46 protein-coding genes and 2 pseudogenes (2 of these 48 only partly in view) are annotated in these 57,671 nt (G+C 58.9%); 16 read left to right on the forward strand and 32 right to left on the reverse strand.

The window, feature by feature from the left end; genetic code table 11:
• Together HMPREF1287_RS07505 and HMPREF1287_RS07510 are read left to right on the forward strand one after the other, a co-directional pair.
• Nucleotides 1–1,147: the 3' portion of a porin PorA family protein gene (locus HMPREF1287_RS07505; RefSeq protein WP_023018111.1), read on the forward strand. It extends 47 nt beyond the left edge of the window; 1,147 of the gene's 1,194 nt are visible here — the last part of the coding sequence; the start codon falls outside the window, past its left edge; its stop codon occupies nt 1,145–1,147.
• A complete protein-coding gene (locus tag HMPREF1287_RS07510) occupies nt 1,128–2,609 on the forward strand; it encodes a hypothetical protein (RefSeq protein WP_023018112.1) in 1,482 nt (493 codons plus the stop codon). The genes HMPREF1287_RS07505 and HMPREF1287_RS07510 overlap by 20 nt, the downstream gene beginning before the upstream one ends.
• On the opposite strand, the gene HMPREF1287_RS07515 is transcribed toward HMPREF1287_RS07510, so the two are convergent.
• Nucleotides 2,503–3,612 carry a glycosyltransferase family 4 protein gene (locus HMPREF1287_RS07515; RefSeq protein ID WP_023018113.1) on the reverse strand — a complete coding sequence of 370 codons (1,110 nt, stop codon included), beginning with the start codon at nt 3,610–3,612 and terminating at the stop codon, nt 2,503–2,505. The genes HMPREF1287_RS07510 and HMPREF1287_RS07515 overlap by 107 nt on opposite strands.
• Nucleotides 3,613–3,636: 24 nt before the next feature.
• Here HMPREF1287_RS07515 and HMPREF1287_RS07520 point away from each other — a divergent pair, with 24 nt between their 5' ends.
• The 3 genes from HMPREF1287_RS07520 to HMPREF1287_RS07530 all read left to right on the forward strand — a co-directional run bounded on the left by HMPREF1287_RS07520 (nt 3,637) and on the right by HMPREF1287_RS07530 (nt 5,999).
• Entirely contained in the window at nt 3,637–4,383 is a 747-nt protein-coding gene (locus HMPREF1287_RS07520) for a class I SAM-dependent methyltransferase (protein WP_023018114.1), read from the forward strand.
• 46 nt (nt 4,384–4,429) lie between these two features.
• On the forward strand, nt 4,430–5,131 hold the full coding sequence (locus HMPREF1287_RS07525; protein WP_232215152.1) for a CPBP family intramembrane glutamic endopeptidase: 702 nt from the start codon (nt 4,430–4,432) through the stop codon (nt 5,129–5,131).
• A gap of 109 nt (nt 5,132–5,240) precedes the next feature.
• Nucleotides 5,241–5,999, forward strand: a complete 759-nt coding sequence (locus HMPREF1287_RS07530) for a hypothetical protein (protein WP_023018116.1) — start codon at nt 5,241–5,243, stop codon at nt 5,997–5,999.
• A gap of 1,011 nt (nt 6,000–7,010) precedes the next feature.
• Here the strand turns inward: HMPREF1287_RS07530 and HMPREF1287_RS07540 are convergent.
• On the reverse strand, nt 7,011–8,837 hold the full coding sequence (locus HMPREF1287_RS07540) for a phosphoenolpyruvate carboxykinase (GTP) (protein WP_023018117.1): 1,827 nt from the start codon (nt 8,835–8,837) through the stop codon (nt 7,011–7,013).
• Between the two features lie 361 nt (nt 8,838–9,198).
• On the opposite strand from HMPREF1287_RS07540, the gene trmB reads away from it, so the two are divergent.
• From trmB to HMPREF1287_RS07570, 6 genes are all read left to right on the forward strand, one after another.
• Nucleotides 9,199–9,975 carry a tRNA (guanosine(46)-N7)-methyltransferase TrmB gene (gene trmB / locus HMPREF1287_RS07545; protein WP_005285195.1) on the forward strand — a complete coding sequence of 259 codons (777 nt, stop codon included), beginning with the start codon at nt 9,199–9,201 and terminating at the stop codon, nt 9,973–9,975.
• Complete coding sequence (locus HMPREF1287_RS07550) at nt 9,976–10,569, forward strand: NYN domain-containing protein (RefSeq protein ID WP_005285198.1); 594 nt, start codon at nt 9,976–9,978, stop codon at nt 10,567–10,569.
• Nucleotides 10,570–10,583: 14 nt separating this feature from the next.
• On the forward strand, nt 10,584–12,737 hold the full coding sequence (locus HMPREF1287_RS07555; protein ID WP_023019841.1) for an MMPL family transporter: 2,154 nt from the start codon (nt 10,584–10,586) through the stop codon (nt 12,735–12,737).
• Complete coding sequence (locus HMPREF1287_RS07560; RefSeq protein ID WP_005279752.1) at nt 12,738–13,766, forward strand: YbhN family protein; 1,029 nt, start codon at nt 12,738–12,740, stop codon at nt 13,764–13,766.
• Nucleotides 13,763–14,101, forward strand: a complete 339-nt coding sequence (locus tag HMPREF1287_RS07565) for a DUF3054 domain-containing protein (RefSeq protein ID WP_005279751.1) — start codon at nt 13,763–13,765, stop codon at nt 14,099–14,101. The genes HMPREF1287_RS07560 and HMPREF1287_RS07565 overlap by 4 nt, the downstream gene beginning before the upstream one ends.
• Nucleotides 14,102–14,383: 282 nt before the next feature.
• Nucleotides 14,384–15,727, forward strand: coding sequence for a lipase family protein (locus tag HMPREF1287_RS07570; RefSeq protein WP_023018119.1), 1,344 nt, complete (start codon nt 14,384–14,386; stop codon nt 15,725–15,727).
• Nucleotides 15,728–16,168: 441 nt separating this feature from the next.
• Here HMPREF1287_RS07570 and HMPREF1287_RS07575 read toward each other — a convergent pair whose 3' ends face one another.
• The 4 genes from HMPREF1287_RS07575 to HMPREF1287_RS12590 form a co-directional block, all read right to left on the reverse strand.
• A complete protein-coding gene (locus HMPREF1287_RS07575; RefSeq protein ID WP_005279748.1) occupies nt 16,169–16,588 on the reverse strand; it encodes a hypothetical protein in 420 nt (139 codons plus the stop codon).
• Nucleotides 16,589–16,592: 4 nt separating this feature from the next.
• On the reverse strand, nt 16,593–17,012 hold the full coding sequence (locus HMPREF1287_RS07580) for a hypothetical protein (RefSeq protein WP_023018120.1): 420 nt from the start codon (nt 17,010–17,012) through the stop codon (nt 16,593–16,595).
• 12 nt (nt 17,013–17,024) lie between these two features.
• Complete coding sequence (locus HMPREF1287_RS07585; protein ID WP_005279744.1) at nt 17,025–17,498, reverse strand: hypothetical protein; 474 nt, start codon at nt 17,496–17,498, stop codon at nt 17,025–17,027.
• Nucleotides 17,499–17,791: 293 nt separating this feature from the next.
• Entirely contained in the window at nt 17,792–18,049 is a 258-nt protein-coding gene (locus HMPREF1287_RS12590; protein WP_034654528.1) for a hypothetical protein, read from the reverse strand.
• Here HMPREF1287_RS12590 and HMPREF1287_RS12185 point away from each other — a divergent pair.
• Nucleotides 18,006–18,194, forward strand: a pseudogene (locus HMPREF1287_RS12185) (transposase); the annotation flags it as partial. The gene HMPREF1287_RS12590 and the pseudogene HMPREF1287_RS12185 sit on opposite strands and share 44 nt — an antisense overlap.
• Before the next feature lie 405 nt (nt 18,195–18,599).
• Here HMPREF1287_RS12185 and HMPREF1287_RS07590 read toward each other — a convergent pair.
• The 13 genes and pseudogenes from HMPREF1287_RS07590 to HMPREF1287_RS07650 all read right to left on the reverse strand — a co-directional run bounded on the left by HMPREF1287_RS07590 (nt 18,600) and on the right by HMPREF1287_RS07650 (nt 38,384).
• The gene (locus tag HMPREF1287_RS07590) at nt 18,600–20,156 is read right to left on the reverse strand and encodes an acyl-CoA carboxylase subunit beta (protein ID WP_023018121.1); all 1,557 of its coding nucleotides are present in this window, start codon (nt 20,154–20,156) and stop codon (nt 18,600–18,602) included.
• Entirely contained in the window at nt 20,131–24,891 is a 4,761-nt protein-coding gene (locus tag HMPREF1287_RS07595; RefSeq protein WP_023018122.1) for a type I polyketide synthase, read from the reverse strand. The genes HMPREF1287_RS07590 and HMPREF1287_RS07595 overlap by 26 nt, the downstream gene beginning before the upstream one ends.
• Before the next feature lie 90 nt (nt 24,892–24,981).
• Nucleotides 24,982–26,727 carry a FadD32-like long-chain-fatty-acid--AMP ligase gene (locus tag HMPREF1287_RS07600; RefSeq protein WP_023018123.1) on the reverse strand — a complete coding sequence of 582 codons (1,746 nt, stop codon included), beginning with the start codon at nt 26,725–26,727 and terminating at the stop codon, nt 24,982–24,984.
• 59 nt (nt 26,728–26,786) lie between these two features.
• Nucleotides 26,787–27,707 (reverse strand): cutinase family protein, encoded by a 921-nt coding sequence (locus tag HMPREF1287_RS07605; RefSeq protein ID WP_023018124.1) that lies wholly within the window; start codon nt 27,705–27,707, stop codon nt 26,787–26,789.
• A 33-nt stretch (nt 27,708–27,740) separates the two neighbouring features.
• Complete coding sequence (locus tag HMPREF1287_RS07610) at nt 27,741–28,268, reverse strand: hypothetical protein (protein ID WP_023018125.1); 528 nt, start codon at nt 28,266–28,268, stop codon at nt 27,741–27,743.
• A 2-nt stretch (nt 28,269–28,270) separates the two neighbouring features.
• Nucleotides 28,271–30,220 carry an alpha/beta hydrolase-fold protein gene (locus HMPREF1287_RS07615; protein ID WP_023018126.1) on the reverse strand — a complete coding sequence of 650 codons (1,950 nt, stop codon included), beginning with the start codon at nt 30,218–30,220 and terminating at the stop codon, nt 28,271–28,273.
• A 250-nt stretch (nt 30,221–30,470) separates the two neighbouring features.
• The gene (locus HMPREF1287_RS07620) at nt 30,471–31,490 is read right to left on the reverse strand and encodes an alpha/beta hydrolase family protein (RefSeq protein WP_023018127.1); all 1,020 of its coding nucleotides are present in this window, start codon (nt 31,488–31,490) and stop codon (nt 30,471–30,473) included.
• A 139-nt stretch (nt 31,491–31,629) separates the two neighbouring features.
• Nucleotides 31,630–33,324 carry a hypothetical protein gene (locus tag HMPREF1287_RS07625; protein WP_023018128.1) on the reverse strand — a complete coding sequence of 565 codons (1,695 nt, stop codon included), beginning with the start codon at nt 33,322–33,324 and terminating at the stop codon, nt 31,630–31,632.
• 56 nt (nt 33,325–33,380) lie between these two features.
• A complete protein-coding gene (locus HMPREF1287_RS07630; RefSeq protein WP_005285240.1) occupies nt 33,381–34,361 on the reverse strand; it encodes a decaprenyl-phosphate phosphoribosyltransferase in 981 nt (326 codons plus the stop codon).
• The gene (locus HMPREF1287_RS07635) at nt 34,358–34,870 is read right to left on the reverse strand and encodes a phosphatase PAP2 family protein (protein WP_023018129.1); all 513 of its coding nucleotides are present in this window, start codon (nt 34,868–34,870) and stop codon (nt 34,358–34,360) included. Before HMPREF1287_RS07635 ends, HMPREF1287_RS07630 begins: the two co-directional genes overlap by 4 nt.
• Complete coding sequence (locus HMPREF1287_RS07640) at nt 34,860–36,812, reverse strand: glycosyltransferase (protein WP_023018130.1); 1,953 nt, start codon at nt 36,810–36,812, stop codon at nt 34,860–34,862. Before HMPREF1287_RS07640 ends, HMPREF1287_RS07635 begins: the two co-directional genes overlap by 11 nt.
• Nucleotides 36,813–36,953: 141 nt before the next feature.
• Nucleotides 36,954–37,337: pseudogene (locus HMPREF1287_RS12845) on the reverse strand (transposase); the annotation flags it as partial.
• 258 nt (nt 37,338–37,595) lie between these two features.
• Nucleotides 37,596–38,384: an ABC transporter permease gene (locus HMPREF1287_RS07650; RefSeq protein WP_369707524.1), complete on the reverse strand. Its 789-nt coding sequence runs from the start codon at nt 38,382–38,384 to the stop codon at nt 37,596–37,598.
• A gap of 8 nt (nt 38,385–38,392) precedes the next feature.
• Between HMPREF1287_RS07650 and HMPREF1287_RS07660 the strand changes: the two genes are divergently transcribed.
• Nucleotides 38,393–39,585, forward strand: a protein-coding gene (locus tag HMPREF1287_RS07660) for an IS3 family transposase (RefSeq protein ID WP_156905094.1) whose coding sequence is annotated in 2 segments (ribosomal slippage) — nt 38,393–38,672 and nt 38,672–39,585 — 1,194 coding nt in all. Because the reading frame shifts where the segments join, the coding sequence is not laid out codon by codon here.
• 47 nt (nt 39,586–39,632) lie between these two features.
• Here HMPREF1287_RS07660 and HMPREF1287_RS11945 read toward each other — a convergent pair.
• The 4 genes from HMPREF1287_RS11945 to HMPREF1287_RS07680 form a co-directional block, all read right to left on the reverse strand.
• Nucleotides 39,633–40,517 (reverse strand): ABC transporter ATP-binding protein, encoded by an 885-nt coding sequence (locus HMPREF1287_RS11945; RefSeq protein WP_023018133.1) that lies wholly within the window; start codon nt 40,515–40,517, stop codon nt 39,633–39,635.
• A gap of 290 nt (nt 40,518–40,807) precedes the next feature.
• Entirely contained in the window at nt 40,808–41,176 is a 369-nt protein-coding gene (locus tag HMPREF1287_RS07670) for a hypothetical protein (protein ID WP_023018134.1), read from the reverse strand.
• Between the two features lies 1 nt (nt 41,177).
• Complete coding sequence (locus tag HMPREF1287_RS07675; protein WP_023018135.1) at nt 41,178–41,504, reverse strand: PadR family transcriptional regulator; 327 nt, start codon at nt 41,502–41,504, stop codon at nt 41,178–41,180.
• Between the two features lie 470 nt (nt 41,505–41,974).
• Entirely contained in the window at nt 41,975–42,562 is a 588-nt protein-coding gene (locus HMPREF1287_RS07680; protein ID WP_023018137.1) for a three-helix bundle dimerization domain-containing protein, read from the reverse strand.
• 166 nt (nt 42,563–42,728) lie between these two features.
• On the opposite strand from HMPREF1287_RS07680, the gene HMPREF1287_RS07685 reads away from it, so the two are divergent.
• Together HMPREF1287_RS07685 and HMPREF1287_RS07690 are read left to right on the forward strand one after the other, a co-directional pair.
• Nucleotides 42,729–44,576, forward strand: a complete 1,848-nt coding sequence (locus tag HMPREF1287_RS07685; protein WP_023018138.1) for a chorismate-binding protein — start codon at nt 42,729–42,731, stop codon at nt 44,574–44,576.
• Nucleotides 44,573–45,325, forward strand: coding sequence for an aminotransferase class IV (locus tag HMPREF1287_RS07690; protein WP_023018139.1), 753 nt, complete (start codon nt 44,573–44,575; stop codon nt 45,323–45,325). Before HMPREF1287_RS07685 ends, HMPREF1287_RS07690 begins: the two co-directional genes overlap by 4 nt.
• Nucleotides 45,326–45,427: 102 nt before the next feature.
• Here HMPREF1287_RS07690 and HMPREF1287_RS07695 read toward each other — a convergent pair whose 3' ends face one another.
• From HMPREF1287_RS07695 to glf, 3 genes are all read right to left on the reverse strand, one after another.
• Entirely contained in the window at nt 45,428–46,357 is a 930-nt protein-coding gene (locus HMPREF1287_RS07695) for an alpha/beta hydrolase (RefSeq protein ID WP_023018140.1), read from the reverse strand.
• 23 nt (nt 46,358–46,380) lie between these two features.
• A complete protein-coding gene (locus tag HMPREF1287_RS07700; protein WP_023018141.1) occupies nt 46,381–46,596 on the reverse strand; it encodes a hypothetical protein in 216 nt (71 codons plus the stop codon).
• Nucleotides 46,597–46,658: 62 nt separating this feature from the next.
• Nucleotides 46,659–47,855 carry a UDP-galactopyranose mutase gene (glf, locus tag HMPREF1287_RS07705; RefSeq protein ID WP_023018142.1) on the reverse strand — a complete coding sequence of 399 codons (1,197 nt, stop codon included), beginning with the start codon at nt 47,853–47,855 and terminating at the stop codon, nt 46,659–46,661.
• 157 nt (nt 47,856–48,012) lie between these two features.
• Here glf and HMPREF1287_RS07710 point away from each other — a divergent pair, with 157 nt between their 5' ends.
• On the forward strand, nt 48,013–49,911 hold the full coding sequence (locus HMPREF1287_RS07710; protein WP_023018143.1) for an N-acetylmuramoyl-L-alanine amidase: 1,899 nt from the start codon (nt 48,013–48,015) through the stop codon (nt 49,909–49,911).
• Between the two features lie 22 nt (nt 49,912–49,933).
• Here the strand turns inward: HMPREF1287_RS07710 and HMPREF1287_RS07715 are convergent, their stop codons facing one another.
• The 6 genes from HMPREF1287_RS07715 to serS form a co-directional block, all read right to left on the reverse strand.
• Nucleotides 49,934–50,764: a Cof-type HAD-IIB family hydrolase gene (locus HMPREF1287_RS07715; protein WP_023018144.1), complete on the reverse strand. Its 831-nt coding sequence runs from the start codon at nt 50,762–50,764 to the stop codon at nt 49,934–49,936.
• Between the two features lie 22 nt (nt 50,765–50,786).
• The gene (gene glpK / locus HMPREF1287_RS07720; RefSeq protein ID WP_023018145.1) at nt 50,787–52,334 is read right to left on the reverse strand and encodes a glycerol kinase GlpK; all 1,548 of its coding nucleotides are present in this window, start codon (nt 52,332–52,334) and stop codon (nt 50,787–50,789) included.
• A 30-nt stretch (nt 52,335–52,364) separates the two neighbouring features.
• A complete protein-coding gene (locus HMPREF1287_RS07725; RefSeq protein ID WP_005279712.1) occupies nt 52,365–53,102 on the reverse strand; it encodes an MIP/aquaporin family protein in 738 nt (245 codons plus the stop codon).
• A gap of 12 nt (nt 53,103–53,114) precedes the next feature.
• Nucleotides 53,115–54,839 carry a glycerol-3-phosphate dehydrogenase/oxidase gene (locus HMPREF1287_RS07730; RefSeq protein WP_034654538.1) on the reverse strand — a complete coding sequence of 575 codons (1,725 nt, stop codon included), beginning with the start codon at nt 54,837–54,839 and terminating at the stop codon, nt 53,115–53,117.
• 300 nt (nt 54,840–55,139) lie between these two features.
• Nucleotides 55,140–56,771 (reverse strand): 1-acyl-sn-glycerol-3-phosphate acyltransferase, encoded by a 1,632-nt coding sequence (locus HMPREF1287_RS07735; protein WP_023018147.1) that lies wholly within the window; start codon nt 56,769–56,771, stop codon nt 55,140–55,142.
• A gap of 27 nt (nt 56,772–56,798) precedes the next feature.
• Nucleotides 56,799–57,671: the 3' portion of a serine--tRNA ligase gene (gene serS, locus HMPREF1287_RS07740; RefSeq protein WP_023018148.1), read on the reverse strand. 384 nt of this gene lie beyond the right edge of the window; the window shows 873 of its 1,257 coding nt (coding positions 385–1,257); the start codon falls outside the window, past its right edge; its stop codon occupies nt 56,799–56,801.

The following is a 57,671-nucleotide window of genomic DNA, read 5'->3' on the forward strand; positions in this document are numbered from 1 at the left end:
TGCCGCAATCATTTTCCTCCTCATTGGTACCCTCGCGCCAACGCTCTACAATAACCGGACCCGCCCGCTGGGCTTGGATAAGGATTTTTCCACCTCAAGCGGGCCCACCGACGCAGTGTGGATGGACGTGCGCGCCCTCATGGCCGGCGAGGCCCCTTCTGATACCGCATCCAGCGATGACCCGCGCTGCGCCGAGAAATCCGCCCCGGTGTGGTGCTACCAGCACCACGAGCCGCTGACCTTGGAGCGCACCATTGCCACCGGCGAGGTCGACGATGATGACACCATCGCCACCACCGATTCCGTGACCAGCCTACTTGCCGGAAAAGCTGGGGACTCCCAAGAGGAAATCGCCACCATTGATCAGGACTCGGTGCTCAACCGCGAATCCACGTTCCCAGTCGCGGATCCGGTCAATAAATGGGCCCTCGCCTTGCCCCAATTCAACGCCGATCTAACCCGCGCGGACTTCGAGCGGGACGGCCTGACCTATTTCTTCCCCTCCGGCACGGAGCAACGCTCCTACGCATTTTTTGACTTCCTGGCCCAAGAATCCACGCCGATAGACTTTACTGGTGATTCAAAAATGGATGGCATTCCCATCTATTCCTATCACCAGGACGTACAGCCGCTGCCGCTGAAGAATATCTTTAGCAATATCAGCGCGGGGCTAGATAGCACCACCAAAACGGACGAGCTGAAATCCGGCGACTTCCAGTTGAAGGGTCCCGCAAGCCGTTTTTATGACCGCCACTCGCGCGAGCTTTTGGACTTGGATGCGGATGCCACCGTTATTGTCGAGCCCTTTTATACCGTGGGCCGCGATATTTCGGTCGAGCCCACCACCGGCACCATCGTGGATGTCCGGGAAAACGTCAAGGTCTTTTTCGCCACCGATATCCAGCAGGCGGGAACCCTCATCGCAGAGGATGACACCGAGGATCGCTCCGTGCTGGCAGCGGATTTCCGGTGGTCAGAGGATACCCGTGCGGAGCGCCTCGCTGAGGTCCGCCCGGTAATCTACGCTATCCGGGGGCTTATGGCCGTTGGCTGGCTGGGCAAGGCCATCGGCGTTTCCCTGCTCATTTTCGCCGCCTACCAGTACATGCGCCGCCACCGTGACGCCCATGATGCCGCACACGCCTAGACGCATCCTCCTCGGGCTATGGGGAATTATCCTCGTGGCCGCGGTGTGCTGGCCCTTCGCGCTGTCCGGCGAATTCCTCTGGCGCGATATGGTGCTCCTAAACAATCCGGGGCTTACCCCATCCGCGCTAGGCGCAGGAAGCCTGCCCGCCCGCAACGCACCACAAGATGGGTTTTTGGCCTTACTCGGCGGCGCCTGGGCCGCCCGGGTGCTCATCTTTGCCGCTGCCGGGGCCGCCGCGCTCACCGCGGCGCTGTGGTCTCGCACCACGGTAGCGGCGCTGGCCGCGATGACCATCGCGGTGGCCAATCCCTTTGTCATCGAACGCCTCTTACAAGGCCAGTGGTCCCTGGCCATTGCCGCTTGGTTGCTCCCGGTCATCGCCTGGGCGGGGCGCCGCCACAGCTGGCTGGCCTGGCTGGCCATGTGGGGCGCATCGCTTACCCCTACCGGTGGGCTGTTCGCGGTGGTCACCGCCCTTTTTACCTGCCGGAAACGGGTCGCCCTGGCAGGCTGCCTCTTGTGGCTGCCGTGGCTGGTTCCAGGCCTTTTCCAACCCGGCGTGCCTGGCGATGCCGCAGCCGCCGTCGCGGCCTTTTCCCCGCGCGCCGAAGAACACGTGGGCACGGTAGGCGCGCTCTTGCGCCTCGGCGGAATCTGGAATGGCGAGGCCGCCCTGGGCATGGCCCTGTTCGGCCTCTTCGTCGCAGTTCTCGCGCTGGCAGGCGCGCACCGCGTCCCGGCGCGCTTGACCGTCCTGGCCGCGCTGGGCATAGGTGGGGCGCTAGCGTGTTGGCTATTGCCCGGCCTGCTGGAATGGGCCATCGATAACGTTCCGGGGTCCGGCCTTTTGCGCGATAGCCACAAGCTCACGATGCTCGCGCTGCCGCTATACGTTGCCTCCATCGGGGCGCTGCCGCAGGTTCCGGCCGCGCTGGCGCTGGTGGCCGCCACCATTCAGGTCTTGCCCGCCCCATCCCGCCTTGCCGTGCTTTCCCCCCGCGATACGGGGGTGGATGAGCAGTTGGTGCGCGATATCGACGGACGCCTGGCGTTCTTTCCGGAGCGGCCCAATTTGGTGGAGGTTCCCCCACCGGATGGCCGCGCACATGGAGAAGCCACCCCGGGAGTCGCGGTCGATCCCTATTCCAAGGCCGTGCCGATGGTGGAATCCGGCGAGCTCAGCGTGGACGGTGACGTCATCGATCAAGCCTCGCCGCAGTACCGCGCGGCGCTGCGCGCCTGGCAGGACCGCGATATGGCGGGCCTTGCGGATCTTGGGGTGGGCGTCGTGGTGATAGATGGCGCCATCGCCGCAGAGACCACCGCCCCGCGCCCCGAACTACCGTGGGCGCTTACCGCCCTGTGGATTGCTTACCCGCTACTAAGTTTTCTAGCAATTGCGCAAAGGCAGCGCCGGTCTTCTCCCACGAAAAGCGCGCGGCAAACTCCCGGGCATTAGAACCTAGGAGGCGGCGCAACTCCGCGTTCTCTAATAACTCTTGGGTGGCCGCCACGAAGTCGCCCTCTTCTTCTACAAGGATTCCGGTCTCGCCATCGATTACGCTATCGCGCAGGCCAAATGCATAACCCACTGTGGGAACCCCATGTTGGGCGGCCTCCATAACGGCAAGGCCCCATCCCTCTTTGCGGGAGGGCATGAGGTGGGCATCGGCACGCGCGAGCAAGGCGTGCTTATAGTCTTCCGTAACCTGGCCGCGAAAGCGCACGCGATCGGTCACGCCGAGCTTTTCGGCATAATCGCGCAAGTTCGACTCCCACCAGCCCGAGCCAATCACATCCAAAACCGCGCCCGGCGTGCGCGCCACCGTATCCATGGCGTGCTCAATCTGCTTGTGTGGGACTAGCCGCGAGAGGGTCACCAGGTGCTTATCCGCCTCGCGCTCGAGGGAAGGCACGTGCGCCGGAATGGGGTCTAAGCCATTGGCGATGATCCGCGCGCCGTCAATGCCGAGCGCCTCCAAATCCTCGCGCGAGGCCTGCGAGACCGTGACGTAGGTCGAATCCCGATATACCCGCGGTGCCACGCGCGATTCCAAAAACCAGCCCAGCCGCCCGAGCACCGGACCGGCCACGGGCCATTGCTCGCGGTGGCAATGGTGGGTAAGAAGCACCGTCGGCGCGCCGGAAATCAGCCGCGCGAAGAAGGGAATGCCGTTTTGGGTATCGATAACCACGTCAATGCCGCGCAGATCCCCCAGGCCCATTCTCCCGGCCACAATGGCCACCCACGCGCGCGGGTACACGCCAAACTTGGCACCACCGCGGCTATAGCGCACGCCATCCCGAACCTCCCGGCGCGCTGCATTCATGTGCTTAGAGGTGCGAAAGACCACCTCGTGGCCCTGCGCCGCTAGGTACTCCCCCACGCGTTCGAGGTAACGCTCGGAGCCACCGCCCTGCGGGTGGGTGGAATCGCGCCAGCATAGTAAAAGAATTTTCATCGTGGGGTATTAGCCTAGTGGTTTATGAAACACACCCGCGACATGGCCACGCTCTCCCGCTCCTGGGCGCTGCTGCGCTCGTTCCGCTTCGAGCAAACCCGCCCCGATATTTTCTACGGCGGCCTAGCAGAAGATACGGCCACGCTGGTGGAGAACTTGGGCCGCGATTTGGGCGTGCCGCTTGCCGATTCCCTCGTGCTCGACGTAGGCGGCGGCCCCGGCTATTTTGCCGCCGCCTTCGCGGACCGCGGTGCGTCCTACGTTGGCCTTGAGCCCGATGCGGGGGAAATGTCCGCGGCCAATATCCGCCTCAGCAATTCCGTGCGCGGCGATGGCACGCGCCTGCCCTTCGCGGACGATTCCTTCGACGTGGTCTATTCCTCTAATGTCGCCGAACACATCCCCCGCCCGTGGGATATGGGCAAAGAAATGCTGCGCGTTACCCGCCCCGGCGGCCTGTGCATCATGAGCTATACCGTCTGGCTGGGCCCCTTCGGCGGCCACGAAACCGGGTTATGGGAGCACTACATAGGCGGCGCCTTCGCCCGCGACCGCTATACCCGCCGCCACGGGCACCCGCCCAAGAATGTCTTTGGCACCTCGCTATTTAATGTCCCCTGCTCCACCGGCCTTACCTGGGCCGAGTCCACCGGCGCGCTAAAGCTCGCCTTTCCGCGCTACCACCCCAGCTGGGCGTGGTGGCTGACCAAGGTTCCTGGTCTGCGCGAATTCGCCGTGTCCAACCTGACGCTGGTACTGCAGCCCGACTAAGCCACGCCACAGCTCGCGCCGAGGTTGACCTGCTATGCTGCCCAGCATGCCGGACCAACTACAGCGCTCACAGCTCTCTCCCGCCGTTCGCGCAGCTCACCTGGGGTGGGCCGTAGCCAGCGTCGTCGCCACATTTGCCGGTGCGGCACTCATTGGCATCGCCTGTGGCCTCATTACAAAGAGCGGTTCCTGGGTCGCCTTTGGCATCGCCATCGGCGGCGCCTTCTTCGGCTTGGGAACGGTCTGGTACGGATTTTCCCGCCGCTTGGGCTGGTCGTGGCGCGATGCCGGGTTTGTGAAATCCGAGCATTCCTTATGGCACCTGCTGTGGTGGATTCCCCTCGCCATCCTGAGCTCTGGTGCGGCCACGGGCGCCGTCAATGCACTCCTGGGCAGCGAACCAGCCGGCAATAACCTTTCCGCCGGCCTAAAGATCAGCCCCGCCGCCACCATCATGGTGGTACTCAGCACCGCGCTTGTCATTCCCCTCGTAGAAGAGGTGGCCTTTCGCCGCGTCCTATTGGATTGGCTGCAAAATTCCATGCCCACCTGGGCGGCAGCGCTTATCACCATCGCCGTCTTCGCCCTCGCACACGGCATCCCCGCAGTAATGCTCTACATCGCATTCTTTGGCACCTTCTTAGTGCTAGCGCGCCTCTGGTTCAAGACACTTACCGCTCCCCTGTGCATTCACATTGCAAATAACACGGTCGTGGCAATCACGGCCCTAGCGGGACTATCAGGCTAAGCAGTCCCTGCGCAGCGGGAGAAAAACGCTAGTTCAGTAGCCGAGGTGGAAACTACGTCCAGAATGCTTCAATGTACCCAGAAGTACGGAAAGGTTTCTACAGTATTTTATGGACACAACTTCTGGCACCATGGAGAGAGTGAAGAGCTCTAACCGCAAGAAGATCATTGAAAATTTGGGCAAACCCCGCATTGAGCCGTATCTAGAGGCTGCAAATGGAAATGAGAAGCATGCACTTGCTCTTTATCGTTGGGGCGTTGAGATGACTGCCTCCGTTCAAGAAACACTGGGTATTACCGAGGTTTTTCTTCGTAATTCCATTGATACACAATTGCAAAAGTGGAACAGCGAACAACTTGGACAACGCAGTACCAGTTGGCTCCTCGAGGCCCCAGCAAGGCCTTTACGTAGCCTAACGCAAGGCAAGAGGTTAGAAGCTAAAAGGCGGGCTCAGAAGTCAGCAGATCGTCGCCCTGCTAGTCATTTTCGGCATGGGCAGGCGATTACACACGATGATGTGCTTGCTCACACGATGTTCGGGATGTGGAAAGATATCCTCCCTAATCATGCACCTGGCGCAGATCCGGAAAAGACCGAAAATAAAAACCGCTTCACCTTATGGGAAGGGGCAGTAAAGGACGCTTTTCCTTTCGCAGATGATTTAAGTGGCGAAAAGACTTACTGGAGAGTTGCCCACCTGCACGATCTTCGGAATCGCGTCTCACACATGGACAGTCTGTTAAACGTAGATATTTTGGACGTTACCAAGGATGCCTTTACCCTAGCAGAAAGTATTAATTCTGCATTAGCCAGTTGGTTGACCAGTACTAGCACTGTTAGTGCAGTACACAAGAAACGACCGATATAAGAAAAGGCCAACAGGCGCTTTTCGTCCTGTTGACCTTTTCAACTCATGACAAGGGAACCTGTCCTTGCCTTCTCTGATCCTTAGCATACATGATTTGCATACCTGTGCCAAACCGACCATCGAAGTTGGTGAAACTCTAAACTATTCGGGGTAGTTTCGCTGAAATGCTAGCTAATTTGACCCCAGAACACTTTACTCCGCCGGGAGCACTTCAGGATCTGCAGCGAGACGACGAGTAATGGCTGCAGATTGAGAGGGCGTAGGGTATCTCGTAATTCGATATCTCGGGCTATAGCAAAAGCTATAGCTTTTGATTCTCATTCTCCTGGAGCTTTTTGTTCTTAGACTCCTGGTACCTTTTGGTTGCAAGATAAGTGCTGAAGGCGCCCATTAACGCGCACGCACCGGAGCTGATCAAAAGTCCCGTAGACGGATTAGATGTGGATATTGAGAAAATAAAAACCCCAACTCCAATGGTCAACGCAAACAAAGCTGCAATTAGTATTGATGATTCGCGCATATTTCCTCACAATCTTGGGACAGTATCTGTTTGCCCGTGACTGAACTACCCCGGATTTTATCCCTAGACATTTGCCTTGATTCCCAATTTATCCTAGGGAACGTTTCGAGGCTTTCAAGATAAAAACTAGCATTTTCAATCCAAGATCGACCTCAGTACCGCTATTCCAGTGGTTTCATCGGGACCAGCCCTGGAAAGCAAATTCCTCTTGGGGTTTAAAAGTCGTAGTAGAATAATAAGGGCCCCAACGAGTGCCAGATCGTTGAGCCCCTCGGGCCTAAAGACCTACGTGAAGGATCGCGCTAACGAACTTCACGGTAGCGGTCACAAAGTTGAGGACTCCGCTCACCAAGTTAAGGATTACGGTTCCTTTGGTGGCGGGGTCTTTTCCGTTGTAACTGGGGGATCGGTTTAACCCCAACAAAGAACTAACCCCAGAGCTTTACGCTGCTGGGGTTAGCTTTATGCGGGATTTACCGCGGATGAACGCGTTAGGAAGCTGCATCCTCCACGCGCTTCTTCAGGGCGCGGAACTGGTTCCACACTTCCTCGGGCACGCGGGAGCCCAGGAAGTTCAGGTACTCGGCGTTGTCTTGCATATCGCCTTCCCATTCCTTCGGGTCAACGGCGAGTGCGGCGCGAACGTCGTCGACATCGAAGTCAAGGCCTTGCAAGTCGATGTCCTCGGCGCGGGCGGTGCGTCCGACCACCGTGTCCTCGGCCTCTACGTTGCCTTCAATGCGGTCGATGATCCACTTGAGGACGCGGGAGTTCTCGCCGAAGCCCGGCCACAGGAAGCGGCCATCGTCGCCGCGGCGGAACCAGTTAACCAGGAAGACCTCTGGCATGCGGTCGCCGCCCTTTTTACCCATGTCAATCCAGTGCTGCAGGTAGTCACCGGCGTTGTAGCCCATGAACGGCAGCATGGCCATCGGGTCGTGGCGCAGCGCGCCAACTTCGCCCTCTGCGGCTGCGGTCTGGCCGGAGGACAGCAGTGCACCGATCATGGTGCCGTGGTCCCAGTCGAAGGACTGGGTAACCAGCGGAACCGTGGTCTTGCGGCGGCCGCCGAAGAGGATGGCATCAATCTTGACGCCCTTCCAGTCGTCGTATTCCGGCGCGGCGGTGGGGCACTGGGAAATCGGTACGCAGTAGCGGGAGTTCGGGTGGGCGGCCTTGGTGGACGATGCTGGTGTCCAGTCCTCACCGGTCCAGGAGATGAGGTGGTCTGGTGCCTCCTCGGTCATGTCCTCCCACCAGACATCGCCGTCATCGGTAAGCGCAACGTTGGTGAACAAGGTATTGCCCGGCTTCATGGTATCCATGGCAATCGGGTTGGAATCGTAGTTGGTGCCAGGGGCAACGCCGAAGAAACCGTTTTCCGGGTTCACGGCATAAAGGCCGTCCTCGCGCAGGTGCAGCCAGGCGATGTCATCGCCCACGACCTCAGCCTTCCAGCCAGGAATGGTGGGGGTGATCATGGCCAGGTTGGTCTTACCGCACTGGGATGGGAATGCGGCGGCGACGTGGTAGTTCTTGCCCTCTGGGTTCGTCAGCTTCAGGATGAGCATGTGCTCAGCCATCCAGCCTTCTTCCTTGGCCATGACGGACGCGATGCGCAGCGCGTAGCACTTCTTAGCCAAGATAGCGTTACCGCCGTAGCCGGAACCGTAGGACCAAATCTCCTTGGTCTCTGGGAACTGGGTGATGTACTTATTGTCGTTGCACGGCCAAGCAACGTCCTCTTCGCCTGGCTGTAGCGGGGCGCCGACGGAGTGGAGGGCGTGGACGAAATCGCCGTCCGTACCAATCTTGTCCAGCGCCTCTGCGCCCATGCGGGTCATGATGCGCATGGACAAGACCACATAAGCGGAATCGGTCAGCTGCACGCCGAGCTTGGGCTCTGGATCGCTGATCGGGCCCATGCAGAAAGGAACGACGTACATGGTCCGGCCCTTCATGGATCCACGGAAGGCCTCCGTCATTTCTTCCTTCATGGCCTTTGGCGGCGCCCAGTTATTGGTTGGGCCCGCGTCTTCTTCCTTCGAGGTGCAGATGAAGGTGCGGGATTCCACGCGGGCAACGTCCGCAGGGTTGGACCGCGCCAAGTAGGAATTCGGGCGCTTTTCCTCATTGAGCTTGATGAGGGTGCCTTTTTCTACTAGCTCCGCGGCGAGGCGGTCAGCCTCTTTCTGCGAGCCATCCACAAAAGCCACCTCGTCCGGCTGGAAAAGCTCAACGCTTTCATTAATCCAGTCGATCAGTTTTTGATTGTCTGTAGGCAGCTCTCCAACGAGGCCCTGAATGGTGGCGGTCATTAAAAATTCTCCTCTGGATAGGATGTGAAAATCGGGGCACATCACGGCCCAACTTTGCCTTCCGCCTCCAGATTAACCGGCAGAGCCAAAATATTGTTCACATTAAGTGTCATTTTTCCCACTCCGGTTATATCCACCGCCGTGAGCGGACGTTTACCAAGCGCACCACGAACAATTGTGATATTAGGCGTGATATCCTCCACACCATTTCGGGGGTAGGCAAGTTGCCCGTTCGCCCGTTCCGCGCCACAAGACACCACCCCCGTCAAAGCCTCCGGTTATCCCCCTCCCCCATACGGCGGGGAAAATACCCGGCGCGGCATATTGCTTGCCATGCCTGGACAGGGAAAAATAGGGCGCGATGTATAGCACGGATAATTCTCAAAACACCCCTGCCGGAGAAATGCCGCCGGGTCGCCCGCCGCAAACGGACTTCAATGCGGTCTTTGATAATGACCTGGACTACCCGCGCCTGGGCAATGTCACCTTCCGCCGCGGCACGCTCACGGACAACCAGCACCAGCTTTTTGAGCAATGCTGGCCCGAGCTGGGCCGCGTCTTAAGCGATGAGCTTATCGATGTCGATGAGTGGTTCGGCCGCACCGGCGCCAAGACCATCGTGGAGATCGGCTCCGGCACCGGTACCTCCACCGCGGCCATGGCGCCGCTGGAGCAGGACACCAATATCATCGCGGTGGAGCTCTATAAGCCTGGCTTGGCCAAGCTCATGGGGCAGGTGGAGCGCGAGGGAATCGATAATATCCGCATGATTCGTGGCGATGGCGTGGAGGTCATGGTGCGCATGATCGCCCCCGAATCCCTGGACGGCATCCGCGTCTTTTTCCCGGACCCCTGGCCCAAGGCGCGCCACCACAAGCGCCGCATCATCCAATCCGGCACGCTCAATCTCTTTGCCTCCCGGCTGAAGAAGGGCGGCGTCCTGCACGTTGCTACCGACCACGCCGGCTATGCCGAATGGATAGATGAGCTCGTGCACGTCGAGCCCAGCCTGGAGTACAAGGGCTGGCCGTGGCCGGATTGCCCGCAATTGGTGGACCGCCAGATCATCACCAAGTTTGAGGGCAAGGGCCTAGATAAAGAACACGTCATTACTGAATACCTGTGGGAGAAGAAGTAAATGAGCACCTATCTACTGGTGTGGGACGCACCCAATATGGATATGGGGCTCGGCTCCCTGCTCGGCGGGCGCCCCACCGCGGCACACCGCCCGCGTTTTGATGCCATCGGCCGGTGGCTGGTTTACCGCGCGGTGGACGTCGATGCGGATCCGCAGGCCGCGGTCTTTACCAATGTCTCCCCCGGCGGTGCCGATGTGATTCGCCCATGGGTAGAGGCCATCCGCAATGTGGGCTTTGGAGTCTTTGCCAAGCCGAAGATCCACGAAGATGATGACGTGGATCCGGATATGATCGACCACATTGAAAAACTGCGCGATGATCTCGCCGGCGTCGTGGTGGCCTCTGCCGATGGCCAGAACTTTCAGCCCTTGTTAGAAGAGCTCATTGATGAGGGCCTTCCCGTTACCGTCCTGGGTTTCCACGAACACGCCTCCTGGGCCGTGGGCCACCCCGAGATCGAGTTCGTTGACCTAGAAGATATTGACGGCGTCTTCCGCGAGCCGCTGCCGCGCGTCAACCTGGATAACCTGCCTGAAGGTGGTGCATGGCTCCAGCCATTCCGCCCGCTGGCTGCGCTACTGAATAATAGCTAGGAGGCTTACCCCACATGTTTGAAAAATGGGGACGATTTTCCTACGCACACCGCAAGGTCATTCCCATCGTCATCCTCGGTGCCATCCTTGCCCTCTTCGTAGGCTTTGGAACCCAGCTCGAGGAACGCATGAGCCAGGAGGGCTGGGAGGACCCGAATGCGGCATCGACAAGCGCGGCGCAAATCGAACAAGAAACGTTCGGCCGCGATAATTCCGGCGACGTGATTTTGCTCTTTAGCTCGCCCGATGAGAATTTCGATGCCGCCAAGGAGCACTTGGCGCAGCTCAAAGAGGATTACCCAGATCAGATTGACTCTGTCACCAGCTATTTCGATAGTAAGAACCCCAACCTGGTCAACGATGATCACTCGCTGGCCTTTGCCGCTATTGGGCTCAAGGGCGATGATGAACAAACCCTGAAGGATTTCCGCGCCATCGAGGGCGCGCTGACGGATACCTCCGCGCCGGTCAAGGTTGCCGGCGCTACGGCCGTGGCGGACGCCCTCGATGAAGGCATGGCAGAAGATATTGCGCGCGCGGAAAAGGCCGCGCTCCCGCTCGTTGGCCTGCTGCTTCTGGTGGTCTTTGGTTCCGTAGTAGCGGCGTTCATGCCGCTTATCGTCGGTGGCCTATCCATCCTGGGTTCGCTGGGCATTTTGGCCATCCTGGCCGGTTTCCTGCAGGTCAACGTCTTTGCCCAGGCAGTGGTCACGCTGCTGGGGCTGGGCCTGGCCATCGATTACGGCCTATTTATGGTCTCCCGCTTCCGCGAGGAACTGGACAAGGGAAGCTCCACCAAGGATGCCGTGTCCACCACCACCGCCACCGCCGGGCAGACCGTCGTCTTTTCCGCGGCGATGGTCGCCGTCGCGCTCTCCGGGCTCTTCCTCTTCCCCCAGGCCTTCTTGAAGTCCGTTGCCTATGGCTCGATTTCCGCCGTCGGCCTGGCGGCCCTGCTGTCCGTCACCGTCTTGCCGGCCCTGTTTGGCATGCTCGGGCCCAAGATCGACCTGTGGTCGGTGCGCCGCACCTCCCGCACGGCCCGCACCATTCAGGACACCTGGTGGTACAAGCTGCCGCGCTGGGCCATGCGCCGCGCCAAAGGCCTGACCCTGGCCATCTGCGGCCTCCTCATCGCGCTCGCACTGCCGATCATGAGCATCACCTTCGGCGGTATCAACGAGACCTACCTGCCGCCCAACCATGACACCCGCGTGGCGCAGGATACCTTCAACGACGAGTTCCCAGCTTTCCGCACCGAGCCGGTCAAGCTCGTGGTGGAAGGCGCCACCAATGAGCAGCTTGTCGATGTCGTCATGCAAGTCCGCGGCCTCAACGGCCTTACCGAGCCCATGGGGCCATCCACCGCCACCAAGGACGGGACCACGGTCCTTTCGGCCGGCATTAAGGACCGCGAAGACTACGCACGGATCGTCCACGAACTCGAGGATGTTAAAGCGCCCGAGGGCGTCAACCTGTATGTCGGCGGCACTCCAGCCATGGAGGTGGAATCGCTCGATGCACTCTTCCACAAGCTGCCGTGGATGGCGCTGTACGTCGTCCTCGCCACCTTCATCCTCATGGCATTAGTCTTTGGCTCTTTCGTGCTGCCAATTAAGGCCATTGTCATGACGCTTCTGACCCTGGGTGCCACCCTGGGCATCCTGACGCTCATGTTCGTCATCGGCGTGGGCTCTGGCGCGCTGAACTTCTCGCCCGGCCCGCTCATGAGCCCCATTCTGGTGCTCATCATCGCCATCATCTATGGCCTGTCCACCGACTACGAGGTCTTTTTGGTCTCCCGCATGGTGGAGGCGCGGCGGCGCGGCGATTCCACGGACGAGGCCATCGCTGCAGGCACCGCGCATACCGGCGGCATCATCACGGCTGCGGCCCTGATCATGATCGTGGTGGCGGGGGCGTTCGGCTTCTCCGATATCGTGATGATGAAATACATCGCGTACGGCATGATTTTTGCGCTGCTTATCGATGCCACAATTGTCCGCATGCTCCTCGTCCCCGCCGTTATGCACCTACTGCGCGAAGATAACTGGTGGGCGCCTAGCTGGCTGCATCACATGACCACTAGGCTTTCTGGTGGTTCCACCCGCCGTGGGAAGACCATTCCCTTCAGTGAATTAAAGCGGCGCCTTGAAGGAGATAAATAATTGAAAAATTGGCTGCAAGTTATCGCCTCGCTCATAGTCCTGGCCATCCTCATCTATGTCTTCCGCGATGAGCTGGACTTTTTGAGCGAAGGCTTCTCACGGCTCTCCCACGCCGAACCGGGGCCGGTAACCCTCGTGGTCGTTGCCTCTATTATTTCCGTCGTGGCGATGGGCGAGGTCATGCGCCTGCTCATCCGCGCCGGTGGGGTGGAGGTTGAGGCCACGGAAACCGCCGCCCTTACCTTTGCATCCAATTCCTGGTCCACCACCATGCCCGCCGGCCCCGCCTTTTCTGCCATTTTGACCTTCCACGTGCAGCGCACCTGGGGCGCCTCGGTGGTCCTGTGCGGTTGGTTCTTCGTGCTGTCATCGGCCATTTCCACCTTGTGGCTGGTGCTTATTGGGCTTGGCGGCGTGCTCTTCCTTAACGCCGATATGGCCCTGTGGTCCCTCATCGGCACGTTGGCGGTAATGCTGGCGCTCTCCGGCGGGCTCTTCTGGCTAAGCAACAACCCCGAAACGCTGGAGCGCTGGGTAAAAAAGCAGCGGCTGGTAAAAGGCTCGAAGCGCGAAGCCCTGCTCGAGCACGTGGAAAGCCTCAAGGAAGTGCACCTCACCCGCCGGCAATTCGCCTGGGCATCGTTCTACTCCTTGGCCAACCGGTTAATCGACATGGTCGCGCTCTGGGGCTGCGTATGGGCCGTAACCGGCCAGATGCCCACGACCGATTCGGCCGATAACACCACCACCATCGCCGGCGTCGCGCTGGCTTATCTCACTGCCAAGCTGGCCGGCTCCGCTCAAGTCACCCCGGCGGGTCTCGGCACAGTGGAAGCAGCGATAATCGCCACGCTCGTGGCCACGGGCATGACCGCGGTCGATGCCACCAGCACGGCGATCATCTACCGCCTTATCTCTTTTGCCTTCATCACCGCTATTGGCTGGGTCATTTATTTCTGGCACTATGCCCGCAAGGGCATTACCTACGCCGCGCTATCCCGTAAAGAAAAAGAAAAGGAAACCGTATGACTTCCACGCGTATTGCTCCACTCATTGACATCATCGCCTTGATGATTTTTGCCATCGCCGCTCGCCTCGCCCACGGTGGCCTGAGCTTTTCCGGCTGGGTCGATGCCTTCTGGCCCTGGGCGGTAGGCGCACTCATCGGCTGGGCCATCATCCTCGCCACCAAGGTCCAGGGCAAGTGGAAAGAGGGCGTTGTAGTCTGGCTGTCTGCCATCATCGGCGGCATGGCGCTGTGGATCATGGTCAATGGCCGCCTGCCCCACTGGAGCTTCCTCATCGTTGCGACCGTGATGTCCGCCCTGTTCTTCTTTGGCTGGCGGCTATTTGCCCGCAAGTAGCAGATCGTAAAAAGCGACTTACCCTAGAACGCGCATCAGTCAAATCAATTCAGCAAATTTTTGACTTCAAGCCGTCAACCCTACCCCTTATGGGGGTAATCAGCTCGAAATAGCAGTTACAACTAATAGTACGGGAAAAGCTTTTAGTGAATAATTGCCCGTATCCGAGTACAGAACTTCAAAATCGGATACCACTCAATTATCCCCACAAGAAGTTGAAAGGTTCCCGTAGTGAAAGCTGCAACACGTAATTATCTAGCGCTTGTGGCTTCAGGGGTTCTCATGACTGCCGCTTCCCCTGTCGCCGGCGCTATCGATTCCGCCGAATCGGCTCCACCAGTTGAAGAGCATTCAGAACTTCCAGAATCCTCTTTTATTGACGAGGCACTTAAAGGCGCAGGATCCGCTGAAGATTCACAAGAGGCGAAATCAATGGCCGAAGAAGCCTCCAAACTCCCTCCCCTTTCATCAGGGCTCTTGGGCCCAGGTGACCATATCGGAGATCAATACACCGCTTTCTACCACGATCCAGTAGAACTCGACTCCTCGGAGCCTGGACAGCTCTTCCGATCAGAATCTGTGCGCAACCCCAAAAATCCACTTGGCATCAGCAACGTCGGCCCTTATAAGGCAGACCGCATACTCTATTCTTCCACCAACCGTTCTGGAGAAAAGATCCAAGTAAGCGGGATGGTCATTGAGCCTAAAACCGAGTGGGGCGGAGAAGGCCCACGCCCTGTCGTGGCATTTGCACCGGGTACTCAAGGATTAGCGGACCGTTGTGCCGCCTCCCGTAAAATTGCAGACGGGGTTGGAGACTACGAGCAGTTCTATTTCCATCAGTACCTTAAGAAGGGCTATGCTGTAGTACTCACCGACTACGAGGGCCTTGGCACCCCTGGCATGCACACGTACATGGATCGCGCATCCCAAGGCCATACAGTCCTCGACAGTATTCGAGCTGCGCAGCAACTAGAAGGCTGGGACATTAACGAAACCAACCCAGTATTTATCAATGGCTACTCCCAAGGCGGTGGAGCTGCTGCCGCTGCTGCCGAGCTATATGATGACTATGCTCCGGAGCTCAACATCAAGCTTGCGACTATCGGTGCTGCGCCAACAGACCTTACGCTGTTGCCTTCTACCCTCGACGGCTCCTTGTATTTCCTCTTCGAGTCGTATGCCCTTCTAGGGCTAAGCAACTCCTATGGCGAGGATCTGTACTCGCATCTCAATGACCGGGGCGCAAGAAAGCTACAGGATGCGACGAATACTTGTACTATGGGGCTCCTTAAGACCGCCGGCACTACCGTTGAGCGGATCAGCAACGATGGCAGAACCGTGCAAGACTTCATTGACAGTGAGCCTTTCAAATCGATGCTGGCAGAGCAGCATATTGGCTACGCTGCTCCCGCGATTCCAGTCGTCATTACGCATGGCCGCGGTGATGACGTGATTCCGTACTCTACTGCTGAACAGCTCGTAAATGAATGGACTGAGCGCGGCGCCGATGTCACTTTCATCCCAAATAACGCCCACACTCACCCGACCGGCACTATTCCGCACATCATCGAATCAGTAAAAGCTATTGACGCTGCGCTACAGCACGAGGAGGGAAGCCAGTAAATACTGCTCCCTTACGCCATGAAAAGGCTCCGATGGGGTTGCCCGTTAAGTGAAAAAGCTTTCCTTTCCGATCTCGTGGGGTAACCATGAAATAGTTGAACTCGGTCTTTCTTCTCTAGCATGAAACTAGGCGCACTAGCGGCCATAGGTCGCGATCAGGGGCGTGAACACCTGTGAGCAGATAGCAGGGCGCTTTTGTCCGGCAATGCGCCGGCGCATTCGCGTATCAGTATGAGCAACAGAACGCGCTCAAAACGTTAGGGCGTGCACATGCAAACGAGCACTAGGACGTGGCAATCACACGGGGCAAGGAGGTCGCGGGCGCGACTTCCGCGGCAGCACCAAACCTATAACTACTCGTAGTGGATTAATCGTCGCATCCTGTTTTCAAAAACTCATCGCACTTGTTTGCTCACACCGAGAGTTTCATTGGCTAGCGACCTACTGTGGATGCTCTTCGCTATAGCGCAGCAAGGTTTCCGCAACAATCTGGGCTCCAAGTAAAGCTTCGTCACGCAGCTGTGCTTCGGAGTACTCAACGCCTTTGATGATTCGATGCTCAGCGTGGATAACACTCGCAGTCTGCTGGTCTGCACGGAAAACAACCGGCCACAGCGCACGATTATTAAAGTCGCTGATCCAATTAAGATCCGCTGCTTCGGACTGACGAGCCTGGATCATCCCACCAATACCAATGTTCGTGTCCTGATCAACGATGTAGACAGGAACCCCATTGACCTGAGTCAGCAATCCACCAGTCGACAGCTGCGAGCAGCTAAGCCCCTGAGTAGAAAGTGCCTCCCCAATAGATTCGACGGATGCTTCACGCAATGCTGGCTGCTTCTTTCCAAACAATCCCATGGTCTTACTCCGCCCCTTCAAAAAGTTCTTCGATCGTTCCCAGCGCATCGAACCCAACCTGCAGGCTAGCGTCGATGAGCGCATCCAGCTGAAATTGGGACACGCCTTGGGTGAAGTTGAAGTGATTGCGGAATACAATCGTCCGGCGTCCCTCGATGAGGTTAGGAACCACTTTGCCGAAAGCCAGGTTGTCATTCGTCGCATTAATAGCGTTCATTGCCACCAGCTTCTTATCCGACGGGATTGCTCCAAAAGACTCAATGCGAACAGTGAAATACTCACCCTCGGGAACGAAGATGGCAACACCTTGCGGAAATTGGGAGCCCCACTCGCCGTTTTCCTCTCCCGCAGAAATCTGCAACGTATTCAGAGACTTGACGAGCATGGGAGTAGAGAAAGTGGTGATGTCTTTATATGAACTCATTTTGCTCCTACTTTACAAGAGGTTCTCTAAAGGGAGATCCTTATTGATCCAGATTCTTTCCTTAGCACGCTCATTTAAGTCCTCATAGTAGCTTAAGAAATCTCCGATGGACTGCGCTTTTGCATCTGTAGCTTCTTTTGCTCCAGCCCATACAATTTTGTCCGGTTCGGAAAAATCTGCTTTAAGGATCGGATAGTCGCCGGCTAATGTATCGAAAACAATCGAATCAGCGATTTCGTCGTATAAATAAGGTGACCATGTATAGCGTTGGTAGCCTGCCTCATATCCTACGATTGCCGTCTGTTTTAGGGCTTTAACACGGAGGATAAGGGCGATCTCGAAATGAGAAGGACATTGCACTATAAATAATGGAGCTATATCTGTCTTGTTTTTATAGCTGTTTTCTTCAGCTATCCATTTGTTTAGTGCCACCGACAGCTTTATTGCTAATCGGCCAATATCGATTTGTTCGATATCTATCCACATAGATCTTCCATTCCGCACTTCAGAATTTGGGCCTGACCCCGGAAAGTAAACGCATTGTTCTCTTAGACGGCCACACCATCGCGTGTGAACTGTTCCCAGTACGTAGCATGGTCGTAGATTACAATTGTGCCAGCCCGACCGGGCCAGGTATCAGGTAGCCACCAAACAGAGTTCATCTCCGAGGGCAGGAGAGCCCGGAATCCACGCCAAACAACGCAGAAATAAACGATGCCAAAGCGTTACGCCAGGTTGACGACAAGGCTTAGCGTCCGGCAGACGATTTTACTCGCCGGTTATTCCTGATGCCTGTTTTTGATGCGATTGACCAGTACTGCTCCAACTATGGTGAGCAGTATGAGGATGAGAAACCCGAGGATCGACTTGTTTGCGATGCCGACATAACCTGAAATTGCCAGCCCAAATAGTGCAACGACAATCGCATTAGGAGATATTTTATGCCTGTTCATTAGGCCTCTTTCACACTTGATCGTTAAATGGGCCTGACCACCGACAAAACGACTGAATCCGGAAATCCGGCGGCGTACCGACATTGTAGGGCTCTTCCTTAGCCGCAGGTCTGTGATCCGCGCGGTCGGCTCTATTCTAGCCGAACAACATGATGATTGGATCCAGCAAAAGCGCTACATGTCTGTCCTCGATTCAGAAAGAACAGATACACCACTTCTACGGACTTGACCATCCCCGCCACAAACAGAGTATCGAGGATGATTTTTACTCATCCTTTCATCGTGATCCGAACCGGCTAGCACAGCAGGAAGTTGTGTACGGTATTTCCCAGTCAAAGACCGGTTATCACCGTAGAAGAGTGAAAAGGGCTAGTACCACTAGCCCAGACCCACTAACGAGCCAACCTCAACCACGCATCCTGCCGTCTAGCCTCGGAGCCTTAAATCTGTGCGAACGTTCTCAGCTTAGAACGGCAGCTTGAATGGCACGCCTGCTGCGATCTGGTTGTAGGCCCAGTAAATGTAGCCGATGATTTCACCAATCAGGTCGAATGCGCTGGACAAAGCAAACAAGGTTTTCTCCTTCAACTGTCACGAAACTCTTATTTGGGTATCGTAACGCCATAGCACCGCGTTACATCGGTGCAATATTGTGCTTTTTGGGCAGGTCATGCGCAGACTTTGTGGCCAATTGCCGCAGCGCCTGGCGCAGGGCAATGCGCGATTGATTCGGTTGAATCATGGCATCCAAGTAGCCGCGTTCCGCTGCCACGTAGGGTGCCGTCATGGTCTCATCGTAGAAGTCCATGAACATCTTCTTGGTCATCTCGCGCTGCTCTGGGGTCTCGGCGGCCTCGAGCTGCTTGCCCGCAATCATCACGACTGCTGCGGCCGCACCCATGACGGCGATCTGCGCGGTAGGCCACGCCAAGTTAATATCGCCGCTCAAGTTCTTCGACCCCATGACGGCATAGGCGCCGCCGTAGGCCTTGCGCACGATGAGCGAGACCTTCGGCACGGTCGCTTCCACGACGGCGAAGGCGAATTTCGCACCGCGGTGAATCAGACCCACCTTCTCCTGCTCCACGCCCGGTAGGTAGCCCGGCGTATCGACGACGAAGACGAGCGGGACATTGTAGGCATCGCAGATGCGAATGAAGCGCGCGCCCTTATCGGCGGCATCGGCATCGATGCAGCCGGCCAAGTGCATGGGGTTATTGGCCACAAAGGCCACCGTTTTGCCGTCGATGCGGCCAAAGGCGGTGATCATATTCGGCGCGAAGTTTTCTTGGATTTCGATGAGCTCATCGTCATCGCCAAGCTGGGTGAGCAATTCCATCATGTCGTAGCCGGCGTTGGTGTCATCCGGCATGAAGGAATTCAGATCCTCGTCCTCGGTGATTTCGGCATCAGAAGGCGCGGGAAAGGTCGGCGACTCATCAAAGCAGGTCAGCGGCAGGTGATCCAAAATATCGCGCACCATGTCAAAGGCGTCTTCCTCAGAATCCACCACGGCGGAGACGTTGCCGTTGAGCTCCTGCTGGCGGGCGCCGCCCAACTCAGCGGAGGTGACGTCTTCACCGGTAACCTCACGGATGACATTGGGGCCGGTGACATACATTTCCGCTTCCTCATCCACGGCGATGACAAAGTCAGTGGTCACCGGCGCGTAGACCGCGCCGCCGGCGGATTTACCCATCATGATGGAAATCTGCGGGCTGCGGCCTGATAGCGGCAGCTGGCGGCGGGCGATTTCGGAGTACATCGCCAGCGAGGTCACGGCGTCTTGAATGCGGGCACCACCGGAATCTTGGATACCGATGACCGGGCAGCCAATCTTGATGGCCATATCCATGATCTCAGTGACCTTCTTACCAAAAGTCACACCCACGGAGCCGCCGTAGACCGTCTTATCGTGGGCATAGATGCACACGGGCCGGCCGGATACGCGGCCATAGCCCGTGACCACGCCATCGGAATAGATGGCCTCCGGGTCACCCGGGGTCTTGCCCAAGGAGCCGGTTTCGACGAAGGAACCTTCATCCAAGAGCTCGTTGATGCGCTGGCGAGGGGTGGTACGGCCTGCCTCGTCGCGGCGTGTGCGGGAACGCTCGCTGCCTGGATCTTGCGCCTCTTCTAGGCGCTTGCGCAGGTCAGCGAGCTTCTCAGCGGTTGTTTGCTTGGCCGCCACGTATCTTCTCCTCGATCCAATCGTTCATATGCTTGCCCACGGTGCCAATGGCTGGCTCGTCCGGCACTGCCAAGTGATCGCCGGGCAGCTGCACAATATCTAGATCCTTAACGATAACGCCCCAGCCGCCATCCGGATCAACCTCAGCGTAGCGCGGCTCCAGCTCGATCGCACCGTCATGCATCCGCTCGGAGCGGAAAAGCAGCACGGGGACGCTGACATCGGCCCAGCGGTGGAAATCGATCTTGGCCAGAATCTGGTTATCCACGAAGGACGCCCGCTGGTGCTCCAAGACGCCGGCGGATAGGCCGTGTTCGGAGGCATCCGTCGTGGCCAAGAATTCCGCCAGCATGGTCATCAGGGCATCCTCGCCCATGGTTTCCAGCATCTCGTACGGAGGCTCGAAGTCCAGGCCATAGGTCTTCTTGGCAAAGGCGGCGTAGCGCTCCCACCGGGCGCGGGTTTCTTCCGGCGTATCCGGTGCCGGGTGGGAAGGCTGCGTGGTATCGAGCAAGGCGATGAACGCGACCTCGGCGCTCTCCTCCCCGCGCTTGCTGCGCTCTGCCAGCTGGTAGGCCACCTCATAGGCCAAGGCGCCGCCAAAGGACCAACCGCCTAGGACGACCTTGCGGCCGCGCGCATAGCGGACGATGTCCTCGATATAGGCGGCGGCTCGCTCTTCTAAGGAGCCTTCAATCCTTTCGACGCCGTAGACGGCGACATCCGCTGGCAACCGGCGGGTCAGTGGCTGATAGACCACCGTGGTTCCACCGGCCGGGTGGAACATGAATACGGCTGGCCCATCGGCCTCGCGCAGGACGCGAATATTTCCCTCCACCTCGGTCTCAAGGCCCTCACGGACCAGATCAGCCAAGGTTTCCAGCGCCTCAGCGTCGAGGACCTGCTGCGCGGTGACGTCGATGTGGGCGCGCTCGCGCAAGCGCTTGGCAATCTGCGCGGCCACCTCCTCAGAGATTTCCGGAAGCGGCGAGGTCACGCCCGCCGGGGCCTTGCCGGTAATGCTTGCCCATGTGCCAAAGACCATGCGCTCAGAGGCATCGCGAGGGGCAACGCCCACACCTTGCTCGGAGGCCTCCACAGTCTCGTCTGCTGCGGACGCGGGCTCTGTAGCTGTCGGTGCAACGTCGGCGCTAGCGTCACTGTTATCTATGCGGCCGCCGGCAACGGCCTCCTCGACCATGGTGATGACGTCTGCTAAGGAGGCATCGCGAAGCGCCTGCACCTGCAGCGGTGGAATCTGAAAGTCATTTTCCACGCGGTTTTTAATGCGCATGCCCATCAGGGAATCCAATCCCAGGTCAATCAGCGGCAGCTCGCGCGGCAGATCCGAGACGTCATAGCCCATGGATTCGGACACGATAAGCGCCAGGCGGTCCTCGACGGTCTCTTGGCGCGGATCCCAGCGCACCGCGTCTACATCCGCGTCATCGGCAGTCGGCTCCGGGGCGGCGCTGCCCTCTGGCACCGCTGCAACCCCAGGGATCGCACCCGCGCCCAAGTCCAGGCCGGAGGCAAAACCTTCCGCCAAGAGCTCCGTCCTGGTGTCCTGCACGCTATAGACGGCGATGGACATGCCGCCGATGGACGTGGTGACGACGGTGGTAATTTCCCCGTACGGCGGGAGATCGCGGTGTTCCTCCGCGGCCACGATATGTGCCCCAGGCTGCACTGCTTCTGCGGCGGCCTCCACGATAGCCAGCGCGGACGGGGCTTGGTCGGCGTTGGTGGAAAAGGCCACCTTGCCCTCCGGCAGGTTCACGCGGGTACCGGGCAGGCCGGAGACCCCAGCCGAGGGCCGCGCATTGGTCCAGAAGCGCTGGCGGTTGAACTGGGTATACGGCGCTTCCGTCTGCGCGCCCGAGCCCACTACGGCGGCGAAATTCACCGGGGTTCCGGTTACGTAGAGCTTGCTCAATAGATCCAACAAGGACTCGGTGGGATCCACCTTGCGCTTTAGGCTATACAGCAATTGCGCATCGGCCTTGCCCACGGCAAACGCGGTAGACATAAGCCCCATGAGCGCCACCGGGTTCGGCGAAATCTCCACCAGCTGGGTGTGGCCTGCGGCAAAGGCCTGTTCCGTAGCGTCCTGCAGATACACAGGGTAGCGGGTCATGCGCAGCCAGTAATCCTCATCGTGGACGGTGGCGCCGGGGCGGTAGACCTCACCCTTATCCACGGAGGAAAAGAGCGTCGTATGCAGCGGGCGGGCTTCCATACCGGCGATGGCTGCTTCGAGCTCGCCCAAGATCGGATCGACGGCGGAGGTATGCCCCGCCGCCTTCACGTTGAGGGCGCGGGCGAATTTTCCTTCCCCATCGAGTTTTTCCACCAGGTCCAGTACCGCCTGGCGCGGCCCACCCACGGTGGTCATGCCGGGGCCGGTATAGACGGCTGGTTCGATGGATGCATCGAGGGCAGCGATGTCTTCGGCGGACAGTTCAACTACTGCCATGGCGCCTTGGTCGGCCTCGCTTAGCGATGCCTCTCCCTCGCCCATCAAGCGCGCGCGGTGGCAGGCGATGGTCATCGCGTCCCGCGCGGAAATGCCACCCGCGGCATAGGCCGCGGCGATCTCACCCATGGACATGCCCATAACGCCCGCCGGGCGCACGCCGAAGGAGGCCAATAGATCCGTTAGCGCGATCTGGATGGCGGTGATGGCAACCTGCGCGGTTTCCGTGTCATAGGTTTGGGAATCGTCCTCAACAATGTCCAGGATCGACCAGCCAGATTCGAAATCAACGACCTCGTCGAGTTCTTTGAGCCGCGCACTAAACAGCGGCGACAGGGCAATCATGTCCTTCGCCATCTTGCGGTGTTGGGAGCCGAAGCCGGAATACACGAAGACCGGTCCCTGCACCTGCGGGGAATCCGCCGCGGCGATGCCTACAGACACCTTGCCCTCGGCCACCTGGCGCAGGCGCTTAATGGCCTCTTCAATGGAGCTGGCCATGACGACGGCGCGCGAGCGCGCGTGGTTGCGGCGCGCGACCGTGCGCGCTACATCGGCCAAGTCTGGCTGTTCTGCCTCTAAGAAATCCGCGAGCAGCCCCGCCGCACGCGCGCGGCGAGAAGGCAAGAGGCCGGAGACAGGCAACGCCACCGTGCCGGTGGATAGCTGCGGCTCGCTGGTACGCGGGGTGCCCGGGTAATCCGTCAAGACGACGTGGGCATTCGTGCCGCCAAAGCCAAAGCCCGACACGCCGGCCACCTTTTTCCCGGAGTATTCCGGCCACTCGCGCGGGTCTTCAACGACCTCGAGGCGCTCGGCCACGAAATCGATATAGCGGTTCGGGCCAGCGTAATTGATATTCGCGGGAATAATATCGTGCCGCATGGCCTCGATGACCTTGATGAGGCCCACGACGCCCGCGGCGGATTCGGAGTGGCCGATATTGGTCTTGGCAGAGCCCAAGAGCACGGGCGATTCAATGCCGCGCCCAGCGCCCAGCACGCGGCCGAGCGCGCTGGCCTCGATGGGATCGCCCAAGATGGTGCCCGTACCGTGGGCCTCCACATAATCCACGTCCTCGGGCGCCACGCCCGCATCCGCGTAGGCGCGGCGCAGCACGTCTTCTTGCGCTTCTGGATTGGGTGCGGTCAGGCCATTCGAGTGGCCATCAGAATTGACGGCAGAGCCCTTGAGGACGGCTAGGATTTCATCGCCATCGGCCTCCGCGTCCTCTAGGCGCTTGAGCACCAGCACACCGGCGGCATCGGCACGCACGATGCCATCGGCGTCATCGGAAAAAGCATGAATGGCGCTGGTAGGAGAGGTGACACCCAATTCCGAAAAGGCGGTGGAGGCGTGCGGAGCGGCCAAGATATTCACGCCACCTGCCAGCGCTACATCGGCGGCGCCGGTGCGCAGATCCTTGATGGCATGGTCGACCGCAACCAAGGAAGACGAGCAGGCCGTGTCCACATTGATAGACGGGCCGCGGAAGTCCAGGGCATAAGAAATGCGGTTGGCAACAATTGCCGAGGAATTACCCGTAAGCGCATAAGGGTGCATCTCCGTGGGATCGGCCGTAATCAGCATGCCGTAATCATTATTGGTTGAGCCCATGTACACGCCCGTGTGCGTGCCGCGCAGCTCATTGGCAGGAAGACCAGCGTTCTCCAGCGCGTGCCATACCAACTCGAGCAGGATGCGCTGCTGCGGATCCATGTTCGCGGCCTCCAACGGCGATAGGCCGAAGAACTCCGCATCAAAGGATGCAACATCGTCGATATAACCGCCATCGGTATTTTGCTGCGCGATCTTCTCGCTCATTACCGGATCGGCGCTGTATTCAGACCACCGCCCCACCGGCAGCGGACCAGTACCCGCGCGCGATTCCGCGAGCATGGTCCAAAATTCCGGCACGTCTTTGGCACCTGGGAAACGACCGGACAAGCCGATAACCGCAATATCAGTACCCTGCGCAGCGCGAGTCGAGCGCTGCACGCGCGGGGCATCGTCGCGCCGCCCCGCGGGCTCAGTGAGCAGGCGATTGGCTAGGAGCTCAATCGTGGGGTACTCATACGCCACCGTGGCATCGAGCCGCGTGCCTAAGAGATTTTCTAATTCACCCGATAGCACTACGGCATCTCGTGAGGAAAGACCATAATTTTCCAGTGGGGTGGAATCTAAAATCTCTGTAGCGGCAACGCCCGTGGCCTGGGATACCCAGTCACGCAGCCATGCACGAAGTTGCTCGATGGTCATAAACCGTCTTTCCTAGTGGGGTTAATAGAACGACAAATACCTATATCGCTCTATTTTGTCACCTTGTTAACTTAACGTCCGAATCCGGCTTTAAGCTTGGTAGTCCTTTTTTGCCACGCGGCGGGCAATCTTATGCGAGGAGGTGCGCTTAATTTCTCCCGGCGCCTTCCACACGATATCGCTCGGGGTAATGCCGTGATTCTTCGTCACGGCCGTGCGAATCGCCTCACCGGCGGCGGCGTCGCCAGATGGATCCGCGTCATCGGCGCGCTCCACCAAGAGCACCAAGGACTCTGAGCTCTCACCCTCCACGGCAAAGGCGGCGATGGAATCTGGGCGCACGTGCGCGGATGCGTCCTGCACGGTGCCTTCAATATCTTGCGGGTAGTGATTGCGCCCGGCAACGACGATGAGATCCTTAAGCCGCCCGGTGATATACAGTTCGCCCTCGATGATGGTGGCGAGATCGCCGGTGGCCATCCACCAATCATCCTCCGGCAAGCCATCCTGGATGCGCTCGCCCAGGGTATTGCGGAAGGTAGTTGCGGTTTCTTCTGGGCGGTTGAGATAGCCCGTTGCCATATTTTGCCCATGCACCCAGATTTCACCAATGGTGCCCTCTGGGACCTCGGCCTTGGTTTCAGGATCCACGATGGCTAGGTGCTGGAACGAGACGCCCTGGCCATTAGAGGCGAAGGCAACCGTTGCCGCAGACTTTTCTTCAATAACCGCCTTACCGTCCGCCAATTTCTCGCGGTTGAAGTGGGAGATGATCGGGCGCTTGTCACCCTGTGCGGTAGAAACGATGAGGGTGGCTTCCGCCAAACCATAGGAAGGGCGCAGCACGGAGCGCTCGACGCTGAAGGTGTCCAGGAATTTCTGCACCGCCGGTTCCGTCACCGGCTCAGAACCAATGAGGATGCCATCGACGTTGGAGAAATCCGCGTCCTTGCCGTAGCGCGCGGCCAATTCCAGGGCGAAATTGGGCACGGCGGTATAGGTCTTCTTATCCTCACCCGGCTGGCGGCTGATGCGCTCAACCCACCGGTTGGGGTGCTGGATAAAATCGCGCGGAGTCATCAAATCCAATTCGATGCCCAGAATCGTGGTAAATAGCGCCAAGATGATGCCCATATCATGGTGCATCGGCAGCCACGAGACCACGCGCGGCGGAAACTGCATGTTGATCGCGCGGAAGATCTGCAGCACATTGACCAGGATCGCGCGGTTGCTCAGCTCCACGCCGGCAGGGGTGCGCGTTGAGCCAGAGGTGTACTGCAAGAAGGCGGTGGACTCCACGCCCTCGCTTGCAACCGGCTTCCACGACGCCGCCAAGGAATCTGGCAGCGCATTGATGGAGATGACGCGCGGGCGCTCGCGCTCGGTGGAGAAATAGGTGCGCACCGCCGCGGCCGATACGCGGTTGGTCAACACAACGGTGGGCTCACAGTCAGCAAAGACCGCTTTGAGGTGATCCGCGTGCCCCGGCTCATTCGGATCATAGAGCGGAATCGGGGTCATGCCTGCATACATCGCACCCAAGAAACCAAAGAGGTACTCCGGGGAGTTGCCCGCCAGGATGGCCACGCGGGTGCCGGGTTCTGCAACCTGTTGCAGGCGTGCTGCCACCACTTTGATCCGCGTATTGATCTCTTGGCGGTTGAGCTCGCGGGAAGTGTCTCCCTCATCGTAGATCCACTGGCGGATTACAACCTGCGAGGTATCCGTCTCTGCTTGGTAGAGGTTCTCCGCCAGGCCCGCCAAGGTGAGCTCTGCCGGGAGGGCGATATTGCCCTCGGCGTCAAAGAACTTCCCCATGAGTTGCTGTATATCCATCGATTCTCCTTTGGTAAATGGTTTTGTCTTAAAAAATATCGATGTGTTAGCGCCTCATGTTACACGGCGTCGATGACCCGGTGGGCCCAGTCCACGACCCACTGGTTCGCAGTAGTCCCATCAATCACGCCGTCATTGCTGGCGTACTGCGCGTGCACCCCATTGGCCCCGATCAAATCCTTGGCGCGTTCCAAACCATTGCCCACGCCGGTGGGCGCATCGCACACGGAGTCATCCGGGGCACAAATCTGGAAGGTCCTATCCGCGAGTTCACCGAAGCCGTGCGGGCGCGCACCGCGCATGGTAGCTCCGGGCACGATGGGTTGGACGAGCCCGGAGACGGGCTCCAAGGCAATTTCGGCACCGATTCCGCCGAGCGCGTGGCCTGGATTTTGGCCCACGCCGTTTTCACGCCGGCCATCTGCGATCAGCGCCACGCCCGCGATATTTTCCGCGGGGATCACGCCTTCGCCACCGCCAATATCATCGGCCACATCGCCGGCGATGACCGCACCTTGGGAAAATCCGCTCAAAATGAACTTGGTCTGTGGGCAGCTATCGTGCATGCCGCGCAGCTCTTCATTCATCTTCGCGGTGCCCTCATTGCGGGAATCGTCGTAGCTCATCTCCTCCTGCGCATTGATATTTTTAAATTGCGCAGTATAAGGAAGGGTCCACACCTTCACATCATCCCCGTAGGCCTCCCGCAACGGCTGCGTAATAGACAGCATGAACGAGCGCGGATTAGCAGAAGGGTTCAAGGGATCATCGTCTGCCGCGGATTCCCAGGTGCCTGGCGCGGAAATAAACTCCACTGCTGGGCACCAATCCGGCTGAGATGGTTCCGGTGGTGCCGCAGACTCTGACTCCTCGGGGGCGCTAGGCCCCGCCGAGTCCGAGGTCGTGAGGTAGTGCACCGCCCCCGCGCCGATCACAACGAGGAGGGCGAGGACGGCAACGACGGTAATGATTTTTCGCATGAACTAGTTGTACCCGGAAAACCTCAAAGGAAGCTAGCAAAGGGCTGAACGTGCGTTGTCCTGCAGCAGCTTGGTGAGCTCGTCAAAGTCCTTATCAGAGCGTTGCTGTTCAATCAGTTGCCCGGCCACTGCGGGAATGGTGATTTCATCTTCGCCGCAAGCGCCCTGGCCAGCACCGAGGAGCTGATCTTCTACCCCATTGACGTTCACGCCTGCATCCTTCAACGAATCCAGATACGCAGCCTCTTCCTTGGGCAGCTGCGCGGATGGGATTTCAGAGATCTCACGGGCGCCGCGGTCCTCCGGGGAGTTCGCGGAACCAGAGCCGTTCCGCGGCTCCGCGGAATCCTTGGAATCGTCCTTGGACTCGGAGGGCTCCTGCGAGGAGGAAGCACTGCGAGATGCAGACTCGCTACTGCTCGTGGTCGATTCTTCGGAGGTCTTTTCGCGCGACAGCGGCGCCACCGAAGTGTCATTGCCGGAGTCACTATCCACGGTGGCAGAGTCACACCCTGCCAAGCCGAGGCATAAGACCGCTCCTACGAGGGCTAATTTACGCATGCTTACTTCTTTTCAGTCTGTACGCGGCCCATGACTTCACTGATCGTTCCGTGCTGGAACTCCTGCTTCAATCCACCAGCTGCGATTTCGGAGTAATCAGAGGTGGGCCAGCCAAATTCGCCGTGCTCCCAGCCCTTCTTACCCCATTCATCCATGATGGCGCCCTTCAAGATGTAGTGCGCGCCGGATTCTGGGGACCAGTAGATGGAGCCATGTTCAAACTCCTGGAAGAAGCCGCCCTCGACCTTCTTCTCGCCGTCCGTGGGGAAGCCCAGTGGGGATTCGACACCGCCCATATCCTTGTACTTTTTGCCAATGGCACCAAAGGACACCTGGTTCTTGCCGTCCGGGTTGCGGGTCAGAATGCCGTTTTGGAATTCCTGGGTAAAGCCTTCGCCCACCTTCTTGACCGCGCCGGTCGGGTACTTCAGATCGCCGCCTTCGTAGCCCTTCTCGCCCCACTTCTTAAACATGTCGCTGGTAATTTCCCAGGCGCCGGTCTCTGGGCTCCAGTAAATGGAACCGTGTTCAAAGTGCACGAAGCGTCCCTTGCCATCTGGCGTCTTAAGTTCATCGGACTTCGGGAAGCCCAACCAGGAGGTAGGGCCACCGATTTCCGCATAGCGGGCGCCAATGCGGCCGTGCAGGGCGTGCGCACCGGTCTCCGGGGACCAGTACGCCGTACCGGTTTCGAAGTCTTGTGCCTTGCCCTTATCGGCAACGTCATATTCGTTATTCAGGCAGGAACCGATGTGGCCTTCCTTGGTGGCCTTGGCGATCTCGCCTTCGGTCTGACAGTCCGCACCGCGGTCGGCCTTGTCAATGTTGAGGGCATCCGCAATGTAGGGCCATGCATTTTGCATCTCAAATTGCCAGAATTCCCAGCTGTGCACGCCGGAGGGGCGGAATTGCACCACAGGCTCCACATTGGCGCGCTTCGCGTAATCCACGAAGGTCTGGGTGGACATACGGGAGATGACCTCCAAGCCCATGCCGGCCAAGCTTGCCTGGCCCTTGGCCACGGAGGTGGCATTGCCAAAGTCATCCTTGCCGTTACCGGCAGAGACATAGACCTGCATGTCCTTGAGGTTTTCGATGCCCAGCTTTGGATCGTGGTCAATCCAGTCCTGCGAGCCCGGCTCGCCCCACATCTTGCGGGAATCGAAGCCACCGGCATCGCGCTGCGCAGCCATGATGGCCTGCGGCATGCCGCGGGTGGTCGTATCAAGGTAGCCGGAGAACGAGCCCACGAAACCAAACAGGTACGGGTTGCGCTCCGCCAGGTTGATCGCAGCGGTACCGCCCATGGACAGCCCAGTGACCGCGCGCTTCTGGTTGGAGCGGTATTCCTTATCCAAGATGGGAACCAATTCCTTGGTCAGGAAGGTCTCCCACTTGTAGTTCTTGCCTGCATCCGGCTGCTGCCAGTCGGAGTAGAAGGAGGATTCGCCGCCCACCGGCATGATGAGGTTGACGTTGCGGTCCGCGTACTGGTTGAGGATATTGGTCTCAATGGTCCAGCCGGACTCGTCATCGCGGGCGCGCAGGCCGTCGAGCGCCCATACCTCAGGGAACTTCTTTTCCGGCTGCGAATACCAGTCGCGCGCGAGCTGGATCTGCACCTTTTGCTCTTGATCCGGCATCGCTGCGGACTTGATATAGACCATCAGGTGGCGGTTGGACAGGTACTCCACACGGTTGATCTTTACGCCATCCGGCAGGCCCTCTACCTCTGGGTACTCGGTCTCCACTGGGGTACGAGCCGGCGGATCCTTGGGCGCAAAGTGGTCAGACAGGCTGCCGCCACCGCCTGGCTGAGCAGAGCTAATATCACCAAGTGAGCTTTGGGCTGTGGCATTGGGCAGCAGGGCCAGTCCAACGGCGATGGCGGTCGGTACGGCTGCTACCGCAAGCCCCTTGCGGGCCTTGCCCGGGGAAGTGTTTTTGCGCATAGGTAAACGTCCTTGAAGATTTACCGCGGCTACATTCCGAAGGTTCCCCTCCTCCGGACTGCCGCCTGCGGCGTGAGCTGTCTATTGTGCGCTTAAGTTTAAGTTGAACTTGAGGCTTAAGAAAGGCTGACACGCCGGAGGCAATTTATATCACCATTTATTGCGGTTCGGACGAGGCTGAACTCAAGCCCTATTACAGACGCAAAAAGTCCCCTACCACAAGGTAGGGGACGAAAGCGTCAAAAGGCTTTTACCAAGCGTTCATAACGTTGAGAACCTGCGGCTTCGACTTCTCCAGCTGGTAGCCAAACTGCAGCCAGTTGTGCAGACCCTGTGCCGGGTAGTCCACGGTCGGGTTCAGGCCCTGCAGGCGAGCTGCACCTTCCCAGACGTGGGTGGTGATGCGGGAACCGACCTCAAGGGCAGCACCGGCTGCTTGGTGCTCTGGGAGGTAGCGCTGGCGGTCAAGGTCGCCCGGGATACCGGTTGCGGCGGAGATGTAGACATCGGTATTGCGCAGCTGCGGGATGAGCAGCAAGGGGTCATTCTGGAAGCGCTTCGGGTTAAACAGCGAGCCGTACATCGCGTTGATGTTGAACCCGCCGGCATCCAGCATGGCAAAGCGCATGAAGGTCTGCGCGCCCGGAACCGTCGTGGTCAGGTAGCCAGAGAAGGACAGCGCCTGACGGAACTGGTCATTGTGCTTTGCGGCCAAGGTCAAGGCAGAACCAGCGCCCATGGACAGGCCAGCAATGGAGTTATTATTGCGGGCCACGCCGAAGTTGCTCTCCAAGTAGGCGGGAAGCTCGCTGGTCAGGAAGGTCTCCCACTTGTAGTTGACCGGCTCGTTCGGGTCGTACTTAGCGGGTGCCTGCCAGTCAGCGTAGAAGGAGGACTCGCCGCCTACCGGCATGACCAGGGTGATGTTGTGCGGCTCGTAGGTACGTGCCGCGTTGACGTCATTGACCCACGCGTTGGTGCGGTCGGTCGCACGCAGTCCGTCCAAGAGGTACAGGCCAGCGTTGCCGCCATTCTTTGCGGGCTGGATCTGCACTGGGATATTGCGGCCCATCGCCTGTGACCACACATCGCAGCGCTGGACCCACCAGCCCACCTGGTCCCACTCGCACGTGCCAGTACTGTCCGCACGCAAGAAATCGCGGTGAGCTGCGTGCGCCTGCTGGGTGCCGCCTGCCACTACGGCAAGACCCAGCGCTACGGCGACTGCCATGATGACCGAAAGGACGCGACCCCTAATAGATGCAGTCATCTTTCTCCTTCACAAAGTATTTGGTAATTGTCACTTAGCTTTATCGCTCGGAATCTGTGAACCGTTAACATCCCGACGCGAAAGCCTAACTAGCAAGCAGTCTAATGCACTCCCGGGCCAAATGTTGCATCTTCCCCCATCAGTCCAGGTAAGACCCCGGATCGGAAGAGAAGGAAAGCGTCCGCCCGTCTGTCAGGGAAAATTTAATATTTTCCCAGAATCGGCCCCAAGTTAAGGGATCCCTGTACGTAGCAAAGAGTTCCTGAAAATCGGCATCGTTAAGCGCGGTGCGGGCCTTGCGGGCCGCGTCCTTATCAATCCAGAACGGTACGGAATCAATATCGGCCGCGGAATCCGCCACCTGCCACGGCATGCCCAGGCTCTTATCGTGGCCAATCCGCCCGCCCTCGATGCGGGGCTGGCGCGCGGCCAACGGGTTGCTCAGGCCAATCTCATCGAGCACGCGCACATCCAACGGGGCATTCATGGAGGTAAGCCCCAGGTTGAGGTAATACACCGTGGGCGGATCCGTGCGCGAGGGATCCCCCTCGGTAGCCAGCCAGGAAGGGCTGCCATCGTCTTGCAGGTAGCGGAAGGTCATGGCATCGCCATCCTCCAGCTCCTTAATCGCGTCCGTATAGCCGTGCATCATCTCGCTGCGCAGGAACTCTTCGGCGTGGCGGGGCGGTTCATCCATCCGTGTAGTGTGGGTCCAAAAGTCGCGCTCGTCCACAATGGAAATATCGCTGTCATAGACGGCTGGATCCACCGGGTGGCCGCGCAGCGCAACGATGATCGCCCACACGGCGCAAGCGACAGAAGCCACCCATACCCGCAGGTTCACCACAAAAATGGGAAGTAGGGCGGCAAAAAGCGGCAAAAGCAGCATGCGGCCGTGCATAAAATCGCCGCCCACGCGCAGGACATACAGGGTGTGCAGCACCGCGGTGCCGACAAAGAGGTAGACGGCGCTTGCGGTAGAGCGCAGCTGCGGCGGGCGCAGCTCAGCCTTCCAGAGTGCGGCTACCACCAGCACGACCAGCGGCAGCACCAACCAGTAGGGCCCAATGAAATCGCCGAGGTAGGTAAAGCCCTTTCCCCATTCGGAGCCGCTGGCGGATTTTGCCACCGCCGTATGCGGGGTCAATAGGCCGTAGTATCCCATGCGGAAAATCTGGTAGCCCAAGGGCAGTGGCAGGGCGATGGCCAGCACCTTCCACGAGCGCGTGGAAATCAACAGCACGATTCCAACGATGCCGCCGTACAGCGCCAGTTCGGGGCGGATGAGCCAGGACAGCCCGGCCCAGAAGGCTAGCCAGTACGCGGCGGAATTCCCGCGCGCGTGGCGGTGCGGGCGCGCCCACTGCAGCAGCAGCCACCACAGCATGGCCAGGTAAAACAGGCACAGGCCCCATTCCAGGCCGGAGGTAAAAAAGTCACGCGCCGGCGGCAGCGCCACATAGACCAAGGCACCGGCCGGAAGCACGATGCCGGAGTGCATGCTTGCCGATGCCCACGTGCCCACCACCATCGCCGCGACCGCAAGGAGAAGCCCGAGGTAGATGGCGATGGATTCGAGTTCCGCATTGCTCACCCATCGCACGGCTAAGATGAGGTATTGCCACAGCGTGGAGGTATTGGCCTCCACGCGCTCGCCCACATTGAATACGGGCCCGTTGCCGGCCTCTAAGTTACGGACGGTGCGCAGGACGATGAGCCCGTCATCGGAAATCCAGCGGCGGGCGAACCCGCCCCACAAAGACAAAACACCGATGACAAGAGCCGAGGCCGGAATGCTCCAGCGCGCGAGGGCCTTGTTATCGGTGTTAAACACGAGGATCGAGTGTATCAGTCCGATCGGAATTTGCTACATCGAAAATCCGCCGCTGCCTAGACCAATGGCATGACGTAGACGGCCATGGCGATACAAGCCAGCCAGGCGATGGCGAGGAATTGCAGGGTGCGGTCCCCCAACGCGATTTCTTCCGGCGCACCACCTTGACCGCGGTCCACGTCGGCGGCATAGCGCAGGATGGCGATGGTAAACGGCACCATGGAAATCTGGTACCACACGCCACCGGAGGTTGCGGCATTCGCCAGCTCAAAGCCCCACAGGGAGTAGAAGACCACCACGGCGGTGGCCGCTAGCGTCCATACAAAGCGCAGGTAGGTCGGCGTATAGCCCTGCAGGGACTTGCGGATCTTCGCACCGGTCTTTTCCACCAGCAGGATTTCGGCATAGCGCTTACCGGAGGCCATAAACAGCGAGCCAAAGGCGGCGACCAGCAAGAACCATTGCGAAAGCTCAATATCGGCGGCCACACCGCCGGCCATGGTGCGCAGCATGAATCCGGAAGAGACCAGTGCGATATCGATGACCGGAATATGCTTCCAGCCAAAGCAATAGCCCAGCTGCAGGGCGATGTAGACCGCCATGACGATGGCCAGCTCTAGCCCCGCGGTGGCCAAGAAGGACAGCCCGATGGACAGGCCAACGAGCACCACGGCCATGACATAGGCCACCTTGATGGGCAGCACGCCCGAGGCGATCGGGCGGAAGCGCTTAGTCGGGTGCTCCTGGTCCTCGCGCCAATCCTTGGCGTCATTGATTAGGTAGATGGAAGAGGCGCCGAGGCAGAAGACGATGAAGGCTAGGAGGACATCGACAAGCACGCGCCCGTGAAAGAGCGACTCCGCACCGGCCGCGGCGGGCGCGGCCAGCACGAGGATGTTTTTTACCCATTGCTTCGGGCGCAGGGCCTTGACCATGCCATCGGCCAAATTCTTCGGCGGCTTGCGCTTGCGGCCGGTATCGACGCCGGACGTATGCGGCTCCGAATAGAGAAAGTGCTGATTTTCAGCCTCACTCATGCGTCTTTCTCCTTCGTCATTGCCCGCGCGGTGGCAGCGCCAATGGCTGCGCCCGCGACGGTATCGGTTGGATAATGCACCCCGAGCACCATACGCGATGCCATCATCACCGGCACTCCCACGAGCGGGGCCTTGGACCCCGTCAGGTGGGAAAGGCCCACCAAGAAGGCGGTGGTGGAGGTGGCATGCGAGGACGGGAAGGACAGGCGCGAGGGGGTTTTCACCCCAACGCGCACGTAGGAATAGTCGGGCCGCTTGCGCCGCACGATGCGCTTGAGCACCACGCTTGCCGCATGCGCGGTAAACGCTGCGGCACCGATCCGAACCCAACCTTCCCGGCGTTTTTTGTCCAGGCTGGCCCCGAGGGCCGCGCTGCCCATCCAGCCCAGGGCGTGCTCACCCAGGTGGCTTAAACCGCGGGCGGTGGGCACTACGCCCGGCACGTCAAAGGCGGCGTTCTGGATGGATTCCAGGACGCGGGATTCTGCGATGGAAAGCTTATTGGGCATCAAAAACCTTCTTCCAGGAGGACCGCGCAGTCAATTCCGGCAACGCGGCGCGGTAGTGCGCCCGCAGGTCATCGAAGTTTTCTTCAATTTCCTTTAGTAGGCCGCGGGTTTCGGCGATAAGCTCCTTGGCCAAATCGCGGTCGCGCTTGCGGAAGGCTACGCCCGTGCCGCCGGCCGTGGACACGGTGGCGGAATCCAGGCGGGACAGAGTGAACCAGCGCGCCTCTTCTGGGGTGAGGTTCAGCTGCGGTGCCGCGTGGTGCGCCGGATCCTCCTTGCTCAGCAGGTGCTTAAGGCCCTTGGCCGCCCACGGCAGCTTTTTGACCTTGCCCAGGCGGCCGCCCACATTGCGGGTGGGAACGCCCGGCGCGCCGGTCGGCGCTGGCAGCTGATCCGCGGATTCGATGATGACCGCATCCGAGTAGTTCTTGCGGATCTCCGCGATGCGCGGCAACGAGGTATCCAAGATATCGAAGAGGCGGTCTGGCCCCGCAAGGAAGTCCTTCATGGCCTCAATTTGGATGGCCATGGTGGAGTATTCCATGCACATAGTGTGCTTGAGCGTGGATTTAAAGATAGACCTAGTAATGCCAGATACTGCGCCATCGTGGTACAGCGAGGCCACGATCAGGCGGTTGCGCAGGTGGAAATAGGCCTGCCAGTCAATGGCATCGTCCTTATCCGCCCAGGCCATGTGCCAGATGGCCGCGCCTGGCCAAGTCACGGTTGGGAACCCATTGCGGGCGGCGCGCAGGGAGTACTCGGTATCGTCCCACTTGATAAAGAGCGGCAGTGGCTGGCCGTTGGTCTCTGCCACCACGCGCGGGAAGAGGCACATCCACCAGCCGTTATATTCCACGTCCACGCGGCGGTGTAGGTCGCGGGAATCGTACTTCTTTGGATCCAAGCGAGTTTCTGGCGTGCCAATGGCGCGCAGCGGGTACTTGGCAAAGTCGTGGTCATACACGGCGTGCGGGACGGCGCCCCACATGAAATCGGAGCGATTGACCTGCTCACCGGTGGTGCGCAGCTGGGAGCGCTCCTGCAGGTTGAGCATCTGCCCGCCGACGATGATCGGCTTTTCCGCATAGCGCGCGGCCTGCACCGCGCGCAGCACGGAGTCCGGTTCGATGGCAATGTCATCGTCCATGTACAAGATGAAGGGCGAATCGGTGTTTTCCAGCGCCTCGTACATGATGCGGGAATAACCGCCGGAACCGCCGAGGTTGCCCTGGTGGAATTCGCGGAAGCGATCGCCAAAGTGCGCTACCGCCTCGTCGTATCCGGGCTCATCGGCCGGGTGCTGGTTGCCCTGGTCCGGCATGAGGACGAAGTCAATGATCTCATCCACCACGGGGTCTTCTGCCAGCGCCTGCAGGGCGGCGACGGCGTCCGTGGGGCGGTTGAAGGTGGGGATGCCGACGGCGACGCGCTTTTCGGAAGGAGCAAGCTCGGTGCCATCGGGAAGCGTCTGCGCTGCCGGGGCCTGCGGGGAGCACCAGGCTGCATCCGACAACGTGGTTTCCTTTTCCGCGGTGATATCGAACCACAGCCAGCCGCCATCCTCGAAGTTCTTCAGTGGCAGCTCAAACTCGTGGTGGCCGGTGCCCACGAGGTGGTTGCCCACGGAAATGCGTTGGCCATCGTGCTTGGAACGGTACAACGAGATATTGGCCTGGCCCTCAATTTCAAGGCGCAGAATGACCGAGTCGAGCTGGGACCACCGGCGCCAGTAGGAGGCCGGAAAGGCGTTGAAGTAGGTCTCAAAAGAGGCTTCTTCGCCGGCCGGAATGGTCACCGAGGTGCGGTCGGTCCAGCTGAGGCGCTCGCGGTTTTGTTCCGCCTCAATGAGGTAGAGCATGCGGACGTCAAAGGGTTCGCCGCGCTTGGGCAGCAAAATTCGCTGCAGGGGCTCAAAAGCCGAGGTGTTATTGGCAGTCACGATTGCTTCGATTCTCCAAACTATTTAAACAGTAGTCAGCGATTTAGCGTAGTTGTTTTATGAGGATTACTCGGGTTTACACGCGGATGTGTCTTCGGGTTAAGTAGCAAAAGGGACCTGACCCCTGTTTGGTAGACACCTGATATCCAGCCCGATGGTGGACACACGGTGATGCTGGATGTCACGCACCGTCATACCGCCGGCGTACAACGAGATGATCATGTCATCGAGTTCGGTCAACCGGCGTGCGCCTTCGGCACCATCCGCGCAACAAACCTACCCACGCGGTCTCTGGGCATAACTACCTCAAACCGGCCGTAGCCAGAGTCAACGGTTTAGGTATAGGCCCCATTTCGGAAGTTATTGCCTTGGCCGCGGTCAACCTGGGCTTTCGCCGTACGGTCGGAATGCTCGTAGCCCAAATGGGCATCCATTTCAGCCTGCGGCTCGGCGTTAACCGAGGCCTGCAACATGGCCGCGCACAAGCTCGCTGTCATCGTCAGTCGAGGTCGACAACTCACCGATGAGACTGGCAAGCTAAGGGTTTTCCATCAGCTTCTCGCTGATCTCGTTGACCCTAGACGGGTCATAATTCTTCTTCGGGGATACCGTAGTCATTATCGGTGAAGCTCCTTTCAAATCAGAGCCCCACACACAAAATCTCCGACATTCTCGGACCACACGGTCCTTGGCATCCTAGTCAAATTTTCTTGGCATATTCCAGATTTTCCCATCTACTCAAACGGAACAAAACCTGGGACAGTTCACGTGGGAAAACAACGTTTATACCCGTTTATGCCGCCAGGGGAGGAAAACCACAGCACCAAGAAGCAAGACGACAGTGACACCCACTAAATACGCTATGGATCCCCAGGGGATTCCATCGCCGCCAAAGAGGCCGTATCTAATGGCTTCACTTATGTGGACAGCCGGGTTGGCTTCTCCCACTATCTGAAGCCACGAAGGCAACAAGTCTTCAGGAACGGCAACCGGGCCGAGACTTAGCAGCGTAATGGCCAATAACAATGAGATGGAAGATGCCTGCTCAAGGCTGGAACATAATGCTCCAATTATCATTCCGGCAGAAAGGAAAGTACAACCAGCAAAAACTAGGGAAGGAATGATAGTGAAAGAAGGAGATAAAGAAAGCCCGAGAATCTTAACTACCGCAACTGGGGTTATGAGCAGTGAAGGAGTAGCTAAGAGGCTAAAGGCGATAAAGCTCCCCACAACAAACTGGAGGCGCTTCGCCCCAGTAGCCGCTAGTTGATCTAGGGCTCCATTCGCCTTCATAAAGGAAATATTGGTGGCAATTTTCCCCTGCAGCTCGAATAGTAAAGAAAACGATAGACCACCAATAACAGCGTACTCAACGGCGGCCCCGCCTGAATTTTGTGCGTACACACCAAGTCCTAAGGACATTAGAACAGGAACGACAATTCCAGTAAGCAGCATGGACGGCCAAGACCATCGCCAATTGGTCAGCTGTATGCGCGTAAATGTAAGAGGGACCTGACCCCCATGTGGTGGACACCTGATATCCAGCCCAGTCGAGCTGGCAAGATTGGTAATCTACCACCATGTCCAGGTACTCCGAACAGTTCAAACGCGATGCCGTGGCCCTCTATGAGAACAATGAGGACCTCTCGCTGAACTCAGCATCAGCCGAGCTCGGAATCAATCGAGCCTCGCTGCATTCTTGGGTCAAAAAGTACGGCACCGGCAAACGTGCTCGCACAAAGGCCATGCACGATAAAGCCCAAGCGGCGAATGATTCCGAGCGAATCCGCCAGCTAGAAAAAGAGAACGCAAAATTGCGCGAAGAGCGCGATATTCTGCGCAAGGCCGCCAAATATTTTGCCGAAGAGACACGCTGGTGATCCGCTTCCAGTTTGTCTATGACCACCGAACCGAGTACTCGGTCAAGCGGATGTGCCATGTGTTAAAGCTCAATCGCTCCTCGTTCTACAAATGGGTCAATACCCGCGAAAATCGCAGGTTAAAGATGTGCTCTGATGCTCTTATTGGTGCAAGAATCAAGACCATCTTCGATGATGAGCACGGGCTTTATGGTGCCAAACGCATCGCCGCAAGCCTCAACGACGATACGGACCTCGGCCCGACCAATCATAAGAAGGTCGCACGCATCATGAAATCGATGGGGATCAAAGGCTTTACCAAACGACGTCGATGCATCACCACCAAGCGCAAGCCTGGCCACCGTGTCATGCCAGATTTAGTAGGCCGCAATTTCACCGCTGACAGGCCGAACCACGTCTATGTAGGCGACATCACCTACCTGCCGTGCAAGGGAGGCAAAAACATGTATTTGGCTACAGTCATTGACACCTATTCACGGAAACTTGCAGGTTATGCACTCGCAGACCACATGCGTGTCTCACTGGTCATCGATGCCCTAGCCCACGCACACGGTGTGCGTGGCAGTCTTGACGGGGCTATTTTCCATTCCGATCACGGCAGCGTGTACACCTCACAAGCGTTTAGAAACTACTGCTCGTCGCTGGGTGTACGCCAATCCATGGGCGCGGTGGGAACGAGTGCCGATAATGCCCTGGCAGAGTCATTTAACGCCACCTTAAAACGTGAAGTGCTGCGTGATCGGAAAGTCTTTGATAATCCCATTATCTGCCGTCAGGAAGTCTTCCGGTGGTGCATGCGCTACAACACCCGCAGGCGCCACTCCTGGTGCAATCTTGTGGCTCCTGATGTCTTTGAAGCCGAGACTTCAGCTATACTAGCTAAAGTCGCATAGTTAACCCCCGATGTGTCCACTTTCCGGGGGTCGGGCCCGAGTGTTACTCATGCTTTATTCGATTTGGATGCGATTAGGTTGACAAAAACATCCTCGAGATTGGGTGAACTGATAGTAATATCGTCGGCTCCTTCGTGACATAGTTTCGAGACAATTCTCGGAACTTGGTCGACATCTACTATCTGCTCCCAAGGTTTTGAACTTTTATCACTATTGGATGCAGTGCGGTACGCAATGGTTCGTCTATTTTGAACGTTTTGCATGACTTGGTTAACCGTGCCGTTAGCAATGAGCCGTCCTTTATCCATAATTCCGAGATGGGTTAAGCAGGATTCAACTTCGGAGACTGCATAAGTGATTACTAATACGGTAACTCCCTTATGAGAGAGGGCCTCAATTTCGTCCCATACTAGACGGCGATTTAGCGCATCCAGCTCATTCGTGGGCTCATCCAGAATGACGAAAGGGCGGTTTGAGGAGATAGCGATCGCAAGTTGGACAAGTTTACTTTGTCCACCAGATAGCGATCTCACCTCTTGATTGTGGAATCGAAGAATGCCTAGCTTCTCTAGGAGACATTTCTGCTGCTTGTTCGATGACTTCGTCCTGTACAGCCGACCAAAGAAATCCATTGATTCCTTTACAGTCATAGTGTTTAGGGCTAGGGGAGATTGCGACAAATATGCGACATTTGACCTCTGCCAGTCAGAGGTCGCGGACGCATCTCTGCCTTCATTTATCCAGATATGGCCGGAAGTAGGGCGTAGTAGGCCGGTGAGGATTCGAGCTAAACTACTTTTCCCTGAACCGTTGCGCCCAATTAAACCGTAGACACTACCCTTGTCGATGCTTAGCGAAACGTTGTCGACTGCGGGCTTTTCTTGATTGGGGTAGGCCTTACAAAGACGCTCTAGTCGTACAAGTTCTGACATGACCTAACGTCCTTTAGTTGACAACGAAACTGCCTAGACTTTTCGGCGGACGATGTTAAAGCAGTTGAAGTGTGCAATATCATCATCCGCGATTGATTGCGATAGTAGCATTCTCAATTCGGGCCTGACCCCCGGAAAGTGGACACGTCGGGGGTCAGGCCCCTCCTTATGCAGGTTAGGTTCCCACACACAAACCATCAGACACTCTCTGGTGTGACACACCCGCCGTGCCGCAGGCGGGAATTGCAGAAAGGGTCCGACTTCTCTAAAGGCTGGATCCGACGGCGGATTTAGACTTTAGAGAATCTTTTCACGTCAATAGCTATACCAATCGGCATGCAAATAAGTGGAATAAATTTAACTAACGATACTGCGCTGGAAGCCTCATCGCCTTTAAACAAGACATGCAAGGTAACGAAGCCTATAACTGCAAGGGCAATTCCAATAGCCGTAAAAAGGTAGAACTGCTTTTTGGGACGATTTGGGTAGAGCGCTTCTGCATATTCATTAGGGGCTCCAAACTCGTTCCTCAAGTTAACCCCAGCACCGTCACCTTCCATGACTCTTAGAATTTCTTGATTAATATCCGATTCGGAGACTGACCTTAACCTAAGCTCCCGAGCCAGGCTTTTCAGGTATTCGTCATTGAGAGTGCTCATGCTATTTCCCTTCCATCACATTGCGGATACCGCTTAGTAAGTACTCCACGTCCTGGACGCCCTCCTTGAGAGCATCTCGACCGGCGTCTGTAATCTGAATCATTTTCCGAGGAGGATCATCATGTAATTCCGCCCATCTCGAAGCAATGAGCCCTTCTTCCTCCAACCGAGTTAAAAGCGGATACACCGTACCGCTTTTAAAATCTCCAAGATTGAAACTTACGAGCATCTTTCTGATCTCATAACCGTATGACTCTCCCTTTGAAAGAATCGCCAGAATCGACAAGGGCAATACCGAAGATGCAATTTTACGAGTCCATTGCTTCACGAAACCTCCAACAAATATTTCAACCCAAGATAGGTCGATAACCTACATAGGTAGCAATGCTACCTATGGTAAGAGTTGCCCCTCTAAAATGTGCGGACTTAAGTCAATTGATTTTCTTTACACCATTCTCAAAGAGAATATGGGTAATGGCACTAGCCCTGTCCTTAACCACAGGGGTCGCATTCAGCCGCTTACCAGCAACACCACGGAAACCAATGACGCCTGAATAGGCCAACTCTTCTATAAAAACGACACCACACGAAAGGACGCAACCGCTATTTGCGGGCAACCCCAATATTCTTAAAAGTGTCCGGATCCCCTCCTGCTACTTAACCCCTGTCTTCGACGCCGCGGGCTTCCGCTCGCGCCGCCCGCTCTATCTGGCCTACCACCGGAATGGAAGTACACTGCATGCATGATGAAAGGGCTGAGGTTTCCCTCAGCCCTTTTTGCTTTCGCCCTGCCTTAGGCTAGACGCGCACGGATTCAGTTACCGGGTCGATGCCCAGCTTGTTCAGCATGTAGTAGACGCGGGCCTCGAGGTCATCGGCAAGCTCGCGGGCTTGCTCAACGGTCTCAGCCGGGGCGATGTCCCAGATCTTGATGTCCTTGCCGGCCTCATCGCGCTCGACCTCGCGGCCCAGGTACACGATGTAGTCCGGCATGGCCACGGTCCGCACCTCTTCGAGGTACTTCTTGGGAGCCTGACCCATCCCGCGCTCGCTCATGACGTGGGCCAGGTGGTCATTGCCGTCATTTTCCGGGTGCGCGGCGGCGGTATCGACGTAGAGCGCCGCACCGGCGTGCTTCTTGGTGAGGTCCGCTGCAGCCTTGGCCAGGGCGTGGTTATTGCCCGCGGCGAAGCGAACGTGGATGCGGTGGGCACCGAAGAACTCGCGCACCTCGCGCTCTACCAGCACGGGGATGAATTCCGCGAGCTCGGCGTTGGCGGTGTGCTTGGCGATGACCTCGTCCAACTTCGCATCGATTTCAGCACGGGTATATCCGTGACCGTACTTGGTGTGTAGGTCTTGGCGGAGGGTTTCAAACTGGTTCATCGTTATCCCCTTTCCTGGATTCTTTCCCCGTTTGCTTTTTGTTAACTTAAAGTTAACTTTACAGCGCGGTGTGACCTTCGTCAATTGGTTGGCCATAACCCAGTAGTTAACCCTCGCGTGGAGCAAGTTACGCGTGGGGCGCGCTGGGCTATAGACTCTGCCTTTGATGATCCTGCTCATTGATAATTACGACTCGTACACGTTTAACCTCGCGCACCTCATCGCAGAGGTCTCCGGAACCGAGCCGCTCGTCGTTCCCGCGGGCGAGGCCGCCGGCATCCCAGAGCACGTGCGCGCCGGTGAATTCAGCCACGTGGTTATCTCCCCTGGCCCAGGCACCCCGGAGGAAGAAAACGACTTTGGTATGTCCCGACGCGTTATCGAGGCGGCCGCCGCAGCGCGAATTCCCCTGCTCGGCGTCTGCCTTGGCCACCAGGGATTGGCGATGCTCGCCGGTGCCCGCATACGCCGCGCGCCCGAACCGCGCCACGGCTTCGTATCCACCATCAGCCACTCCGGCGAGGGAATTTTCGCCACCATCCCGCAGGATTTTCAGGCGGTGCGCTACCACTCGCTGCACATTGAGCCCGCCCCCGGCATCACCGTGCACGCCCGCAGCGAGGACGGCACCGTCCAGGCCCTCAAGGTCGATGGCCTGCCGCATTGGGGCGTGCAATTCCACCCCGAATCGGTACTCACCCAGCACGGCGCGGCCCTCCTGCGCAATTTCCTCGGCGGTTTTCGCCTCCTCCACCGCGAGGTCCCCGGCGCGGTTGACTGCCCACGGGTCTTCGCGGCGCTGCAGGCAGACGGCACCGATGCCTTCTTCCTCGACTCCGCCGACGCGCGCGGGCGCTATAGCATTCTTGGCGATGCCACCGGTCCCCTCAGCCGCACCTTTCGCTACCGGCTTGGCGACGCCCCCGATATCCTCACCACCCTCGATCGCGAGCTATCCACGCAGGTCATCGACGCGCCGGATTTGCCATTTACCGGCGGGGTAATCGGTTACTTGGGCTACGAATGCGCGCAGCTTACCCTGCCCATCCAGCTGCGCCACCGCTCACCTTATCCCGATGCCTACTTCATCCGGCCGCAGTCCTTCCTTATCTACGACCACCACCGGCAGGTGGCGCACCTGTGTTGCCTCGACGGCGACGGCGCGCAGGGCCTGCTCGACCGGCTGGAGGAAGCCCTGGAAGGCGGGCAGGTGGGAAGCGAGGGGGCATCGGCAAGCGCGGGTGCCTGGCGCACCACCGACTACCTGGACCGCATCCAGCGCGCCCAAGAGCTCTTGCACGCCGGGGAAAGCTACGAGGTCTGCCTGACCGATACCTATACCGCGCAGGCCACCGGCGATATTTATGCTGCGCTGCGCCGGCACAACCCGGCACCGTACGCGGCACATCTGGTCTTCGATGGCGTGGAAATCTGCAGCGCCTCGCCCGAGCGTTTCCTCAGCGTGCGCGATAACCGCGTCGAGGCCAAGCCCATCAAGGGCACCATTCCAGCCCACCAGGACCCCGCCCTGCTTCGCGATGACCCCAAGACCCGCGCCGAAAACCTCATGATCGTAGACCTATTGCGCAACGACTTATCCCGCGTGTGCGAGCCCGGCACCGTGCGCGTTCCAGGGCTGATGAATGTGGAAAGCTATGCCACCGTGCACCAGCTGGTCTCCACGATTACCGGCCGGCTGCGCCCCGGTGCCACCGCGCTCGATGCCATCCGTGCCGCCTTCCCGCCCGGTTCCATGACCGGCGCGCCGAAGCTGCGCACCTGCGAGATTATCGATGCCCTCGAGCGTGGCCCCCGCGGCGTCTATTCCGGCATCGTGGGCTACCTCGGCTATTCCGGCGAGGCGGATTTCAGCGTGGTCATCCGCACCGCGGTGCGCGCGGCTAACGAGGTCACCGTCGGTGCCGGCGGCGCCATCGTCCTCGATTCCGATCCCGCAGCCGAGCTGGCCGAAAGAAACCTCAAGGCCCAATCGGTACTCGGGGCGTGGTCATGAGCTCCTATATCTGGCGCGACGGCGCCTTTATCCCCTGCACCCCACCAACCGCTTCCTGCACCGTGGCCGATTCCTGGCGCCATTCGCAAGGCCGCACGCACGGCCTCCAGCTCCACCTGAAGCGCTTCGAATCCGTGGCTGGAGCCTTGCCCGCCGGCTTCGTCCCCGCCATGCTGGAGCTGCTTTCAGGCGGCGAGCTCTTCCCCCGCATCGCCCTCATAGCCGACGAGCTTTACCTCGATATCCGGCCTGCCCCGGCTCCGCGCGCCCACACGCGCCTTACTTATACACAGGCCCCCGATCCCCGAGTGCGGCCTCTAGTCAAAGGCCCGGACCTGCCCGCCCTGGCCGCCTACCGCGAGCAGTATCAGGTAAGCGGCACCGATGACACCGCGATTATCGATGCCCACGGCGCTATCGCAGAAATCACCACCGGCGCGCTCATCGCCTGGGACGGCGACACCCTCCTGCTTCCTACCGGCGTGCGCCTGCCCAGCGTGACCCTGCGCCAGGTCCTGCACCGCTGCAATGACGCAGGACTTTCCACCGTTCAGCGCCCGTTGACCCCGGCACTCGCTGCGGAATGCCCTCTATGGTTTATCAACTCACTGCACGGCATCAGCCCTGTCAGCTCTATGCACACACCACACGGCACCATCACTCCGCCACCGCACCCAGAGGCCGCCAGCTGGCAAAACTGGTGGTGGCAGGGTTTTAGCACCGAAACTATGGGTGAACACTACACATAACACTCAACACAACACTCAACATGTGCAGTGTTGTGTTGAGTGTTGGGTGTTGTGTTGAGTGTTCACGCCGAGATTTCTATTAGCTCGGGCAGATCGCGGCCTTTAGCCTCGGCCCCGCAGCGCACGCTTTAATTCGCTGCCGATAATGGTGCGCGCAATCAACGCATCCGAAATAATCCCGCCCATCTGGACGAACGGATGAACTTGGCCTTTAAATTCGATCGAGCTCACTACATTTCCCGCATTGAGCATTCGCTCAACGTAGTCACTTACCTCAGAGACCAACGGATCAAGCTCACCGGTAATCACCGTCGCTGGAGGTAGCCCCACCAGATCGCCATTCCTGCCGGGAGACATGCGGATATCCGTGCGGTCTGCGGTGCCCGCGTAAGAATCATAAAAATAGTTAAGGCGCCGCCGGGTGAGGTAGTAGCCGTCACTAAAATCCGAATGGGATTGCGTGTCAAAGGTGGATAAATCCATGACGGGATAGATCAACACTTGATGAGCCAGCTTATCGCGCAGTTCTTGTGCAATCACCGCTGCGATATTGCCGCCCGCGCTGTCTCCGCCCACGGCAACGCGCGTTGGATCGATGCCAATCCCCAGTTCTCCTTGTAACACCCCGTCTACTACTGCACGGCAATCATCTAGTGGTGCTGGGAAGGGGTGTTCCGGTGCACGGCGATAGTGCACGCTGATACAGATGATTCCCGCTTCTGCGGCAATGTCCCGCACGGTTGTATCCGTGGTCTCTAAATCCCCCAGCACCCAGCCGCCGCCGTGGAAGAAGATAAAGGCAGGCGCTGCTGGTGGGGCATCGGCAAGCGCGGGCTCCTGTGGCACATAAACCCGCACCGTGACACCGCGCACCGAGGTCTCGTACACGGAAACCATCGGGGTTTTCTTGCCCCACGCCGCTGCCGTCTTCTGCTGGGCGGCGCGGTTTTCTTCAGGGGTGCGCGTATCCAGCTGTGGGGCGTCCTTGTTTAAGTCGAGGAATTTTTGGGCTTCGGGCTGAATAAACACCATAAAAATACTTTCCAGTGTCGCACCTAGTGAGCGATGCGAGCACTCATAATCGCGGGGTTAAGCAGCGGAAAGGCCCGCCGGGTGTTCCGGCAGGCCTTCTTTGCTTGCTGCTTTTTCTTATCGGGAATGCGCGTTGCGCGGCTGCGCAGTTTCAGATGTTCCTGGAGCCGCTCCGGGGACATCTTCCACATGCTGCGGTCCGCGTGCCCGGGCTTGGTGTATTTCTTGCGTTGAGCCATGCCGTCACCTCCTAACCTGTGAGGTGACTAATCATAGCGTGCCCAGGGAAGATTAGCAGCTCTTAGTGCCCGCGCTCTTGCTCGATGGCCTTGCCCTCGTTCCAGAAGGGCACGAGCTTGTTATCGAATAGGGACAGCGCGGCGCCGATGGCCATGTGCATATCCAAGTACTGGTAGGTGCCCAGGCGGCCGCCGAATAACACCTTGTTCTCCTTGGCTTCTTGGGCCGCTAGTTTGCGGTACGCCTCCAGCTTGGAGCGATCCTCCGGGGTATTGATGGGGTAATACGGCTCATCGCCCTTATCGGCAAAGCGCGAGTACTCCTTCATGATGACCGTCTTATCGGAGGGGTAACGGTCCTTGCGCTCTGGGTGGAAGTGGCGGAACTCGTGGATGCGGGTGAAGTCCACGTCGGCATCGTTGTAGTTCATCACCGGGGTGCCCTGGAAGTCACCGGTGTCGAGGACCTCGAGGTCGAAGTCCAGGGTGCGCCAGCCGAGCTCGCCTTCGGCGAAGTCAAAGTATCGATCCAGCGGGCCGGTGTAGATTACGGGAGCGTCCGGAGACTCGGCGCGCAGATCCTCGCGGACATCGAACCAGTCGGTATCCAGGCGGACCTCAATGTTTTCATGATCCGCCATGTTTTCTAGCCACGCCGCATAACCATCGACGGGCAGGCCTTCATAGGTGTCGTTGAAGTAGCGATTATTGAAGGTGTAGCGCACCGGCAGGCGGGTGATATTGCTGGCCGGCAGTTCCTTGGGGTCGGTCTGCCACTGCTTGGCGGTGTAGTCGCGAATGAACGCCTCATAGAGCGGACGGCCGATAAGGGCAATGGCCTTTTCCTCCAGGTTCTTGGCCTCATCCACAGAGAATTCGCCGGCCTGGTCCTTGATCAATTCGCGGGCCTCATCGGGTGAGTAGTACCGGCCGAAGAATTGGTTGATAAGCCCTAGCCCCATGGGGAATTGGTAGGCGGTGCCATCGTGCATGGCAAAGACGCGGTGCTGGTAGTCGGTGAAATCGGTGAACTGGTTACAGTACTCCCACACCCGCTTATTGGAGGTGTGGAAGAGGTGCGCGCCGTATTTGTGCACTTCAATTCCGGTGGTGGGGTCCGCCTCGGAGTAGGCATTGCCGCCCAGGTGCTCGCGGCGCTCAACGATGAGCACCTTCTTTCCCAGCTGGCTAGCGGCCCTTTCCGCAACGGTCAGGCCAAAGAATCCGGAACCAACAACGATGAGGTCATAAGAAGTCATGGCTCCCACTTTATTGCACGCCAGCGAGGAACACGGGTCATCGGCGTGTCGCAACAAGATTCACAGTTGTCACACTCGTAGCATCACTATCAACTGTTAACTTTTGGCAACCGTTTTTACAGCTACATCGGCACTTACTCAACCCAGGGAGAATAGAGTGAAGCAACGACGTCGACTAGTCCCCACGAGGTCACCGTGGACCACACCCGTCATCGCGACGGTTTCCTCCATTGCCCTCGTCATGGCGGCCGCATTCGGCGGCCAACAGGTCCTCAAAACCCAGGACTCCGGTTCCGGCGGGCCCATCGAGGTGAAAAACGCCTCAGAAAGCTTTAGCGACGCCGACTCCGTCGTCGTTGATGATCCCGCCGTGGCAGCGCAAGGCGATGGCGAGGGCCCGCGTGCCGTCAAGCACTTCCACCGCGACGAGCCATTCAACATGTTCGCCGTGACCTGGGAAGGCAAGCGCGACGTGCACTCCTTCGTCCGCTCCAAGCAGGAGGACGGCTCCTGGAGCGAATGGTTCGATATGGATGCCATGAACTACGGCGATGGCAAGAACGGTACCGAGCTTATTTACGTGGGCGATACCAACGATGTGCAGGTATCCATGGCCAATGTGGACCTCGTGACCGGCTCCAACCTGGATGACGATGCTGAATTGCTCGAAAAAGCAGCCGGCGCTGCGGATGCCAACCGTGCCGCACCGCTGCCCTATAACGTCGGCGATATCGCCCCTGTAGCTGATGAGAACAACACTGACCGCACCACCGTGTCGGACCTAGATGCCGTCTTCATGGACGGCAATGCCCAAGAAGGCCAAGCCATCGAACCTACTGCCACCACCGATGGCATGCCAAAGGTAGTTTCTCGCTCCGGATGGGGCGCCGATGAATCCAAGCGCTGCCAGCAGCCCACCTACGATGACGGCATCAAGGCGATGACGCTGCACCACACCGCGGGCTCCAATAACTACACCCCGGCACAGGCCGCCGCGCAGGTTCGCGCTGCCTACGAATACCACGCACAGAACCTGGGCTGGTGCGATATTGGATACAACGTGCTCGTGGATAAGTTCGGCACCATCTACGAAGGCCGTTACGGCGGACTCGACAAGGCCGTCCAGGGCGCCCACGTTGGTGGCTTCAACTCCCATAACTGGGGTATCTCCATGATTGGTAACTACGAAATTGCGGAACCATCACAGAAGATGCTGAACTCGGTGGCAGAAATCGCCGGATGGAAGGCCGCTATCTCCGGCATCGATCCCACCGGCACCGCTACCCTGACCTCTGGTGGCTTCGGCGGCTCCAAATATGCGGCCGGCACGCAGGCAACCGTGCCTGCCTTCAGCGGACACAATGATTTCCACTACACCCAGTGCCCGGGTAGCCACACCGTGCAGCACTGGAAAGAGATCCGCGATAACACCAAGCAGAAGTACAACGCGGTCAAGGCCGGCGGTAACTCTGCTGCAATGAATTGGGATAAGAAGCCATCGATTAGCGGCGGTCAGTCCACCCCGGGCGGGACCACCTCCTCCATCGGCGGTGTCGACATTCCAGTATCGACCATCCAGGCCTTGGCTGGCATCGCCGCCGCCGTCTTCGGCGTCCTGGTTGCCAACGACCGCGTGGCACAGCCGGATACTGATAAAAAGGTTGCCGGTAACCTGACCGCGGGCGATATTCCGAATATCGTCAACAAGGTTGTGCAGCTTTCTAATAACGAAGGCCTCAAGGAATCCTGGACCTCCGTCCTCAACGCCTTTGGCCCAGTCCTGGGACTCGCCGTTGGTGGACCGAACTCCACCGATTCCGGCAAGATCATGTACCAGCTCTTCCAAAACGGCGTGGTCCTCTCCTCCAAGGACTCCGGAGCCAAGGCCCTGACCGGGGAGATTGCTAAGAAGTGGGCAGAGGGCGATAACGCCTCCAAGCTCGGCCTGCCCACGACCAATGAGATTAAGAACGGCAAGGAAATCCGCGTCCAGTTCCAGGGCGGCGAGATTGTCTACAACATCGATACCGAAAAGGTAGACATCTACACCAAATAGTCTCCTCCATGGAGAAAGGGCGCTAGAACCAGCGCTCCAACACCTTCGCCACGCCCGCCTGGTGGTTGGCCACGGTGACCGCATCAGCGGCCGCCTTTACCGCCGGGAGGGCGTTTTCCATTGCCACCCCGCAGCCGGCCCAGGTGAGCATCTCAATGTCATTGGGCATATCACCAAAGGCAATGGTCTCTTCCTGCGCTATCCCATGCTGCTTGGCCAACCACTCCACGCCGCGGCGCTTGGTGACGTTGGGGGCCGCAACCTCGAGCACGCCCTCCTGCATGGAGTAGGTGATATGCGCCAGCTCCGGATCGATATGGGGAGCAATCAAGTCATAGAGTTCCGGTGCGGAATATTCCGTATTCCGGATAAGCAGCTTGACCACTGGCTGCGCCACCAGCTCGCCCACGCTGACCACGCCGAAGCCTTCAAAGAGGGCATTTTCGGAGTAGTGCGGGTCGACGACGAAGAGCTCCTCGGGGGCATCGGCAAGCGAACCGCCCGCGCGTTCCGCGCCAAAGCCGACGGTACCAAGGACGCGCTGCGCAACCGTCACCACCTCTTCTAACGCGTCCGGGTACAGCTCGCGCGCGGATAAGACGCGGTCCTCCGCGGAATCATAGAGCACCGCCCCATTAGATGTCACGCATACCGGGCGCACCGTGAGCTGCTCCAGCACCGGCTCTATCCAGCGAAAGGGCCTACCGGTGGATAACGCAAAATAAGCACCCTGCTGCACCGCCCGCGCCACTGCGTCGCGGTTGCGACGCGGGACGCGATGATTGCGGTCCAACAGGGTGCCGTCAATATCGCTCGCGATGAGCCGAGGGGCCCGGGTAGGGAAAGTATCCATACCCGCGAGTTTACTTCAGGACTTAGAAGTCCATCTCATCCTCATCGGAGTCTTCCCAGTTCAAGGAACGCTTGATAGCGCGCTTCCATTCACCGTAGAGGAAGTCCACCTCTTCTTGCTCCATCTTGGGCTTGAATACGGTGAGGTCACCTCGCTGGGTATCCAGGATGCTGAGGTCCTCCCAGAAGCCATTGTCCAAACCGGCAGCGACAGCGGCGCCGGTTGCGGTGGTCTCAATGTTCTTCGGGCGGTGTACTTCCACGCCCAGGATGTCAGACTGGAACTGCATGAGCAGCTCGTTGGTGGTCATGCCGCCATCCACGCGCAGCTCGGTGATCTCCACGCCGGAATCCGCCACCATGGCATCTGCCACGTCGCGGGTCTGGTAAGCGGTTGCCTCGAGGACGGCGCGCGCCAGGTGCCCACGGTTGGCAAAGCGGGTCAGGCCCACAATGACGCCGCGGGCATCGGACCGCCAGTGCGGAGCGAAGAGGCCGGAGAACGCCGGGACGATGTACACGCCGCCGTTGTCCTTGGTCTCGCGTGCCAGGTTCTCAATGGCAGAGGAGTTGGGGATGAGCTGCAGGTTATCGCGCAGCCACTGCACCAGGGAGCCACCCATGGAAACAGAGCCTTCCAGTGCGTACACGGGGCGCTCGCCCTCGCGCTGGAAGCAGACGGTGGTCAACAGGCCGTTTTCGGAGAACTTCGGGGTCGTACCGGTGTTCAGCAGCAGGAAGAGGCCGGTGCCGTAAGTGTTCTTGGCCGAACCCGCGCGGAAGCAGCCCTGGCCAAACATAGCGGACTGCTGGTCGCCCAAGATAGCGCGAATGGGAACGCCGGCGAGGGAGCCGCGCTCGCGGACGGTGCGGAAATCACCCAGGGACGGGCGAATCTCCGGCAGCATGGACATCGGAATGCCCATTTCCTTGCACAGCTCTTCGTCCCACTCCAGCTTTTCGATGTCCATGAGCAGCGTACGCGAAGCGTTGGTCACGTCCGTTGCGTGCAGCGCTTCCTTGTCGCCGTCGCCCTCGGCACCGCCGGTCAGGTTCCACAGCAGCCAGGAGTCAATGGTGCCGAAGAGCAGCTCGCCCTTTTCGGCGCGCTCGCGGACACCATCAACATTATCGAGGATCCACTTGACCTTCGGGCCCGCTGGGTAGGAGTTGATCAGCAGGCCGGTGCGGCGGCGCCACTTATCCGGGCCCTTTTCACCTGCCAGTTCCTTACAGATGGCGGAGGTGCGGGTGTCCTGCCAGACGATGGCGTTATAGACGGGCTCACCAGTGTTCTTATCCCACACCACGGTGGTTTCGCGCTGGTTGGTGATACCGACGGAGTCGATATCTTCTACTGTTATATCGCCATTGGCCAAAGCCTCCCCCACAGCACGGCGGGTGTTGCTCCAGATCTCCTGCGGGTCGTGTTCTACCCAGCCCTTTTCTGGGAAGATCTGCTCGTGCTCGAGCTGGCCCACGGATACCTGATCGCCATCGTGGTTGAAGATGATGCAGCGGGTTGAGGTGGTTCCTTGGTCAATAGCTGCGACGTATTTCTTATCACTCATGTGTCTAATTTCTCCTGTATAGGGGGTGGATTAAAGCGCAATGGACAATAGGCCAACGGCAACAGCCGAAAGCAGCGGGCCAACAATCGGCACCCATGCATAGCCCCAGTTAGCGCTGCCCTTGTCCTTAATGGGAAGGACGAAGGCGTACATCAAACGCGGTCCCAAGTCACGGACCGGGTTGATGGCGTATCCCGTAGGCGTACCAAGGGACAGGCCGACGGCAACAACGACGAATGCCACGCCGAAGTAGCTCAGTGGGCCCAGCTCGCCACCGGCAGGACCGAAGGCGATGAACATCAACAATACGGTGGTGGCGATGAACTCGGTTACCGTATTCCAGCCATTGTGTGGGTGTGCGGGGGCGGTGAAGAAGATTCCCCCGGTTTCAGAATTGGCGCCGGTAACCTTGCCCTCTTCGTCGTAGTTATTCGCATCGAAGAGTTGCTTGAACGCGGCCCATGCCAGGAAGGCACCGAACATAGCACCCAGGATTTGGCCTAGCGCGTAGAACGGAACCAGGTTCCATTCAAGCGAACCATTGAGCGCAAGCATGAGCGTTACCGCAGGGTTCAAGTGGCCGCCAGAGGGGTCGGCCACGCTGGCGCCGACGAAGACGCCCATGCCCCAGCCCAAGGCAATAACAATCCAGTCGGAGCCACGAGCGCCCGAGGTGCGGAGGTTTACCAGCGCGCACACGCCGTTACCAAGAAGCAGCAGCAGTGTGGTGCCGATAAACTCCCACAAAAATGCATCAGATCCAGCCATTAGCGCCTCCCCTTATCCTTGAGTCTCGGTCGGACGAGCGGAGCCAGCGCGGACCAGGATGTCGTTAGCTTCGCGGTCGGTCACAGCTGCCTCAGCGGCCAGCTCTGCCTCGGTGTGCTTGGTGAAGGTATCCACCTCGAGCTGCTTGTCTTCCTCGCTCCAATCCAGCAGCGGAGCAACGAAATCTGCAACCGCAGGAGCTGCGTTGACGCCACGGTCACCAAACTCGATGGCAACGCGGAGGCGACGGGTCAAGATATCGTCCAAGTGCAGCGCGCCCTCGTGGGTGACGGCGTAGCGCACCTCAGCCCAGAGGTAGGTTTCAGCACCGGGAACGGGCTCGAGCAGGGACTCATCATCCTGCGCAGGAGCCAGAACCTCGCCCAAAAGCGAACCGTAGCGGCCGAGCAGGTGCTCGATGAAGTCCTCGCTCAGGTTGTAGCGGCGGGCCAAGGTAGGAATCTGGTTGGCCAGAGCGTGGTAGCCGGCAGCGCCCAGGATCGGGGTGTGCTCGGTGATGGACTCTGGCACCTTGCCGCCGAGTTCTTCCACGGCTAGGTCAACGGCATCCTTACCGATGACGCGGTAGGTGGTGTACTTACCACCGGCAACGGAGACCATACCCGGGGCCACGCGAGCCACGGCGTGGTTGCGGGACAGGTTAGTGGTGGAGTCGGACTTGCCGGACAGCAGCGGGCGCAGGCCGGAGTAAACACCGACGATGTCATCGCGGGTGATCTGGCGGCGCACGCGCTGGTTGACCTCATCCAGGATGTAGTCAATATCCGCCTTGGTGGGGGCGGGATCCGGAAGGGATAGGCCCTTCTCCCAGTCGGTATCGGTGGTACCGATGATCCAGTAGTCACCCCATGGGATGACGAAGAGGACGGACTTTTCGGTTACGAAGCACAGGGCTGCTTCTGCATCCAGGGCATCCTTTGGCACGACGATGTGCACGCCCTTGGAAGCGTGGACGGTGAACTTGCCTTCCACACCGGCCAGCTCCTGGATCTTGTCGTTCCAGACGCCGGTGGCGTTGATGAAGACCTTACCGCGCACGGTGGTCTCGCGGCCGGTGGCGGTATCGCGGACCTTAGCGCCAACGACGCGGCCGCCGCGGTCCTTGTCAAAGCCGATGACCTCGGTATTGGTGCGCACATCGGCGCCGTACTCGGCGGCGCTGCGCAGCACGGTCATAGTGTGGCGAGCATCGTCCACCAGGGTGTCGTAGTAGCGCACACCGCCGACGATGGCGTCTTCCTTCAGGCCAGGGGTGACCTTGAGGGCACCCTTGCGGGTGAGGTGCTTTTGCATCGGCACGCTCTTTGCGCCGCCCATGAGGTCATAAAGGGTAAAGCCACCGAACATCATGACGCGCTCCCATACGTGGTGGGTGAGCGGGAAGATGAACTTCAGCGGCTTAACTAGGTGGGGAGCCAACGTGGACATGTTGAGCTCGCGCTCCTTCAGCGACTCTGCCACGAGGCGGAAGTCAAACATTGCAAGGTAGCGCAGGCCACCATGGAACATCTTGGAAGAGCGAGAAGAGGTACCAGCGGCGAAATCGCGGGACTCCAGCACCGCGGTCTTCAAACCACGGGTTGCCGCATCCAGTGCCGCGCCGGCACCTACGGAGCCACCACCGATGATGACGACGTCGTAGTCCTCATCCGCGTAGCCATTCCACACATTTTCAAAATATTTGGGGTTAAAGGATTGATTGCTTTGCTGGGTCATTAGAGACCGCATCTCCTTCCTTGGTGCTCATGCGTGCTTGCTCCGACAAACGATGAATGAGATGGCGTAAGCACAGCTAAAAGCAAGTTTTGGATGATTCATGATGGCGACTATTGCACTCTAAAAAGTAGAGCCAATATCTCCTATCTCCTATGGTAGAGGTCACCGCTTAAACATTCACTAGAGGTTTCTCACACGTAACTTCCGGCCCCGTAAGCAGTCAATTCCCGCCCTTTGATTAGCCAACCAAAAAGAAAACCACCCCCTCGCGGGGGTGGTAACGCCAACGTTTGCACGCGCCTAGTCTTTTTGTAACCGGGCCATCGCTTCCAAAACCTCGGACATGCCTGCGCGCTCGGCGGAATACGTCACAGCCTGCGCATCCTTGACCACTTCGATGGGTGCTGTCTCCAGGGCAACGACCGGGATGTGATTCAAAAACCCCTCATCCCCCGGCTCATTACCAAAGACCAATGCCTCGCTCGGCTTGGCGTCCAAATCATCCAGGATGCAGTCCACGCCGGCGGCGGCCGTGGCGGAGGTAACCTTCATCGCCTCCTTATCCAAGAGCGGCTTTTCGGCCTGCTCATCAAGCTGGATATGCCACACCGCCTGCGGGACATCGAGATCCGCATCGCACGAGACCACGATGAGCACCTCCGCCGCCGGGTAGATGCTTTCTAGCGCCGCCTTCAGCCGCGGGGTCAGGGCATCATCTTCCCAGTTCAGCGTGCTTTGATGCGCCACCACTACGCGCGGGATGGCAGAAAACTGGGCCTTGAGCCGGTGCGGCAGGCGGGAGACGATCAAGCGCGATTGGGTCGCCGCGGCGAGCAGTCCCTGCTCTACCACGGATCCTTCCCAGATCTCCTTGCTGCTTGCGGCAATCGACGCCTGGGCCTGCGCCACATCCGTCTTCAGCTGGGCCATGACATCGGCGACCTTATCCTTGCCCTCATCCAAGCCGCGGGTTGCCTCTTCCACCACGGCATTGAGGTTGGTCTTGACCCACTCCAAGGTATCGGCCGCGATGTGCTTCTTTTCCTGCGACTCTTTGCCATCGTGCCCATCCTGGCCTTCCTCACCCTTGGCAGAGGCCATGTGGTTGCGCACGAGTTCAACGGTGGAAACGGAAACGCGGTCTTTGAGTCCCACCAAGTCATCGCGCAGGCGACGCACCCGGTGCCGCTCCGTTTCCACCTCCGCATCGCGGGCTTCGGCCTCTTCCAGCGTCGGGGCGGAACCACCCTTGCGCGCGGGAACCCAATATTCGCCGGCGGGCATGGGGCCGAACTCCGCCTCGTAATCCTCCCAGAGTCCCTCCAAGGCCTCCTGCATGCGGCGGCGGATTTCTCCGGTATCGGCTTCTGGATCCCCGGTGGGGTAATACGGCTCGAGCGCGGTAATAAAGACCGGAGTCTTGGTGCGGCCCAAGTTCTTTTTGTGGCCCTTTGTCCACAGGCGCTGCGAGCCGAACATCACCTGCGGAACAACCGGCACACCGGCTTCAAAAGCGATGCGGGAGGCGCCGGTTTTCATGCTGCGAATTTCAAAGCTGCGGGAAATCGTGCCTTCAGAAAAGACGCCGACGAGCTCGCCGGCCTCGGCAAGCTCTACCGCCTTGCGCAAGGACTCTTTGCCATCGATGCGGTCTACCGGCACGTGCCCCATAGCGCGCAGCAGGGCGCCCACGCCTGGGGTGCTAAAGATGCTGGCCTTGGCTAGAAAGCGCACCAGCCGTTTTTTGCGATAGGCAATGAACGCGCCGAACAGAAAATCCATATACCCGGTGTGATTGCACACAAGGACGGCACCGCCGTCATCGGGAATATTCTCCTCCCCAGACAGGCGCATCTGCAGGCCTTGGGCCAAGGTGAGGCCGCGCCCGATGTGGGTGATCTGGCGGTACAAGAAATTCGTCGCAGCGTTCATGGTGCTCCTTTAGCTTTGTTCCGCAGGCTACTGCGGCGTGAGGACATCCTTGCCCACGAATGGGCGCAGGGCCTCTGGAACAACGACGGAGCCATCGGCTTGCTGGTGGTTTTCCAAGATCGCCACGATCCAACGGGTGGTGGCCAGGGTCCCGTTCAAGGTGGCGGCCACCTGCGTCTTCCCGTTCTCATCGCGGTAACGGGTGGACAGGCGGCGGGCCTGGAAGGTGGTGCAATTGGAGGTGGAGGTCAGCTCGCGGTAGGTGCCTTGGGTTGGCACCCACGCCTCGTTATCGAATTTGCGGGCCGCCGAAGAGCCCAAGTCACCGCCGGCGATATCGATGGTGCGGTACGGCAATTCCATCGCAGCCAGCATTTCCTTTTCCATATCGAGGAGCTTTTGGTGCATGTCCTCGGCGTCATCCGGCTTGCAGTAGACAAACATTTCTAGCTTGTCGAATTGGTGCACGCGCAGGATGCCGCGGGTGTCCTTGCCGTGGGAACCGGCCTCCCGGCGGAAGCAGGAGGACCAACCCGCGTACTGCAGGGGACCATTGGATAGATCGATGATCTCATCCTTGTGGTAGCCAGCCAGCGCGACTTCGGAGGTGCCCACGAGGTAGCGATCATCGGCTGGCAGGTAGTAAATCTCATCGGAGTGCTGGCCCAAAAAGCCCGTGCCGGACATGATCTCTGGGCGCACCAAAACCGGCGGAATCATCAGCTGGAAGCCGGCTTCCCGCGCCTTTTGCGCAGCCAACATCAGCATGCCCAGCTGCAGGAATGCGCCATCGCCGGTGAGGTAGTAGAAGCGGGCGCCGCCGACCTTCGCACCGCGCTTGACGTCAATGAGCCCCAGGGATTCACCGAGTTCAAGGTGGTCCTTGGGCTCGAAATCGAA

This window comes from Corynebacterium sp. KPL1986, from assembly GCF_000477975.1.
Lineage (GTDB): Bacteria > Actinomycetota > Actinomycetes > Mycobacteriales > Mycobacteriaceae > Corynebacterium > Corynebacterium accolens.

What these genes read in the sequence shown, in the direction of transcription:
- HMPREF1287_RS07510 (WP_023018112.1), top strand. Translation starts at nt 1,128, where the DNA reads ATGATGCCGCACACGCCTAGACGCATCCTCCTCGGGCTATGGGGAATT.
- HMPREF1287_RS07515 (WP_023018113.1), bottom strand. Translation starts at nt 3,612, where the DNA reads ATGAAAATTCTTTTACTATGCTGGCGCGATTCCACCCACCCGCAGGGC.
- HMPREF1287_RS07520 (WP_023018114.1), top strand. Translation starts at nt 3,637, where the DNA reads ATGAAACACACCCGCGACATGGCCACGCTCTCCCGCTCCTGGGCGCTG.
- HMPREF1287_RS07525 (WP_232215152.1), top strand. Translation starts at nt 4,430, where the DNA reads ATGCCGGACCAACTACAGCGCTCACAGCTCTCTCCCGCCGTTCGCGCA.
- HMPREF1287_RS07530 (WP_023018116.1), top strand. Translation starts at nt 5,241, where the DNA reads ATGGACACAACTTCTGGCACCATGGAGAGAGTGAAGAGCTCTAACCGC.
- HMPREF1287_RS07540 (WP_023018117.1), bottom strand. Translation starts at nt 8,837, where the DNA reads ATGACCGCCACCATTCAGGGCCTCGTTGGAGAGCTGCCTACAGACAAT.
- trmB (WP_005285195.1), top strand. Translation starts at nt 9,199, where the DNA reads ATGTATAGCACGGATAATTCTCAAAACACCCCTGCCGGAGAAATGCCG.
- HMPREF1287_RS07550 (WP_005285198.1), top strand. Translation starts at nt 9,976, where the DNA reads ATGAGCACCTATCTACTGGTGTGGGACGCACCCAATATGGATATGGGG.
- HMPREF1287_RS07555 (WP_023019841.1), top strand. Translation starts at nt 10,584, where the DNA reads ATGTTTGAAAAATGGGGACGATTTTCCTACGCACACCGCAAGGTCATT.
- HMPREF1287_RS07565 (WP_005279751.1), top strand. Translation starts at nt 13,763, where the DNA reads ATGACTTCCACGCGTATTGCTCCACTCATTGACATCATCGCCTTGATG.
- HMPREF1287_RS07570 (WP_023018119.1), top strand. Translation starts at nt 14,384, where the DNA reads ATGACTGCCGCTTCCCCTGTCGCCGGCGCTATCGATTCCGCCGAATCG.
- HMPREF1287_RS07575 (WP_005279748.1), bottom strand. Translation starts at nt 16,588, where the DNA reads ATGGGATTGTTTGGAAAGAAGCAGCCAGCATTGCGTGAAGCATCCGTC.
- HMPREF1287_RS07580 (WP_023018120.1), bottom strand. Translation starts at nt 17,012, where the DNA reads ATGAGTTCATATAAAGACATCACCACTTTCTCTACTCCCATGCTCGTC.
- HMPREF1287_RS07585 (WP_005279744.1), bottom strand. Translation starts at nt 17,498, where the DNA reads ATGTGGATAGATATCGAACAAATCGATATTGGCCGATTAGCAATAAAG.
- HMPREF1287_RS12590 (WP_034654528.1), bottom strand. Translation starts at nt 18,049, where the DNA reads ATGTCGGTACGCCGCCGGATTTCCGGATTCAGTCGTTTTGTCGGTGGT.
- HMPREF1287_RS07595 (WP_023018122.1), bottom strand. Translation starts at nt 24,891, where the DNA reads ATGACCATCGAGCAACTTCGTGCATGGCTGCGTGACTGGGTATCCCAG.
- HMPREF1287_RS07600 (WP_023018123.1), bottom strand. Translation starts at nt 26,727, where the DNA reads ATGGATATACAGCAACTCATGGGGAAGTTCTTTGACGCCGAGGGCAAT.
- HMPREF1287_RS07605 (WP_023018124.1), bottom strand. Translation starts at nt 27,707, where the DNA reads ATGCGAAAAATCATTACCGTCGTTGCCGTCCTCGCCCTCCTCGTTGTG.
- HMPREF1287_RS07610 (WP_023018125.1), bottom strand. Translation starts at nt 28,268, where the DNA reads ATGCGTAAATTAGCCCTCGTAGGAGCGGTCTTATGCCTCGGCTTGGCA.
- HMPREF1287_RS07615 (WP_023018126.1), bottom strand. Translation starts at nt 30,220, where the DNA reads ATGCGCAAAAACACTTCCCCGGGCAAGGCCCGCAAGGGGCTTGCGGTA.
- HMPREF1287_RS07620 (WP_023018127.1), bottom strand. Translation starts at nt 31,490, where the DNA reads ATGACTGCATCTATTAGGGGTCGCGTCCTTTCGGTCATCATGGCAGTC.
- HMPREF1287_RS07630 (WP_005285240.1), bottom strand. Translation starts at nt 34,361, where the DNA reads ATGAGTGAGGCTGAAAATCAGCACTTTCTCTATTCGGAGCCGCATACG.
- HMPREF1287_RS07635 (WP_023018129.1), bottom strand. Translation starts at nt 34,870, where the DNA reads ATGCCCAATAAGCTTTCCATCGCAGAATCCCGCGTCCTGGAATCCATC.
- HMPREF1287_RS11945 (WP_023018133.1), bottom strand. Translation starts at nt 40,517, where the DNA reads ATGTCAGAACTTGTACGACTAGAGCGTCTTTGTAAGGCCTACCCCAAT.
- HMPREF1287_RS07670 (WP_023018134.1), bottom strand. Translation starts at nt 41,176, where the DNA reads ATGAGCACTCTCAATGACGAATACCTGAAAAGCCTGGCTCGGGAGCTT.
- HMPREF1287_RS07680 (WP_023018137.1), bottom strand. Translation starts at nt 42,562, where the DNA reads ATGAACCAGTTTGAAACCCTCCGCCAAGACCTACACACCAAGTACGGT.
- HMPREF1287_RS07685 (WP_023018138.1), top strand. Translation starts at nt 42,729, where the DNA reads ATGATCCTGCTCATTGATAATTACGACTCGTACACGTTTAACCTCGCG.
- HMPREF1287_RS07690 (WP_023018139.1), top strand. Translation starts at nt 44,573, where the DNA reads ATGAGCTCCTATATCTGGCGCGACGGCGCCTTTATCCCCTGCACCCCA.
- HMPREF1287_RS07695 (WP_023018140.1), bottom strand. Translation starts at nt 46,357, where the DNA reads ATGGTGTTTATTCAGCCCGAAGCCCAAAAATTCCTCGACTTAAACAAG.
- HMPREF1287_RS07700 (WP_023018141.1), bottom strand. Translation starts at nt 46,596, where the DNA reads ATGGCTCAACGCAAGAAATACACCAAGCCCGGGCACGCGGACCGCAGC.
- glf (WP_023018142.1), bottom strand. Translation starts at nt 47,855, where the DNA reads ATGACTTCTTATGACCTCATCGTTGTTGGTTCCGGATTCTTTGGCCTG.
- HMPREF1287_RS07715 (WP_023018144.1), bottom strand. Translation starts at nt 50,764, where the DNA reads ATGGATACTTTCCCTACCCGGGCCCCTCGGCTCATCGCGAGCGATATT.
- glpK (WP_023018145.1), bottom strand. Translation starts at nt 52,334, where the DNA reads ATGAGTGATAAGAAATACGTCGCAGCTATTGACCAAGGAACCACCTCA.
- HMPREF1287_RS07725 (WP_005279712.1), bottom strand. Translation starts at nt 53,102, where the DNA reads ATGGCTGGATCTGATGCATTTTTGTGGGAGTTTATCGGCACCACACTG.
- HMPREF1287_RS07730 (WP_034654538.1), bottom strand. Translation starts at nt 54,839, where the DNA reads ATGACCCAGCAAAGCAATCAATCCTTTAACCCCAAATATTTTGAAAAT.
- HMPREF1287_RS07735 (WP_023018147.1), bottom strand. Translation starts at nt 56,771, where the DNA reads ATGAACGCTGCGACGAATTTCTTGTACCGCCAGATCACCCACATCGGG.